Annotated in this window: 34 protein-coding genes; 17 read left to right on the plus strand and 17 right to left on the minus strand. The window is 73.6% G+C overall.

Annotation, left to right across the window (positions count from 1 at the left end; all coding sequences use genetic code 11):
- The first annotated feature begins 395 nt into the window (after positions 1-395).
- Together ACIPPM_RS27155 and ptsP are read left to right on the plus strand one after the other, a co-directional pair.
- Positions 396-845 carry a PTS glucose transporter subunit IIA gene (locus tag ACIPPM_RS27155; protein ID WP_401452508.1) on the plus strand — a complete coding sequence of 150 codons (450 nt, stop codon included), beginning with the start codon at positions 396-398 and terminating at the stop codon, positions 843-845.
- A gap of 88 nt (positions 846-933) precedes the next feature.
- On the plus strand, positions 934-2,604 hold the full coding sequence (gene ptsP / locus ACIPPM_RS27160) for a phosphoenolpyruvate--protein phosphotransferase (RefSeq protein ID WP_401452509.1): 1,671 nt from the start codon (positions 934-936) through the stop codon (positions 2,602-2,604).
- Between the two features lie 77 nt (positions 2,605-2,681).
- On the opposite strand, the gene ACIPPM_RS27165 is transcribed toward ptsP, so the two are convergent.
- Together ACIPPM_RS27165 and ACIPPM_RS27170 are read right to left on the minus strand one after the other, a co-directional pair.
- Complete coding sequence (locus ACIPPM_RS27165) at positions 2,682-3,575, minus strand: hypothetical protein (RefSeq protein ID WP_401452511.1); 894 nt, start codon at positions 3,573-3,575, stop codon at positions 2,682-2,684.
- A 29-nt stretch (positions 3,576-3,604) separates the two neighbouring features.
- Positions 3,605-4,810, minus strand: a complete 1,206-nt coding sequence (locus ACIPPM_RS27170; protein WP_401452513.1) for an MFS transporter — start codon at positions 4,808-4,810, stop codon at positions 3,605-3,607.
- A 111-nt stretch (positions 4,811-4,921) separates the two neighbouring features.
- Here ACIPPM_RS27170 and ACIPPM_RS27175 point away from each other — a divergent pair, with 111 nt between their 5' ends.
- Positions 4,922-6,241: an aminotransferase class I/II-fold pyridoxal phosphate-dependent enzyme gene (locus tag ACIPPM_RS27175; RefSeq protein WP_401452515.1), complete on the plus strand. Its 1,320-nt coding sequence runs from the start codon at positions 4,922-4,924 to the stop codon at positions 6,239-6,241.
- Positions 6,242-6,248: 7 nt separating this feature from the next.
- Here ACIPPM_RS27175 and ACIPPM_RS27180 read toward each other — a convergent pair whose 3' ends face one another.
- On the minus strand, positions 6,249-8,216 hold the full coding sequence (locus tag ACIPPM_RS27180) for an acetoacetate--CoA ligase (protein WP_401452517.1): 1,968 nt from the start codon (positions 8,214-8,216) through the stop codon (positions 6,249-6,251).
- A gap of 212 nt (positions 8,217-8,428) precedes the next feature.
- Between ACIPPM_RS27180 and ACIPPM_RS27185 the strand changes: the two genes are divergently transcribed.
- Positions 8,429-10,771 (plus strand): glycoside hydrolase family 31 protein, encoded by a 2,343-nt coding sequence (locus ACIPPM_RS27185; protein WP_401452518.1) that lies wholly within the window; start codon positions 8,429-8,431, stop codon positions 10,769-10,771.
- Positions 10,772-10,779: 8 nt separating this feature from the next.
- Here ACIPPM_RS27185 and ACIPPM_RS27190 read toward each other — a convergent pair whose 3' ends face one another.
- The 6 genes from ACIPPM_RS27190 to ACIPPM_RS27215 all read right to left on the minus strand — a co-directional run bounded on the left by ACIPPM_RS27190 (position 10,780) and on the right by ACIPPM_RS27215 (position 19,180).
- Complete coding sequence (locus ACIPPM_RS27190) at positions 10,780-11,313, minus strand: NUDIX domain-containing protein (RefSeq protein WP_401452520.1); 534 nt, start codon at positions 11,311-11,313, stop codon at positions 10,780-10,782.
- Positions 11,314-11,379: 66 nt separating this feature from the next.
- Positions 11,380-11,988 (minus strand): ATP/GTP-binding protein, encoded by a 609-nt coding sequence (locus tag ACIPPM_RS27195; RefSeq protein WP_393599828.1) that lies wholly within the window; start codon positions 11,986-11,988, stop codon positions 11,380-11,382.
- On the minus strand, positions 11,966-15,622 hold the full coding sequence (locus tag ACIPPM_RS27200) for a hydantoinase B/oxoprolinase family protein (RefSeq protein WP_401452522.1): 3,657 nt from the start codon (positions 15,620-15,622) through the stop codon (positions 11,966-11,968). Before ACIPPM_RS27200 ends, ACIPPM_RS27195 begins: the two co-directional genes overlap by 23 nt.
- A 24-nt stretch (positions 15,623-15,646) precedes the next feature.
- On the minus strand, positions 15,647-16,042 hold the full coding sequence (locus ACIPPM_RS27205) for a DUF742 domain-containing protein (protein WP_389004510.1): 396 nt from the start codon (positions 16,040-16,042) through the stop codon (positions 15,647-15,649).
- A gap of 10 nt (positions 16,043-16,052) precedes the next feature.
- Positions 16,053-16,487 (minus strand): roadblock/LC7 domain-containing protein, encoded by a 435-nt coding sequence (locus ACIPPM_RS27210; protein ID WP_389004511.1) that lies wholly within the window; start codon positions 16,485-16,487, stop codon positions 16,053-16,055.
- Positions 16,484-19,180, minus strand: a complete 2,697-nt coding sequence (locus ACIPPM_RS27215; RefSeq protein WP_401452524.1) for a nitrate- and nitrite sensing domain-containing protein — start codon at positions 19,178-19,180, stop codon at positions 16,484-16,486. Before ACIPPM_RS27215 ends, ACIPPM_RS27210 begins: the two co-directional genes overlap by 4 nt.
- 417 nt (positions 19,181-19,597) lie before the next feature.
- On the opposite strand from ACIPPM_RS27215, the gene ACIPPM_RS27220 reads away from it, so the two are divergent.
- Positions 19,598-20,125, plus strand: coding sequence for a hypothetical protein (locus ACIPPM_RS27220; RefSeq protein WP_401453088.1), 528 nt, complete (start codon positions 19,598-19,600; stop codon positions 20,123-20,125).
- A gap of 57 nt (positions 20,126-20,182) precedes the next feature.
- Here ACIPPM_RS27220 and ACIPPM_RS27225 read toward each other — a convergent pair whose 3' ends face one another.
- Together ACIPPM_RS27225 and ACIPPM_RS27230 are read right to left on the minus strand one after the other, a co-directional pair.
- On the minus strand, positions 20,183-21,355 hold the full coding sequence (locus ACIPPM_RS27225; RefSeq protein ID WP_401452526.1) for an NAD(P)/FAD-dependent oxidoreductase: 1,173 nt from the start codon (positions 21,353-21,355) through the stop codon (positions 20,183-20,185).
- A 31-nt stretch (positions 21,356-21,386) separates the two neighbouring features.
- On the minus strand, positions 21,387-21,719 hold the full coding sequence (locus ACIPPM_RS27230) for a bifunctional 3-phenylpropionate/cinnamic acid dioxygenase ferredoxin subunit (protein ID WP_393607283.1): 333 nt from the start codon (positions 21,717-21,719) through the stop codon (positions 21,387-21,389).
- A 371-nt stretch (positions 21,720-22,090) separates the two neighbouring features.
- Here ACIPPM_RS27230 and ACIPPM_RS27235 point away from each other — a divergent pair, with 371 nt between their 5' ends.
- From ACIPPM_RS27235 to ACIPPM_RS27255, 5 genes are all read left to right on the plus strand, one after another.
- Positions 22,091-22,834, plus strand: coding sequence for an IclR family transcriptional regulator (locus ACIPPM_RS27235; protein ID WP_401453090.1), 744 nt, complete (start codon positions 22,091-22,093; stop codon positions 22,832-22,834).
- A gap of 243 nt (positions 22,835-23,077) precedes the next feature.
- The gene (locus ACIPPM_RS27240) at positions 23,078-25,558 is read left to right on the plus strand and encodes an FAD-dependent oxidoreductase (protein WP_401452529.1); all 2,481 of its coding nucleotides are present in this window, start codon (positions 23,078-23,080) and stop codon (positions 25,556-25,558) included.
- A gap of 28 nt (positions 25,559-25,586) precedes the next feature.
- Positions 25,587-26,756 (plus strand): N-methyl-L-tryptophan oxidase, encoded by a 1,170-nt coding sequence (gene solA, locus ACIPPM_RS27245; protein ID WP_401452531.1) that lies wholly within the window; start codon positions 25,587-25,589, stop codon positions 26,754-26,756.
- Positions 26,753-27,883 (plus strand): aromatic ring-hydroxylating dioxygenase subunit alpha, encoded by a 1,131-nt coding sequence (locus ACIPPM_RS27250; protein WP_401452533.1) that lies wholly within the window; start codon positions 26,753-26,755, stop codon positions 27,881-27,883. The genes solA and ACIPPM_RS27250 overlap by 4 nt, the downstream gene beginning before the upstream one ends.
- Before the next feature lie 61 nt (positions 27,884-27,944).
- Complete coding sequence (locus ACIPPM_RS27255; RefSeq protein WP_401452535.1) at positions 27,945-29,507, plus strand: APC family permease; 1,563 nt, start codon at positions 27,945-27,947, stop codon at positions 29,505-29,507.
- Positions 29,508-29,514: 7 nt separating this feature from the next.
- Here ACIPPM_RS27255 and ACIPPM_RS27260 read toward each other — a convergent pair whose 3' ends face one another.
- The 4 genes from ACIPPM_RS27260 to ACIPPM_RS27275 all read right to left on the minus strand — a co-directional run bounded on the left by ACIPPM_RS27260 (position 29,515) and on the right by ACIPPM_RS27275 (position 37,448).
- Positions 29,515-34,173, minus strand: coding sequence for a hypothetical protein (locus ACIPPM_RS27260; protein WP_401452537.1), 4,659 nt, complete (start codon positions 34,171-34,173; stop codon positions 29,515-29,517).
- A gap of 52 nt (positions 34,174-34,225) precedes the next feature.
- Positions 34,226-35,098, minus strand: coding sequence for a hypothetical protein (locus ACIPPM_RS27265; protein ID WP_393599804.1), 873 nt, complete (start codon positions 35,096-35,098; stop codon positions 34,226-34,228).
- A gap of 31 nt (positions 35,099-35,129) precedes the next feature.
- On the minus strand, positions 35,130-36,659 hold the full coding sequence (locus ACIPPM_RS27270) for a hypothetical protein (protein WP_401452539.1): 1,530 nt from the start codon (positions 36,657-36,659) through the stop codon (positions 35,130-35,132).
- A 96-nt stretch (positions 36,660-36,755) separates the two neighbouring features.
- Positions 36,756-37,448 carry a GntR family transcriptional regulator gene (locus tag ACIPPM_RS27275; RefSeq protein WP_401452541.1) on the minus strand — a complete coding sequence of 231 codons (693 nt, stop codon included), beginning with the start codon at positions 37,446-37,448 and terminating at the stop codon, positions 36,756-36,758.
- A 171-nt stretch (positions 37,449-37,619) separates the two neighbouring features.
- On the opposite strand from ACIPPM_RS27275, the gene ACIPPM_RS27280 reads away from it, so the two are divergent.
- The 5 genes from ACIPPM_RS27280 to ACIPPM_RS27300 are packed head-to-tail and all read left to right on the plus strand — an operon-like array spanning position 37,620 to position 42,094.
- The gene (locus tag ACIPPM_RS27280) at positions 37,620-38,924 is read left to right on the plus strand and encodes an MFS transporter (RefSeq protein ID WP_401452543.1); all 1,305 of its coding nucleotides are present in this window, start codon (positions 37,620-37,622) and stop codon (positions 38,922-38,924) included.
- A 56-nt stretch (positions 38,925-38,980) separates the two neighbouring features.
- Positions 38,981-39,820, plus strand: a complete 840-nt coding sequence (locus ACIPPM_RS27285; protein ID WP_401453092.1) for a putative hydro-lyase — start codon at positions 38,981-38,983, stop codon at positions 39,818-39,820.
- A gap of 35 nt (positions 39,821-39,855) precedes the next feature.
- The gene (locus ACIPPM_RS27290) at positions 39,856-40,617 is read left to right on the plus strand and encodes a LamB/YcsF family protein (protein WP_401453093.1); all 762 of its coding nucleotides are present in this window, start codon (positions 39,856-39,858) and stop codon (positions 40,615-40,617) included.
- On the plus strand, positions 40,614-41,231 hold the full coding sequence (locus ACIPPM_RS27295; RefSeq protein ID WP_401452545.1) for an allophanate hydrolase subunit 1: 618 nt from the start codon (positions 40,614-40,616) through the stop codon (positions 41,229-41,231). The genes ACIPPM_RS27290 and ACIPPM_RS27295 overlap by 4 nt, the downstream gene beginning before the upstream one ends.
- On the plus strand, positions 41,228-42,094 hold the full coding sequence (locus tag ACIPPM_RS27300) for a biotin-dependent carboxyltransferase family protein (protein ID WP_401452547.1): 867 nt from the start codon (positions 41,228-41,230) through the stop codon (positions 42,092-42,094). The genes ACIPPM_RS27295 and ACIPPM_RS27300 overlap by 4 nt, the downstream gene beginning before the upstream one ends.
- A 33-nt stretch (positions 42,095-42,127) precedes the next feature.
- Here the strand turns inward: ACIPPM_RS27300 and ACIPPM_RS27305 are convergent, their stop codons facing one another.
- Together ACIPPM_RS27305 and ACIPPM_RS27310 are read right to left on the minus strand one after the other, a co-directional pair.
- Complete coding sequence (locus ACIPPM_RS27305; protein ID WP_401452549.1) at positions 42,128-43,546, minus strand: HEAT repeat domain-containing protein; 1,419 nt, start codon at positions 43,544-43,546, stop codon at positions 42,128-42,130.
- A 304-nt stretch (positions 43,547-43,850) separates the two neighbouring features.
- Entirely contained in the window at positions 43,851-44,243 is a 393-nt protein-coding gene (locus ACIPPM_RS27310; RefSeq protein ID WP_393599788.1) for an ankyrin repeat domain-containing protein, read from the minus strand.
- A gap of 220 nt (positions 44,244-44,463) precedes the next feature.
- Here ACIPPM_RS27310 and ACIPPM_RS27315 point away from each other — a divergent pair, with 220 nt between their 5' ends.
- Positions 44,464-44,658 (plus strand): hypothetical protein, encoded by a 195-nt coding sequence (locus ACIPPM_RS27315; RefSeq protein ID WP_030810431.1) that lies wholly within the window; start codon positions 44,464-44,466, stop codon positions 44,656-44,658.
- 88 nt (positions 44,659-44,746) lie between these two features.
- Positions 44,747-46,354: a hypothetical protein gene (locus ACIPPM_RS27320; protein WP_401452552.1), complete on the plus strand. Its 1,608-nt coding sequence runs from the start codon at positions 44,747-44,749 to the stop codon at positions 46,352-46,354.
- The last annotated feature ends 146 nt before the right edge of the window (positions 46,355-46,500 follow it).

The following is a 46,500-nucleotide window of genomic DNA, read 5'->3' on the forward strand; positions in this document are numbered from 1 at the left end:
TTGTACTCACCCTCTCGGGCTTTCCTCCGGGCTTCCCTTCGGTGTTTCCGACTCTATCAGACCGTTTCCGTTCCGATTTCCTCGGTGCTTTCCAGGTTCTCGCTTCCGCGTTTCCGCTTCGGCGTTTCCCTTTCCGGCGATCCAAACTCTATCAGGGTTTTTCCGTGTCCCTGACCAGTCGATCGCAAGCATGCGAGAACTGATCCCGAGATAGGATCTGACGAGTTTGGGTGCTGCCAAGGTTGAGCGCGCTGTCGCGCCGCCCGGTCTCAGGCAGGACGATGACTGTACACAAGTTCTGGCGATGACGCAAACCCCCGAGGTTGGTGGTCTAGACCACTAGCTGCTAACTTCTCTGAGGAACCGCCACCACCCCACTCTCTGGGAGGCTTCCCATGACCACCGTGACGTCCCCGCTCGCCGGACACACCGTCGGACTGGCCAACGTGCCCGATCCGGTCTTCTCCGGGGCCATGGTCGGCCCCGGTACCGCGATCGACCCCGTGCGTGAGCCCTCCGAGGTCGTGTCCCCCGTGGACGGCGTCGTCGTCTCCCTTCACCCGCACGCCTTCGTGGTGGTCGACGAGAGCGGACACGGCGTGCTGGTCCACCTGGGCATCGACACGGTCCAGCTCAACGGCGAGGGCTTCGAGCTGCTCGTGAACAAGGGGGACACCGTGGCGCGCGGACAGGCCGTCGTGCGCTGGGACCCCGCGGCCGTCGAGACCGCCGGCAAGTCCCCCATCTGTCCCGTCGTCGCGCTCGAGGCCACGGCCGAGTCCCTCGGCGAGCTGCGCGAGAGCGGTGACGTGAAGACCGGCGACACCCTCTTCTCCTGGTCCTGATCTCCTTGTCCTGACGGCACGGCCGTCCGACGGCATGTTCGACAACCAACGCGGCGGCGGGGGCCGCCGCATTAGCGGAGACGGTGAGATGGAGACAACGCTGCGAGGCGTCGGTGTGAGCCACGGTGTGGCGATCGGCGAGGTCAGGCACATGGGTACGGCGGTGCTCGAACCGCCGGCCAAGCAGATCCCGGCGCAGGACGCGGAGCGCGAGCAGGGTCGCGCCCGGCAGGCCGTGGACGCCGTGGCCGCCGACCTGACGGCACGCGGCAACCTGGCCGGGGGCGAGGCGCAGGCCGTGCTGGAGGCCCAGGCCCTGATGGCGCAGGACCCCGAGCTGATGGCCGACGTGGAGCGGCGGATCACCGTGGGCAGCACCGCGGAGCGCGCGGTGTACGACGCGTTCGCGGCCTACCGGGAGCTGTTGGCCAACGCCGGTGAGTACCTGGCGGGGCGGGTGGCCGACCTCGACGACGTGCGGAACCGCATCGTGGCGCGGCTGCTCGGTGTGCCGATGCCGGGTGTGCCGGACAGCGACCACCCTTATGTACTGGTGGCCCGGGATCTGGCTCCCGCCGACACCGCGCTGCTCGACCCGACTCTGGTGCTCGGCTTCGTGACCGAGGAGGGCGGGCCGACCAGTCACAGCGCCATCCTGGCGCGGGCGCTCGGGGTGCCGGCCGTGGTCGCGCTGCCGGGCGCGGGTGAGCTGGCCGAGGGCACGGTGATCGCGGTCGACGGCAGCTCGGGCGACATCTTCGTGAACCCGACCGAGGAGACGACGGCCCGGCTGGAGTCGGCCGCCGCCGAGCGGAAGGCCGCGCTGGCCGCGTCGAGTGGTCCCGGTGTGACGGCGGACGGGCACAAGGTGCCGCTGCTGGCCAACATCGGTGGTCCGGCGGACGTGCCGGCCGCGCTGGAGGTCGGGGCCGAGGGTGTGGGGCTGTTCCGTACCGAGTTCCTGTTCCTGGACGACAGCAAGAACGCGCCGTCCGAGGAGAAGCAGGTGACGGCCTACCGGCAGGTGCTGGAGGCGTTCCCCGAGGGCCGGGTCGTCGTGCGGGTGCTGGACGCGGGTGCGGATAAACCGCTGGACTTCCTGACGCCCGCCGACGAGCCGAACCCGGCGCTCGGCGTGCGGGGTCTGCGGACGCTGCTCGACCACCCGGAGGTGCTGCGCACGCAGCTGACCGCGCTGGCGAAGGCGGCCGAGGGGCTGCCGGTCCACCTGGAGGTCATGGCGCCCATGGTGGCGGACCGCGCCGACGCCAAGGCGTTCGCGGACGCCTGCCGGGAGGCGGGGCTGCACGCCAAGTACGGCGCGATGGTGGAGATCCCGTCGGCGGCGCTGCGGGCGCGGTCGATCCTGCGGGAGGTCGAGTTCCTGTCGCTGGGCACCAATGACCTCGCGCAGTACACGTTCGCGGCGGACCGCCAGGTGGGTGCGGTGTCGCGGCTCCAGGACCCGTGGCAGCCCGCGCTGCTCGACCTGGTCGCGCTGTCCGCCGAGGCGGCGAAGGCCGAGGGCAAGAGCTGCGGGGTGTGCGGTGAGGCCGCGTCCGACCCGGTGCTGGCGTGTGTGCTGACGGGTCTGGGTGTCACCTCCTTGTCGATGGGTGCGGCGTCGATCCCGTATGTGCGGGCGACGCTGGCGAAGCACACGCTGGCGCAGTGCGAGCGGGCCGCGGCGGCGGCGCGTGGGGCGGACAGTGCCGACGAGGCGCGGGCGGCGGCTCAGGCGGTGCTGTCCGGCGAGTAGCCGGTGTCGCGCGGACATAGGTGTGCGTGCTGGTCAGGGGCGTTCCATCCTTCGGGTGGGGCGCCCCTGGCGCGTTTTCAGTGGTGGTGGCCCCGGTCCGTGGTGTCGTCCGTGAGGTCGGGGGCCGCGCGGTAGTCGACGCCTGATTCGGGGGCGATGAGGTCGCCGGTGTCGATGTCGGTGCAGTAGGCGTCGAAGACCTCGGCCGCGGTGAGCGGCTGGAGGTGTCCGGCGCGCAGGCGCCAGCCGTGGACGCGGTCGGGGTGGTCCGGTGCGGTGACGCGGATGACGAGGCCGCCGGGGCTGTGGGTGGCGAGGCCGAGGGCGAGGACGCTGGTGAACTCGAGTGCTTCGGCCTGGTCCGGTTCGGCGGTGCCGTGGGTGTCGGCGTCGGCGTGGAGGACGGCGACGAGGGTGTCGGGTGGTCCGGCGATGCTGCAGACGAGGTGCTGGGCGCCGGGTGGCGCGGTTTCCAGGACGCGGGCGAGGAGGGCGGAGGCTCGGATGAAGGCGGCGCGGCCGATGTCCTCGCCGCAGGTGGCGCAGGGTCCGAGGCGGGTCAGGAGGGTGGTGGCGTACTCCCAGGTGGCCTGGCGGACGGCTTCGCCGACGAGGGCGGGCAGGAGTGTGGTGAGGGGTTCGCCCTCGTAGGGGATGGTGGGGCCGAGGACCGCGAGTTCGGCGGTGAAGCGGCTGCGGCTGGCCGGGGCTTCGGGGTCGATGCCGGTGGCGGTGCAGAACTCCTCGTACTCGTCGGGGTCGAAGAGGGCGAGGGCGGTGTGGCTGCCCTGGGCCACGCGGGTTTTGAGGACGGCTTCCATCTGGCGCAGGTAGGTGGTGTGGTCGTCGAAGGTGAAGCTGCGGTAGCGCCGCATGGCGTGGAAGTCGTGTTCGTCGGTGAGCAGGCCGACGGTGCCGGCGATCTCGCGGCGCAGGACGCGTCGCATGGTCTGGTGGTCGGTGTGCGCCATGGTGTTCCCCCGTGTGTGTGCGCTGTCGATCAGTGCTCACTCACCGTAACCGGGGGCACTGACAACGGGGTCGGGCGGAGCCGGTCGCGGACCAGGCGGTGCTGGATTCCGCAGGTCAGGGCGATGGTGGTGCCGAGCGCGGTCCAGCAGAGGGGGCCGAGGGTGAGGGCGGCGGTGACGGCGAGGGGGCCGAGGGAGCGCTGGGTGGCCTGGGCGAGTCCGTGGACGCCGAGGTAGCTGCCTTGGGCGTCGTCGGGGGCGAGGGCGACGGAGAGTTCCCAGGAGACGGTGGCGTGCAGCATCTCGGCGAGGGTGAACAGGACGGCCGAGGCGGTGAGCAGGCAGGTCGCGCGGACCGGGTCGCCGGTGGCGGAGAGGGTCATGGCGAGGCCGCCCAGTGCGAAGAGGGCGGAGAGCGGGAGGAGGAGGCGCCGGGACGCCTCGGTGGTGGCGCCGAAGCGGGCGAGCGGTACCTGGAAGGCGACGACGAGCGCGCTGTTGAGCACGAGCAGCAGGGGTGCGAGGCCGTGTGGGACGCCCTCGGTGTGGGCGATCCAGAGCGGCAGGCCGATCTTGAAGTAGGTGTCGTCGAGGGAGAGGACGGTCTCGGTGCCGACGTAGGCGAGGTAGGTGCGGTCGCGCCAGGGGGTGCGGGGGCGGGACCGGGGCGTGTCCTTCGTGGTGGCGGCCACGCGGCTCGTCGAAGGGGGTTCGGCGCAGGTGAGGGTGAGCAGGGCGACGAGGACGAAGGAGAGCGCGTCGCCGGTGAGGAGCCAGCGGTAGGCGGTGGTGGTGCCGAGGGTGAGGGCGGCGGCCGCGGCGAGGCCGCCGAGGGCCCAGCCGGCGTTGGACGCGGTGCGGTTGATGGCCTGGTAGCGGACGCGGTCGGGGCCGGCGACGCGGGTGGCATAGAGCTTGGTGAGGATGCTGGCGGCGCGGTCGCCGAGGGCGCCGAGCGCGGAGTAGGTGACCAGCAGGCCGTAGTGGTCGGTGGTGAGCAGGGCGAACGAGGCTACGGCGCGCAGGAGTTGGAGCGCGATGAGGACGTGGGTGAGCCGGAAGCGGTCGGCGAGGCGGCCGCCGAGGGGTGCGCCCGCGATGCCGAGGGCGCCGGCCGCCGCGGCGAGGGTGCCGACCTGGGCGGCGGAGAGGTGGGAGACGTAGGTGAAGTACAGCACCGAGACGGAGGCCCACAGGCCGCTTCCGATGCGGTCGAGGAGGGTGACGGCGAGCATCCGGCGTCCGTCGCGGCCTCCCGGTATACGTGCTCGGTGGTTGGCTGCGCCGGGCTTCGCGGCCACGGTTCCCCCTTGCCTCGATGTATGTACTGATACATAATCAGCTACGTGGCAACACAATATGAGATCGGCGGTACGACCGCCAAGGGGATTACGCGTTCCGTCGAACAGGGCGTGTCCGAGGGCGCGTTGGCACCGGGGGCCGCGCTGCCTCCGGTGCGGCGGCTCGCTGAGGAGCTGGGGGTGAGTCCGGGCACCGTGGCCACCGCGTACAAGGAGCTGCGGCGGCGCGGGATCGTGGTGACCCTCGGCCGGGGCGGGACGGTCGTGGCGGAGGCGCCCTCGGTGGCGTCCCGGCGCCCGCCCAAGGTGCCCGAGGGCCTGCGGGACCTGGCCGGCGGGCACCCCGATCCGGCACTGCTGCCCGCCCTGGTACCCCCCTCGCGCCTCTCCCCCGGTGTCCGCTCGCACCGCTCCAGTCCCCGGCTCGCGCGGCTGGAGGACGCGGTACGGGAGTGGATCGGGGCGGACGGGGTGCCGGTGGAGCACGTGACGTTCGCGCACGGGGCGCTGGACTTCGTCGGCCGGGTGCTCTCGGTCGAGCTGCGGCCGGGTGACGCGGTGGCGATGGAGGACCCCGGATATCACCATCTGCTGGACCTGGTCGCGGTGTTGGGGCTGCGCGCGGTGCCGGTCGCGGTGGACGGCGAGGGCATGCGCCCCGAGGAACTGCGGGCCGCGCTGCGGACCGGGGTGCGCGCGGTGGTGCTCAGTCCACGGGCGCAGAATCCCTTCGGCGGAGCCTTCTCGGCGGCGCGCCGGGACGCGCTGGCCGACGTGCTGCGGGAGGCGCCGGAGCTGCTGGTGCTGGAGAACGACCACGCCTCCGACGTCTCCGACGCTCCCCTGCGCTCGCTGGCCGGGTCGGGCCTGGCCCGCTGGGCGCATGTCCGGACGGTGAGCAAGTTCCTCGGCACCGACCTGCGGTGGGCGGCGGCCGCGTGCGACCCGGTGACGCTGGCCCGGCACGACGGGCGGCTGCTGCTGACCTCGGGCTGGGTCAGTCATCTGCTCCAGGAGACGGTGCACGGCCTGCTGACGGACGGGAGCACGCGAGAACTGGTGGCACACGCGCGTACCACGTATGCCGAACGCAGGGCAGCGCTCGCAAAGGCCCTGGCCGAGCGGGGCGTCCGCGCCCACGGTGAGAGCGGGATGAACCTCTGGGTGCCGGTGCGCGACGAGTCGGCCGTGGTGAACGGGCTGCGGTCGCGCGGCTGGTGGGTGGCGGCCGGGGCCCGCTTCCGGCTGGCCTCGGCACCGGGCGTACGGATCACGACGGCGGATCTCGAAGCGCCGGAGGCGGTGCGGCTGGCCTCGGACTTCGCGGCCGTGCTGGGCGAGTCCGAGGCCACCTACGGGGGCTGAGGCGGGATCAGGCGCGTTCGCGCGCGAGTCGCTCGTAGAAGTCGAGCAGGGTCAGGTCGTCGATGGAGCCGGGGTTGACCGCCTTCTCCAGCGGGGTGCCCTGGAGGAGGCGTTTGACCGGGACCTCGATGCGCTTGCCGGTGAGGGTGTGCGGGACGCCGGGGACCTCGATGATCTCGTCCGGGATGTGCCGGGGCGAGAGCTGCTCGCGGATGGACTTCTTGACGCGGTCCCGGAGGGAGTCGTCCAGGACCGCGCCGGGGGCGAGGTGGACGAAGAGGGGCATCCAGTAGCCGCCGTCGGGCTGTTCGATGCCGATGACCAGGGATTCCTTGATCTCCGGGAGGCGCTCGACGACCTCGTAGATGTCGGCGGAGCCCATGCGGACGCCCTGGCGGTTGAGGGTGGAGTCGGAGCGGCCGTGGATGATCACCGAGCCGCGGGAGGTGACGGTGATCCAGTCGCCGTGCCGCCAGACGCCGGGGTAGGTGTCGAAGTAGCTCTCGCGGTAGCGGCTGCCGTCGGGGTCGTTCCAGAAGCGGATCGGCATGGAGGGCATGGGGTTGGTGACGACCAGCTCGCCCACCTCGTCCACCAGCGGCTCGCCGTTCGGGTCCCAGGACTGGAGGTCGGTGCCGAGGCCGGGGGCCTGGAGTTCACCGGTGTACACGGGCAGGGTGGGCACGGCTCCGGCGAAGCAGGAGCAGACGTCGGTGCCGCCGCTGACGGAGGCGATCCACAGGTCGTCGCGGACCTCGTCGTGCAGCCAGCGGAAGCCGTCCGGGGGCAGCGGGGAGCCGGTGGTGGCGACGCACTGGACGGCTGAGAGGTCGAAGTCGCGGGCCGGGTGGACGCCCGCCTTGCGGCAGGCCATGACATAGGCGGCCGAGGTGCCGTACAGGGTGGTGCCGGTGCGTTCGGCGACGCGCCACTGGGCGCCGGTGTCGGGGTAGCCGGGGCTGCCGTCGTACAGGACGATCGTGGTGCCGGTGAGCAGGCCCGAGACGAGGAAGTTCCACATCATCCAGCCGGTCGAGGTGTACCAGAAGAAACGGTCCTCCGGACCGAGGTCGCAGTGCAGGCCGAGCTGCTTGAGGTGCTCGACCAGGATGCCGCCCTGGGACTGGACGATGGCCTTGGGCAGGCCGGTCGTGCCGGAGGAGTAGAGCACCCACAGCGGGTGGTCGAACGGGACCTGTTCGAAGACCGGCTCGGCGTCGTCGGCCGTCAGCTCCGCCCAGTCCAGGGCGCCCTCGGGGGCCTCGGTGCCGAGCAGTGGGATGTGCACGACCGCGCGCAGGGTGGGCAGTTCGCGGCGGAGTTCGGCGACGGTGTCACGGCGGTCGTGCTCCTTGCCTCCGTAGCGGTAGCCGTCGACGGTGAACAGGACGACCGGCTCGACCTGCTGGAAGCGGTCCAGGACGCTGCGGGCGCCGAAGTCGGGGGCGCAGGAGGTCCAGACGGCGCCGACGGCCGCGGTGGCGAGCAGGGCGACGACGGCTTCGGGGATGTTGGGCAGGTAGCCGCTGACCCGGTCGCCTGGGCGGACGCCCAGGTCGCGCAGGCGGGCGGCCAGCGCGCCGACCTGGCGGCGCAGTTCGGCCCAGGTCACCGGGCGGGGCTCGTGGGTCTCGTCGACGTACAGCAGGGCGGGTTCGTCGGCGCGGTCGTCGGCGGCGCGCAGGGCGTGCTCGGCGTAGTTGAGGGTGGCGCCGGGGAACCATTCGGCGCCGGGCATGGCGCGGTCGCCGAGCACGCGCGCGGGGGGCGTCGAGAAACGGACGTCGAACCACCGGGTCACGGCCGTCCAGAAGTCCTCCGGTTCGGCGACGGACCACTGGTGCAGGGCCGGGTAGCCGCCCTCGGCGGGGGCGCCGTGGTGCTCGGCAGCCCAGGTCTGGAACCGGGTGATGCGGGCACGGGCGATCCGCTCGTCGGTGGGCTGCCAGAGCGGCTGCGGATGCGCGGTGGACATGATGCGGCTCCCGGACTGTACGCGTCGTTGCGTCGTGCGCGCACGGCCTGGTGGGTGCGCGGGACAGGGCTGACACGGACGATGCCATGTGATCGACTTCGGCACCAGGGCACGCCCCCACATGGTGCGCGTGTCAACGATGTGGTCCCACCACGGTGAACGGCAGTTGAACGACACACGCGCGTGGCGCGCACGGTGACAGGGTGAGCAGCATGAACGGTCGTGACCTGGTGCGTTCGTGGGGCGGGGTCGGCGCGGGGCGCGCCGCGCGAGGAATACGGGTGGCGCGGGCCGCCTGGCACCGCAGGCGCAGTGACGCCGTGGGGCTGCCGCCGAGGGGCGCGGAGCGGGCGCGGGTGCCCGGTCAGGTGCGGGGCGCGGAGCCGGAGCCCGGTGGTGGGGTGATCCGGTTCGCGCGCTCGGAGCTGCGGATCGTGGTGGCGGTCGGCGGGGCCGTGTTCCTCGGCTGGGACGGGGCGGTGCCCGAGCCGTCGTACGCGCTGGCCGGTGGTCCGCCCGAGGTCGATCCGCGGGCGGTGCTGGAGCCGGACAAGGACGGCGGCTGGCGGGTGGTGGCCGAGCGGCTGACGGTGGTGGTGTCCCGGCACGGGGCGGTGGAGGTGTGCACGCCCGGCGGTCTGGTGCTGCGCCGGGAGCTACCCCCGCGCTGGTGGGAGCCGGTGGGCGGGGGTGCGGCGCGTTGGACGCAGCGGGCCGAGGTGGCCGCTGACGCGCGGTTCTTCGGGCTGGGCGGGCGGACGTCGGGGCCCCGGCTGCGGGACGGCGCGTACCGGCTGTGGAACGGGGCGGTGCCGGTGGCCGTGCCGGTGCAGCTGGTGGTGGCGGACGCCTCGGCGCATCTGGTGTTCCACGACACCTCGTGGGACGGGACGGTGGTCCTGCGGGAGGGCGAGGAGGGTGCCGGTTCCGGGCATGACCGGGCCGGGCGCTGCGAGGTGCGGATGGACGGGGGTCCGCTGCGCTGCTGGGTGGTCGTGGGCACTCCCGCGCGCGTGCTCAACGCCTGGGTGGCGCTGACCGGCGCGCCCGCGCTGCCGCCCGCGCGGGCGCTGGGGCATCAGCACGCGCGGGACTTCACGGACGAGCAGGAGGTGCGCGAGGTCGTCGCGGGGTACCGGGAGCGCGATCTGCCGCTGGCCGCCGTGCACTTGGACACCGGGCATCACGACGAGGGGCGGGCGTTCAGCGTCGACCAGGACCGTTTCCCCAAGCTGCGGGGGCTCGCGGAGGAGCTGCGCCGGGACGGGGTGCGGCTGGTGTCGGCCGTCGACGCGGCGGTGCGGGTGGTGCCGGGGGACGTGGTGTACGAGGGCGGTGCGGCCGTGGACGCGTTCGTGCGGGACGCGTCGGGGCGGACGGTACGGGGTGAGGGGCGGGCCGGGGAGTCGGTGTTCCCGGACTTCACGCACGCGCGGGCGCGCGCGTGGTGGGGCGGGCTCTACGAGGAACGGCTGGAGCAGGGGTTCGCCGGGTTCTGGCACGACGTCCATGAGCCGTCGGCGTGGGACGGGTTCGGGGAGCCGTCGCTGCCGCGCTCGGCCCGGCACGCCCTGGAGGGGCGGGGCGGCGACCACCGGGAGGGGCACAACGTGGACGCGCTGTGCATGGCGCGGGCGGCGTACGAGGGGCTGCGTGAACTCATCCCCGAGGAGCGGCCGTTCGTGCTCTCCCGGTCCGGCTGGGCCGGGTCGCAGCGGTACGGGGGTGTGTGGTCTCAGGAGGCGGGGGCGGGCTGGCCGGGGCTGCGGGCTTCGCTGTCGCGGGTGCTCGGGCTGGGGCTGTGCGGGGTGCCGTACTCGGGGACGGATGTGGGCGGGCTCGGCGGTGATCCGTCGCCGGAGCTGTATCTGCGGTGGTTCCAGCTGGGCGCGTATCTGCCGCTGTTCCGTACGCGCACGGGCGCGCGTGCGGGGCGGCGGGAGCCGTGGGAGTTCGGGTCGGGGGTGCTGGAGCACGCGCGCGTCGCGCTGCTGGAACGGCGTCGGCTGCTGCCGTATTTCGTGACGCTGGCGCACCTGGGCCGCTGGACGGGGGCGCCGTGGGTGCGGCCGCTGTGGTGGGGGGCGCCGGAGGACCGGGCGCTGCGGGACTGCGAGGACGCGTTCCTGCTGGGTGACAGCCTGCTGGTGGCGCCCGTGCTGGACCCCGGCACCGAGCGGCGGGCGGTGCGGCTGCCGCGGGGGCGCTGGTACGACACGGTGACGGAGCGGGCGTACGAGGGGCCGGGGCTGGTGCTGGTGGACGCTCCACGGGCGCGGATTCCGGTGCTCGCGCGGGCGGGTGCCGTCGTTCCGGTGCGGGGTGCGGACGGCGCCCTGGAGTTGGAGGTGTGGGCGCCCGCGCCGGGGCGGACGGGGGGCGGGGTGGTGGTGCCGGACGCGGGCGACGGCTGGGCGGTGCCGGAGGTCGAGCGGTACGTCACCCGCTGGGACGGCACACGTGTGGTCGTGACCAGGGAGTGGGACGGCGGCGCCGCCGAGCCGTCCCGGCCGGTGCGGGTGCGGGGGCTCGGCGGGGCCGCCTCCGGTCAGTAGCCGCCCTTTCAGTAGCGGCCCTCGAACCAGGCGCGGACGGCCAGGGTGTGCAGCGGGAAGGCGAGTTCCTCGGGGCCGCGCAGCAGGTGCCAGCCCTCGGTCTCGTCGGTGGCGACGGAGGCCGGGAGGTCGTCGGCCGGGCGTTCCGGGAGGAGCCCGAAGAGCAGCAGGTGGCCGTCGGGTGAGCTCATGGCGTCCGCCAGGCGCAGGTCGCGGACCTCGGCCTCGATGCCGGTCTCCTCGCGCAGTTCGCGGACGGCGGCGTGCTTCCAGTCCTCGCGGTCGTCGATGAAGCCGCCCGGCAGGGCGACGCCGCCGAGCTGCGGGGCGACGGTCCGGGTGATGACGACGAGGGCGGCGCCGTGGGTGTCGTACACGGGCTGGAGCACGACGGCCACCGGCAGCGGGTTGCGGTAGGCGGTGGTGCCGCAGGCGGGGCAGGTGCGTGGCCAGCCGGAGACGCCGTCCCCGTAGGAGGCTCCGCAGCTCGAACAGTGGGAGCCGGGGCCGGAGTTGGCGGTCGGCTGCTGATTCTCGGACACGCGCGGACTGTATCCGATCGGGGCGGGTGTGTCGCGTGGTGCGGGTGGGACGGGCCGGTGTCCGGGTCAGGTGGCGAGGGCGCGGCGGCGTTCGGCGGCCAGCTCCATGGCGTGCTGGACGACCCCGATCAGCACGGTCTTGACCGATTCCCGGTCGCGGGCGTCGGTCAGCAGCACGGGCACGTCCGGGTCGAGGTCGAGCGCCTTGCGGACGGACTCCACCGGGTAACGGGCGGCCCCTTCGAAGCAGTTGACGCCGACGACGAACGGGATCGACCGGCGCTCGAAGTAGTCGACGGCGGCGAAGCAGTCCTCCAGGCGCCGGGTGTCGGCGAGGACGACGGCGCCGAGCGCGCCCTCGGAGAGTTCGTCCCACATGAACCAGAAGCGCTGCTGGCCGGGGGTGCCGAAGAGATAGAGCACGAGGTCGGCGCGGAGGGTGATGCGGCCGAAGTCCATGGCCACGGTGGTGGTGCGCTTGCCCTCGACGCCGTCGGTGTCGTCGACGGGCCGCCCGGCCTCGGTCAGCACCTCCTCGGTGCGCAGCGGCCGGATCTCGCTGACCGCGCCGACCATGGTGGTCTTGCCCACGCCGAAACCGCCGGCCACCAGGATCTTGAGCGTGACGGGCTCGACGGGTGGCTTGCCGCGGTCAGCTCGTCGCTCGAAGACCATCGCTCGCTTCTCCTGCTCGGTGGGGATCTGTCGGGTGGTTGTCCGTGTGGGACGGGTCGGGCGGTGGGGTGCCGTAGCCGCCGCCACCCGGGGTCTCGACGACGAGTACGTCGCCGGGTGCGACGTCGGCCGAGCCGCTGGCGCCCAGGTCGGTGACCGTGCCGTCGGCGTGCTCGACCCGGTTGGCGCCGAGGGCGCCGGGTGAGCCGCCCGCCATACCGTACGGCGGGACGCGGCGGTGTTGGGAGAGGGCGGAGACCGTCATGGGTGCGAGGAAGCGGATGCGGCGTACCGCGCCGTCCCCGCCGCGCTGCCGCCCGGCGCCGCCGCTCCCCCGCCGTACCGCGAACTCGTCGAGGCGGACGGGGAGTCGCCACTCGAGCACCTCGGGGTCGGTGAGCCGCGAGTTGGTCATATGAGTCTGCACCACATCGGCGCCGGGGAAGGTGTCGCCCGCACCCGAACCAGAGGCGATCGTCTCGTAGTATTGGTGGTCGTCGTTGCCGAAGGTGACGTTGTTCATCGTGCCGGAGCCCTCGGCCTGCACGCCGAGCGCGGCGTAGAGGGCGCCGGTGAGGGCCTGGGAAGTCTCCACGTTGCCCGCGACGATGGCGGCGGGCGGCTCGGGGGCGAGCATGGAGCCGGGCGGTACGACGATGTCGAGGGGGCGCAGGCAGCCGTCGTTGAGCGGGATGTCGTCGGCGACGAGCGTGCGGAAGACGTACAGCACGGCCGCGTGGACGACGGCGGTGGGGGCGTTGAAGTTGGTGCCGAGCTGGGCGGAGGTGCCGGTGAAGTCGATGGTGGCCCGGCGCGCGGCCCGGTCGACGCGTACCTGGACGCGGATGACGGCGCCCGAGTCGGTCTCGTAGGTGTACTCCCCGTCGTCCAGGGCGTCGATGACGCGGCGGACGGATTCCTCGGCGTTGTCCTGGACGTGCCGCATGTACGCCTGGACGACGTCGAGGCCGAACTCCTCGATCATGCGTCCCAGTTCGTCGGCGCCCTTCTGGTTGGCGGCGATCTGGGCGCGCAGGTCGGCGAGGTTGGTGGCGGCGTTGCGGGAGGGGTACGGGGCGTCGGTGAGCAGGCGGCGGGTCTCCTCCTCGCGGAGGCGGCCGTCCTCGGTGAGCAGCCAGTTGTCGAAGAGGACGCCCTCCTCCTCGATGGTGCGGCTGTCGGCGGGCATGGAGCCGGGGGCGATGCCGCCGATCTCGGCGTGGTGGCCGCGGGAGGCGACGTGGAAGAGGATCTCGGGGCCACCGGGTCCGGTGCCGAACACCGGGGTGATCACGGTGACGTCGGGCAGGTGGGTGCCTCCGTGGTACGGGTCGTTGACGGCGTAGCTGTCGCCCGGCCGCATCCGCGCGCCCCCGCGCCGGACGACCTCCTTGACGCTGGTGCCCATCGAGCCCAGGTGGACGGGGATGTGCGGGGCGTTGGCCACCAGGTTGCCGTCGGGGTCGAAGAGGGCGCAGGAGAAGTCCAGGCGTTCCTTGATGTTGACGGACTGGGCGGTGGACTCCAGCCGGGCGCCCATCTGTTCGGCGATGGACATGAAGAGGTTGTTGAAGACCTCCAGCAGGACCGGGTCGACGTCCGTGCCGGTTCGGGAACTCTCCGTGACGGCCGTCCGTTCCATCACCAGTTGTCCGTCGTCGTTCGCGGTCGCCCGCCAGCCCTCGTCGACGACGGTCGTGGTGCCGGACTCGGTGATGATCGCGGGGCCGGTGACGGTGTCGCCGGGCGGCAGGGACTCCCGGCGGTGGAGAGGTACGTCGCGCCAGGCGCCGCCGGTGTGCAGGCGGACGGTGTCGGGGGCGGCGGGGGTGTCTGCGTAGGGGGCGAGGGCGGAGAGATCGGGGGGTGGGGTGATGCCGGTGGCCTCGACGGAGAGGGCTTCGACGACGATTCGGCGGTCCAGGGTGAAGGAGTAGGTGGCGCGGTGGCGTTCTTCGAAGGCGCGCTTCATGGCGCCGGGGTCGGTGAGTTCGACGGTGAGCGTGGTGTCGGTGCCGTCGTAGCGGAGCTGGGCGCGGCGGACGGTGCGGACGCGGTCCTCCGGCACGTTCTCGGCGCGGAGTTCGGCGCGGGCGGCCGCCTCCAGTTCGTCGGCGGTCTCGTGGACGCCGGGCATGGCGGCCTCGGTCAGGGGTGCCTCGACGGACTGCTCGCGCATCGCCGTGGTGTCGGCCAGGCCGATGCCGAGCGCGGAGAGGACTCCGGCCATGGGCGGCACCAGCACGGTGCGGATGCCGAGGGCGTCCGCGACCCGGCAGGCGTGCTGGCCACCGGCGCCGCCGAAGGTGGTGAGGGCGTAGCGGGTGACGTCGTGGCCCTGCTGGACGGAGATCCGCTTGACCGCGCCCGCGATGTTGGCGACCGCGATGCGCAGGTATCCCTCGGCCACCTGCTCCGGGGTGCGGTCGTCGCCGGTGGCCTCGTGGATCTCGCGGGCCAGCGTGGCGAAGCCGTCGCGTACGGCGGAGGCGTCCAGCGGCTGGTCGCCCTCGGGCCCGAACACGGCCGGGAAGCGGGCGGGCTGGACGCGGCCGAGCATGACGTTGGCGTCGGTGACGGTGAGGGGGCCGCCCGCGCGGTAGCAGGCGGGGCCGGGGTCGGCTCCGGCCGAGTCGGGGCCGACCCGGTAGCGGGAGCCGTCGAAGTGGAGCACGGAGCCACCGCCGGCGGCGACGGTGTGGATGTCCAGCATGGGGGCGCGCAGCCGGACGCCCGCGATCCGGTTGGTGAAGACGCGCTCGTACTCCCCCGCGAAGTGTGAGACGTCGGTGGAGGTGCCGCCCATGTCGAAGCCGATGACCCGGTGGTGCCCGGCCAGTTCCGACATGCGGGCCATGCCGACGATGCCCCCGGCGGGCCCGGAGAGCACGGCGTCCTTGCCGCGGAACTGCCCGGCCTCGGTGAGCCCGCCGTTGGACTGCATGAACATCAGCCGTACGTCCCGCAGTTCGTCGGCGACGTGCCGGATGTAGCGGTGGAGCACGGGCGAGAGGTAGGCGTCGACCACGGCGGTGTCGCCGCGCGGGATCAGCTTCATCAGCGGGCTGGCCTCGCTGGACAGCGAGATCTGGGGGAAGCCGACCCGCTCGGCCAGCTCCCCGACGGCCCGCTCGTGGTCCGGGTGCTGGTGGCTGTGGAGGCAGACGACGGCGACCGCGCGGATGCCGTCGTCGTACGCCCGGCGCAGCTCGCCCTCCAGCGCGCCGAGGTCGGGGGCGCGCAGCTCGGTGCCGTCGGCGGCGAGGCGCTCGTCGACCTCCACCACCCGCTCGTAGAGCTGCTCGGGCAGTTCGATGTGGCGGGCGAAGATGTGCGGGCGGTTCTGGTAGGCGATCTTGAGGGCGTCGCGGAAGCCGCGGGTGATCACCAGCAGGGTGCGCTCGCCCGTGCGCTCCAGCAGCGCGTTGGTGGCGACGGTGGTGCCCATCCGTACCGCGTCGACGGGCTCCGGGGAGCCTCCCAGCAGTTCGCGGACGCCCGCCACGGCCGCGTCGGCGTACCGGGCGGGGTTGTCGGAGAGCAGCTTGCGGGTGAGCAGGGCGCCGTCGGGGCGGCGCGCGACGATGTCGGTGAAGGTGCCGCCCCGGTCGACCCAGAACTCCCAGCCTGTCACCTCACCACCCCGCTTCCGCGCTGGTCACAGCGCCCGGAGGCCGTCGATCACGTCGCGCAGAATACTCTCGTCCGGCAGCTCGGCCGGGGGCACCGGACGTGTCACATGGACGAGTTCGGCGTCCACGAGGTCGCCGATCAGGACGCGTACGACGCCCACGGGCAGGTCGAGTCCGGCGGCGAGTTCGGCGACGGACTGCGGTTCGTCGCGGCAGAGCCCGACGATCTCCACATGCTCCGGGCCCAGCGTCGGGTCCTCCTCGGGGTCGCCGGCGTCCGGTTCGGTGACGACGACCGCGATCAGGTCGAGGACGTGCTGTCCGGGGCCGGTGGTGCGGCCACGTGTCATGGCGTACGGGCGGACGACGGGGCCCGCCTCGTCGTCGAACCAGTGGCCGCTTCTCTGACCCTCTCCGCTCATGTCTTGACGACTACCCGCCCGTGGGCGAGTCGCTGCGCGGAGCGCTGCCCAGATGGACGCCGACCCGCTTGACCAGGAGCGTCATCTCGTAGGCGACCTGGCCGACGTCGGAGTCGGCGTCGGAGAACACGGCGAGGCAGCTGCCGTCACCGGCCGCGGTCACGAAGAGGAAGGCGTCGTCCAGCTCGACGACGGTCTGGCGGACGCTGCCCGCCTCGAAGTGGCGGCCCACGCCCTTGGCGAGGCTGTGGAAGCCGGACGCCACGGCGGCCAGGTGTTCGCTGTCCTCCCTGGTCAGGTCGGTGGACACGCCCATGGCCAGGCCGTCGCCGGACAGGACGACGGCCTTGCGGATGCTGGCCACCCGGTCGACGAGGTCGTCGAGCAGCCAGTTCAGCTCCTTCTTCCTGGTGTCCGTGTGGCCGGTCGCGTTCGATGCGGTCATCGACCGTCTCCCTCAGTCGTTCCTTGTGCTGTGCCGCTGTGGGCTCGGTCGCCCTCAGCGTTCTCCTCGCGGCCGCGCTCCCAGCCGCGCTGGAGCGAGGCCATCCGGGAGCGGACCTCGTCGGCGTCGCGTACGGCGGGCTCGAAGGTGTTCTCGGGACGCCGGTCGGGGTCGCGCCGCAGCTGCGGGGCCAGGTTGGCCTGGCGCACGCGCCTGGGCAGCGGAGCGGTGTCGTCGGGCGCCGGGTCGGCGGGGGTGGCCGGGTGGGCGGCCGCCGCGCTGATCGGGTCGGGGGTGTCGGGGCCGGTCCGGGTCCGGCGGGGCAGCTCCGGGGGCGGCGCGTCGGTGCCGACGGGCGGGGTCTCGGGCCGCTCGGCGGTGGCGGTGCGGGCGGTCCGGGGCGTGGGGCGCCTGCCGGAGTCGCCGCGGCGGCGGGTGGGCAGCGGGGGCGGCCCGTCGGGTTCGGCGGCGAAGGGTTCGGCGCGCGAGGCGACGGGTTCGCCGTGCGAGCTGACCAGTTTCGGCGGCTCGCGCCGGGGCGGCGGGATGAGTGCGGCCGGGTCGTGGAAGTCGGCGGGGGCGAGGCTGCGGGCGCGGAAGATGCCGCCGAGTTCGCTGTCGTCGTCCGCGAGCGCACCGGGGAACTCGTCGGCGGAGGCGTCGAGGGCGGGGCGGTCCAGGGTGGCGTCCAGCTCGGTCGGGGCGTCGCGTTCCACGGGCCGGGCGGTGCCGCGTTCCCGGGACCGCTGGGTCTCCTTGGACAGGTCGCCGAGCCGGATGCCGATGCCGTTGGTGTCGGGGGCGTCGTCGGTGAGCAGCGCGTCGGGGATGAGGACGACGGCGGTGGTGCCGCCGTACGGGGAGGGCTGGAGGGAGACGCGTACGTGCTGCCGGCGGGCGAGACGGCTGACCACGAACAGGCCGAGCCGGTCGGTGTCGGACAGCTCGAACTCGGGGGTCTCGGCGAGCCGGAGGTTGGCGTCGAGCAGCGCTTCGGCGGTCATGCCGAGGCCGCGGTCGTGGATCTCCAGGGCGAATCCGTTGGCGACCCGCTCGCCCACCACATGGACGTGGGTGTGCGGCGGCGAGAACAGGGTGGCGTTCTCCAGCAGTTCGGCCACGAGGTGGGTGAGGTCGGAGACGGCGGGGCCGATGACGGCCTCGCGGGGCAGCCGCCGTACCTCGACCCGCTCGTAGTCCTCCACCTCGGCGACGGAGGCACGGACGACGTCCATGAGCCGTACCGGGCGGCGCCACTGCCGGGAGGGTGCGGCGCCGGAGAGGATGACCAGGCCCTCGGCGTGGCGCCGCATCCGGGTGGTGAGGTGGTCGAGACGGAAGAGGTCGGCGAGTTCGTCGGTGTCCTCGGTGCGGCGTTCCATGGTGTCCAGCAGGGTGAGCTGCTTGTGCAGGAGCACCTGGCTGCGGCGGGCGAGGTTGACGAACACCTCGGAGACCCCGGCGCGCAGCTCGGACTGCTTCACCGCGGCCTCGACGGCGGCCCGCTGGAGGGTGTTGAGGGCGCGGCCGACCTCGCCGATCTCGTTCTGGTCGTACTCGGGGTGGGGCACCTCGCTCTCCACGTCGACCGGTTCGCCCGCGGAGAGGCGGCGCATCACGTGGGGCAGCCGCACCGCGGACGCCTCGTGCGCCTCGGTCCGCAGCCGCTTCAGGTCGCGGATGAGGCGGCGGCCGACGCGTACGGACAGCACGAGGGAGACGAGGATGGCCGCGAGACCGAGTATGCCCGCGACGGCGGCCTGGGCGATGACGCCGTAGGTGACGGGCCGTACCCGGTCGCGGAAGCGGGCACCGGCCTGGTCGTCCATGGTGCCGAGGTCCTCGAGGACGCCCCCGGCGACGGCGTGCCAGCTGGCGGTGGTGACACCGCGCGGGATGCCCGCGCCGGTGTCGATGACGTCACGCTCCGCCGTCCGCAGGGGCGCGGTGGCGGCGTTGCGCCAGTAGCCGGCGTACCGGTCGCGTTCCGGGGCGGGCAGCAGGGGGAGGCTGACGTCGTAGAGCAGGGTGCGCTGGGCGACGAGGTCGGAGATCTCGCGGGCCTCCTCGCGGGAGAGGCTGCCGACCACCAGCGCGGAGCCGAGGATGGCGTCCTCGCGGGAGAGGAGTTCGCGGGCGCGGCCGGTGTTGACGAGGGCTCCGGCCTGCTTGTCCATCTCCACGTCGTCGACGCCGTCGACCGCGGCGATCAGGGCGTAGCAGGGGTCGACCAGGCGGTTGTAGAGGTCGAGGGCCCCGGCGCGGGTGATGGTGCGTTCCTCGACGCTGCGGCGCAGGGCTTCGAGGCCGCCGAGGGCGTCGAGCGCGGTGGTGAGGCGTTCGCCGTCCTCACCGCGGATCGCGTCCCGTGTCTTCGGGTCGCGGGCGTTGGCGCGGAGGGCGGCGACGGCCTGATCGGTGGCGGTGCGGGAACGGTGCAGCGTGGCGAGGGCGTCGGCGGCGCGCGGGTCGGCGAGGTAGACGAGGCTCTGGCGGCGCTCGCGCTGGAGATCGCGGACGGTGTCCTCGGTGGGGTGTCCGATGTCCTTCACGGCGCGTGAGACGCGCAGCAGTTGGGCGAGCTCGCTGCCGGTGAGCACGGTGGCGAAGCCCCAGACCGCGATCAGGGACACCAGCGGCACGAGAAGCAGCGCCACGATCTTCCGGCGGATCGACTTCCCGCGAAACCGCATGGCCTCCCCCTGCTGGACCCCGTCGGTCGGGGCACGTGTGTCCGACTCGGAACGGCGCGAGCCTACTACCGCCTCGCAGGTGACTCGAAGGCGCGTCTGATGCGTGAACTCCCTTATGAGGGACGAGAGATGGCGAGTTGTCAGGGCATTGGGGGAGATTGCGGCCGTGACGGGAGGGGTCCAGGGGAAGCGGGCCGAAACAGTACGGACACCGGTTGGCCGGAAATTTTCACAAGTCGGGAATCTTCGAGGCGTCTCGTGCGTCGTTCACATGGGGAGACGGGGACGGAATCGGCCATTGGAGCCGCATCCTTCACCCCGGCCGCGTAAAACAGCGCAAGCCGGGCAGCCACTGGGGAGCCGGGGCCTTCGGGTCGCGGGGCGAGCGGTGTGCCGGCGGTGGGGAGTGACACGGTGATGGGCACGGCGGAGCGGCGCGATGCGCCCGAGGTGAGCGTGGCGGAGCGCCCGGCGCGGATTCCGGACCAGGTGGGTCCGGAGCGCGGGATACCGGCGCGCACGCCGGAGGGCGTGAGAGCCGACCGGCAGTCGGCGTACCGGCCGCTGTGGGTGGAGGAGCCCGCGCGGCAGCGCCGGATGGCGGACCCGGTGCGTACGGCCGCGGTGCGGGCGGTCCTGATCATCGCGGTGACGCTGATCCAGGCGATGGTGGCGTTCCTGTGCACGCTGGCCGGGTCCTGGCTGGCGTTCCCCATGGTGATCAGCAGCGTGGCGAGCACGGTGGTGGCGACCTGGGCGGTGGTCGACGTATGGGTGACCCGCCAGGTGTGGAACCAGCGGTACGGCGTGGTCTCCGAGCCCAGCAGCACGGCCCGGCAGCTGCGCCGGGAGCGCCGGGCGGCGCGGCGGCGGGAGCGGACCGAGCGGCGGGCCCAGGCGCGGATAGCCAGGCGGGGCGGCGCGAAGCGGCTGTCCCACCCCTGAGGTCCCGGTGGCCCGCTCGGTCCGGGGCGGGCCATGAGCCCGCTCGGGTCCGGGTGTTCACCTCGTGGCGGTCGCCGTGGTTCTGCCGAGTTCGCGCCGGGCGCGGGTGAAGGGGCGGGGCCGGTCCACCGCGAGGACGGCGACCGTCTCGCCGTCGCGTTCGTAGCGGGCCAGGAACCCCGCCTCGCCCGGGCTCTCGTCGAGGAGTTCGCCCTCGGTGACGCGGACGGTGTCCCCGGTCCGGTACCGGCCCGCGAACTGGATGCGGGAGCCGTACTGGTCGGACCAGAAGTAGGGCACCGGCCGCCGGGTGGCGAGGGTGCGTCCGGCGAGCAGGTTGGTCACGGCGACGCGGGGCTGCTCGGTGGCCGAGGTCCAGTGCTCGGCACGGGTGCCCCCGGCGCGGGCGACATCGCCGACCGCGACCACCTGGGGCAGCGCCGTCGCGCAGCCGTCGTCGCAGAGCACGCCGTCGCCCAGGGCGAGCGTCGAGCCCGCCAGCCAGGCGGTGTTCGGGACGGCGCCGATGCCGGTGATCACGATGTCGGCGGTGAGGGTGTGGCCGTCCGCCAGCTCCACGGCCGTGGCCGACCCGGTGCGCCGCAGGCTCGTCACCCCGGTGTCGGTGCGCAGGCGTACGCCTCCCCGGTGGTGCAGCGTGGCGCACGCGGCGGCCATCTCCGGGCCGAGTTGGGGCAGCAGCGGCAGCGGGGCGGCTTCGAGCACGGTGACGTCATGGCCGAGGGCGGCGCAGGCCGCGGCGGTCTCGGCGCCGATGAAGCCTCCGCCGATCACGACGACCCGTCGCGCGCCCTCGGTGAGCCGGGCGCGCAGGGCGCGGGCGTCCTCCAGGGTGCGCAGGGTGTGGACGTCGGCGGGGGCTCCGGGCAGGCGACGGGCCGTGGCGCCGGTGGCGATGACGAGCCCGTCCGTGGTGAGGGTACGGCCGTCCGCCAGCAGGACGGTGCGGGCCCGGGTGTCGAGTCCCCGCGCGCGGACGCCGAGCAGCCATTCGGCGTCGAGTTCGGCGCTCTCCTCGGCGTCGGTCAGGGCGAGTCGGTCCTCGTCCGTGCGGCCGGTGAGGAAGTCTTTGGAGAGCGGCGGGCGGTCGTAGGGCGGGTGCGGTTCGTCGCCGACGACGACCAGCCGGCCGTCGAATCCCTGGGCGCGCAGCTCGCGGGCCGCGTAGAGCCCGGCGAGGGAGGCGCCGACGATGGTCACGGTCCTCATGTGCGGTGACTCCTTGTCCGCGCGGGCGCGTTCAGGCGGCCGTTCCTTCGCTTCCCTCGCGCACCGTGACCTGGACGTGGATCACGCCGTCGTCCACGGTGACGAGGTGGGTGCGCAGGGCGTGCCGGGCCGGGAGACAGGTCGGGGTGCCGGTGCGCAGGTCGAACGCGGCGGCGTGCAGCGGGCATTCGATCAGGCAGCCCTCCAGCCAGCCCTCGGAGAGCGAGGCGTCCTGGTGGGTGCAGGTGTCGTCGACGGCGTACAGCGAGCCGTCGTCGGTGCGGAACACGGCGATCGGCGGGGCGGTGTCGAGCCGGACGGACTCGCCCTCGGGAAGGTCTTCGAGACGGCAGACGGGAATCACGGGTCCCCCCTCTCGGTCCGGGACGCTCGGTCCGGACCGGATAGGCGCAGACGGCAGGGATACGAGGGTGACGATCGGGGTGTGGCACGGGGTGGACCGGGCAGGTCCAGGAGATCCGCACCCCTTACGGGACACGGACTGTTCGGTAACATGATGTTCCGCATGGCGCACCAACTGGCGCTGTGCGCAACAGAATCCGCGCGGGACGACCGTCGCGTCAAGGGCTTCCCGCGGATGCGGCCCGAACCGGGCCGCCAGATGGGGAGAGTCGAGCCATGAGCAGCACGCGGAAACGGGCCGACCGCGGCGCGGAGACCAGCGCGAACGACGATTCCACGGAGCGCGGCAGAGGTCGTGGCGCGGCTGGTTCCGTGCAGTCGGTGGACCGCGCGGTGAGCGTGCTGGAGATCCTCGCCCGGCACGGCGAGGCGGGCGTCACCGAGATCGCCGACGAGCTGGACGTGCACAAGTCCACGGCGTTCCGGCTGTTGGGCGTCCTGGAGAACCGGGGCCTGGTGACCCAGACCGGCGATCGCGGCAAGTACTACCTGGGGGCCGGTGTGCTGCGCCTGGCGGGCGCGGCGGCGGGACGGCTGGACATCTCCCAGGAGGGCGTCCCCGTCTGCCGGGAGGCCGCCGACGAACTCGGCGAGACCGTGAACATCGCGGTGCTCGACGACGACGCCGCCGTCAACGTCATGCAGGCCCGCGGCACCGCCTCCGTCACCGCGCAGAACTGGCTCGGCAGGCGCACCCCGCTGCACGCCACCTCCAGCGGCAAGGTGCTGCTCGCGCACATGCCGCTCACCCTGCGCGAGGGCTTCCTCGCCCGGCCGCTGCCCCGGCTCACCGAGCGCACGGTCACCGGGGCCGCGCTGCTGCGGACCGAGCTGGAGACCGTGCTGGAGCGGGGATACGCCGTGACCACCGACGAGTTGGAGCTGGGCCTCGCGGCCGCCGCCGCGCCGATCCGGGCCCACGACGGCAACGTGATCGCGGCGATCAGCGTGTCCGGCCCGGTGTACCGGCTGGGCCCGGAGCGGCTGTCGGTGGTGGCGAAGCGGATGGCGGCGGCGGGCGAGGAGCTGTCCCGACGGATGGGTTACGGCTTCTGACGGAGGGCCGGGCGGACATGTCCAGGGGGTTCGGGCAGGCGTGTGCAGGGGGTTCGGGCGGGCGTGTGTCGGGGCGGTTTCGGCGGCCCGGATTCGTTTACCAAGGGTTGACGCGCACCTCTTGACGGTGCGTTCACCGCGTTCTCAGTATGTTCCTCACCACGCAACACATCGTGCACTGCGCAACGGCAGCCCGGGACGCTCGGTCCTCGGTCCCCCGTCCCCGCCCGTACAAGGAGGGGCATGTCCGCCACGCCCGAAGAACGCACGCACCCGTCCCCCGAGATCTCCCCGCGCGTCGTCATCGTCGGCGCCGGAATCGTCGGCTGTTCCCTCGCCGACGAGCTGACCGCCCGCGGCTGGACGGACGTCACCGTCCTCGAACAGGGCCCGCTGCCCGCCCCCGGCGGCTCCACCTCCCACGCGCCGGGGCTCGTCTTCCGCACCAGCCCCTCGAAGACGCTGACGGAGTTCGCCCGGTACACCGTCGAGAAGTTCGGCTCGCTCCGCCACGACGGCGTCCCCTGCTTCGACCCCGTCGGCGGCCTGGAGCTGGCCACCACCCCCGAACGCCTCGCCGACCTGCACCGCAGGGCCGGACTCGCCGCCGCCCGGGGCGTGGACGGCGAGGTGGTGAGCGCCGCCCGCTGCAAGGAACTCTGGCCCCTGCTGGACGAGTCGATGGTGCTGGGCGGCTTCCACACTCCCGACGACGGGCTGGCCCGCGCCCTGCCCGCCTGCCGGGCCCAGCTCGACCGGGCCACCGCACGGGGTGCCCGGTTCCTCGACCGGCACACTGTCACCGGCGTCGAGCGGGCGGACGGCCGGGTCACCGGTGTCGTCACCGACCGGGGCGTCTTCCCCGCCGACCATGTCGTCTCGGCGGCGGGCTTCTGGGGGCCGGTGATCGGCCGGATGGCGGGGATCGACGTGCCGTTGCAGCCGCTGGCGCACCAGTACGCGCGGACCCGGCCGCTGCCCGCGCTGAGCGGGGCGTCCCGCGAGGCGACCTGGCCCATCCTCCGCTTCCAGGACGCCGACCTGTACTTCCGGGAGCACCACGACCGCATCGGCATCGGCTCCTACGCGCACCGGCCGCTGCCCGTGGACCCGTTCGGTGTGCCCTCGTACGACGAGGCGCGGGCGCGGGACATGGAGATGCCGTCCTCGTATCCCTTCACCGAGGAGGACTGGGCGCCGAGTTGGGCCGACGCGCGGCGGCTGCTGCCCGCGTTGCGCGCGGCGGAGGTGGAGAGCGGGTTCAACGGGGTCTTCTCCTTCACCCCGGACGGCATGCCGCTGCTCGGGGAGACCCGTGAACTGCGCGGTTTCTGGCTGGCCGAGGCGGTGTGGGTCACGCACTCCGCGGGTGTGGCCAGGGCGGTGGCCGAATGGATGGTCGACGGCCGTCCGTCGATCGACGTGCACGACTGCGATGTCACCCGATTCGAGGAAGCGCAGCGTTCACCCGCGTACGTCCGTGAACGCGGGTCGCAGCAGTTCGTCGAGGTGTACGACGTCGTCCACCCGCACCAGCCGATCGAGCAGCCACGCCCGCTGCGCGTCAGCCCCTTCCACGCCCGGCAAGAGCGGCTCGGCGCCCACTTCCTGGAGGGCGGTGGCTGGGAGCGCCCGCACTGGTACGAGGCGAACGCCCCGCTGGTGGCCTCCCTCGGCGCGGAGCTGCCCGAACGCGACCCCTGGTCGGCCCGCCACTGGTCCCCCGTCGCCGCCGCCGAGGCCCGCGCCACCCGCGAGGGCGTCGCCCTGTACGACATGACCCCGCTGCGCCGCCTGGAGGTGACCGGCCCCGGCGCCCTGGACTTCCTCGACCGCATGACCACCAACAAGCTCCGCAAGAAGCCAGGCGCGGTCACGTACACCCTGCTGCTGGACGAGTCCGGCGGCATCCGCTCCGACCTCACCGTGGCCCGGCTGGCCGAAGACCACTTCCAGGTGGGCGCCAACTCCCCCGCCGACCTCGACCACCTCCTCCGGCACGCCCCAGCGGGAGTACACATCCGGGACATCACCTCCGGCACCTGCTGCGTCGGCGTCTGGGGCCCGCTGGCCCGCGCACTGGTCCAGCCGCTCACCGCCGAGGACTTCTCCCACGAGGGCTTCGGCTACTTCCGGGCCAAGCGGACCCACCTCGGGCATGTCCCCGTCACGGCCATGCGGCTGAGCTACGTCGGCGAACTGGGCTGGGAGCTGTACACCACCGCCGACCTGGGCCTCCGTCTCTGGGACACGCTGTGGGAGGCGGGCCGGGAGCTGGGGGTGATCGCGGCCGGGCGGTCGGCGTTCAACTCGCTCCGGCTGGAGAAGGGCTACCGCGCCTGGGGCACCGACATGACCGCCGAGCACACCCCGGCCGAGGCGGGGGTCGGCTTCGCCGTCCGGATGGACAAGGGCGACTTCGTCGGCCGGGACGCCCTGCGCGACCGCCCCGAGCCGACCCGCCGCCTGACCCCGCTGCTGCTGGACGACCCGGCCGCCGTGGTACTCGGCAGCGAACCGGTTTCGGTGGACGGCACGACGGCGGGCTACGTGACCAGCGCGGCCTACGGCTACACGCTGGGCCGGTGCGTCGCCTACGCGTGGCTCCCGGCGGGCCTCGCCCCCGGCACCGGCGTGCACATCGAGTACTTCGGCGAGAAGGTTCCGGCGACGGTCGCCGAGGAGCCGCTGTTCGACCCGGAGATGACCCGCATCCGCCGCTGACGACTCCCACCCCAGGAGGTCCGCAGAAGTGTCCCCCACCTACGACGTGATCGTGATCGGACTGGGCGGCATGGGCAGCGCCGCCGCCCACCATCTCTCCGCGCGCGGGGCCCGGGTGCTCGGGCTGGAGAAGTTCGGCCCGGTGCACGACCGGGGCTCCAGCCACGGCGGTTCCCGCATCACCCGGCAGTCCTACTTCGAGGACCCGGCGTACGTACCCCTGCTGCTGAGGGCCTACGAGCTGTACGAGGAGCTGGAGCGGGCCACCGGCCGGGACGTCGCCATCCTGTGCGGCGGCGCGATGGTCGGCCCGCCGGACTCCCGTACCGTCTCCGGCTCGCTGCGCTCGGCCACCGAGTGGGACCTGCCCCACGAGATGCTGGACGCCAAGGAGATCCGCCGCCGCTTCCCCACCCTCACCCCGGCCGACGACGAGGTCGCCCTGTTCGAGGCGAAGGCGGGCCTGCTGCGCCCGGAGAACATGGTCGCCGCCCATCTCCAGCTCGCCACCCGGCAGGGCGCGGAGCTGCGCTTCGAGGAACCGGTGGTGCGCTGGGAGCCGTACCGGGACGGGGTGCGCGTGCACACCGGCGAGAACACGTACACCGCCGGGCAGCTGGTGATCTGCCCCGGCGCCTGGGCGCCCCGGCTGCTCGTGGACATCGGGGTGCCGATCACCGTGGAGCGGCAGGTCATGTACTGGTTCCAGCCGACGGGCGGCACCGGGCCGTTCGTGCCGGAGCGGCACCCCGTCTACATCTGGGAGGACGCGGACGGCGTCCAGGTGTACGGCTTCCCCGCCATCGACGGCCCCGAGAAGGGCGCCAAGGTCGCCTTCTTCCGCAAGGGACAGGTCACCACGCCGGAGACCATCGACCGGACCGTGCACGAGCACGAGGTCCGGGCCATGGCTGACCACATGGCCGGCCTGATCCCGGACCTGCCCGGCACCTTCCTGAAGGCTGCCACCTGCATGTACTCCAACACCCCGGACGAGCACTTCGTGATCGCCCGGCACCCCGCGCACCCGGAGTCGGTGACGGTGGCCTGCGGTTTCTCCGGGCACGGTTTCAAGTTCGTGCCCGTCGTCGGCGAGATCCTGGCCGACCTCGCGCTGACCGGCGCGACCGCGCACCCGACCGGCCTGTTCGACCCCGCCCGTCTCACCGCCCCGGCCGCCCGAGGAGCCCAGCCATGACGACGAACCCGGTCTCCCCCAGCCTGATCGCCACCCTCCCCGGCCGCTACTACACCGACCCCGACGTGTTCCGGCGCGAGCAGGAGGCGCTGCTGGAGTCGATGTGGTTCTGCGCGGTGCGCGGCGCCGACCTGGACCGGCCCGGCGCGTTCCGCACGGTCCAGGTCGGCCGGGAGAGCGTGCTCGTCACCCGCGACCGCACCGGCGCACTGCGGGCCTTCCTCAACGTGTGCCGCCACCGGGGCGCCCGGCTGTGCACCGAGGAGTCCGGCGAGGTCCGCCGCAGCCTGCAATGCCCCTACCACGCCTGGACGTACGGGCTCGACGGCAAGCTGGTCGCCGCGCCCAACCTGACGAGCATGCCGGACGTGGACCGCGACCGGTACGGGCTGATCAAGGTCGCCCTGCGCGAATGGCTGGGCTACGCCTGGGTGTGCCTGGCCGACGAGCCGCCGTCCTTCGAGGAGACCGTCCAGCACGCGGCCGTGGAACGGCTGGGCGACCCGGCGGCCATCGAGCACTACGGCACCGAGCACCTGGCCCTCGGCAAGCGGGTCACCTATGACGTGCGGGCCAACTGGAAGCTGATCGTCGAGAACTTCATGGAGTGCTACCACTGCGCCACCATCCACCCCGAACTCACCGAGGTGCTCCCGGAGTTCGCGGACGGCTACGCGGCGCAGTACTACGTGGGCCACGGTGCGGAGTTCGGCGCGGGTGTCGAGGGGTTCACGGTGGACGGCAGCGCGGGCTTCGGCCGGCTCCCGGAGGTGGCCGCCGAGCAGGACCGGCGCTACTACGCGATCACGGTCCGGCCCAACGTCTTCGTCAACCTCGTCCCCGACCACGTCATCCTGCACCGCATGTTCCCGCTGGCCGAGGACCGCACGGTGGTGGAGTGCGACTGGCTGTACGCGCCCGAGGTGGTGGCGTCCGGCGCCGACGTGTCGAAGTCGGCGGAGCTGTTCCACCGGGTCAACGTGCAGGACTTCGAGGCGTGCGAGCGCACCCAGCCCGCGATGTCCTCGCGCGCCTATCGCGGGGGCGGGGTGCTGGTGCCGACCGAGCACCACATCGGCGCGTTCCACGGCTGGCTGCTGGAGAAGCTGGGCGAACAGGCTCCGTGAGGGCCGAAGCGGGGTAGGACACGGCCGCTCCCGTTTCCCTCTGCCCCCAGGAGTCACACCGATGACCAAGGCAGCACCACCGTCAGGTACGCACGGGCACGACGACAGCGAACTCGCGGAGTTCGGGTACCGGCCCGAACTCAAGCGCACACTGGGCAACTTCCACACCTTCGCGGCCGGGATCAGCTACATCTCGATCCTGACCGGCACCTTCCAGCTGTTCTACTTCGGCTACGGCAGCGGCGGCCCCGCCTACTGGTGGTCGTGGCCGATGGTGTTCGTCGGCCAGTTCGCGGTGGCCCTGTGCTTCGCGGAGCTGGCGGCCCGGCATCCGGTGGCGGGCTCGGTCTACAACTGGTCGAAGCGGATAGGCAATCCGCACCTCGGCTGGCTGGCCGGGTGGATGATGCTGGTCGCGTCCATCGTGTCGATCGCGGCGGTGGCGCTCGCCTACCAGCTCACGCTGCCGCAGATCTCGTCCGCCTTCCAGTTCGTCGGCGACGGCACCGGCACCTACGACGTGGCGACCAACGCGGTGGTGCTGGCGACGGTGTTGATCCTGTTCACCACGCTGGTCAACGCCTTCGGGGTGAAGCTGATGGCCCGGATCAACACCGCGGGGGTGTTCATCGAGCTGGTCGCCAGTGTGGTGCTGATCGTCATGCTGGCCGTCCATGTCACCCGTGGCCCGCAGGTCGTGCTGGAGACCAACGGCACCGGCACCGGCCACGGCGCCGGTTACCTCGGCGCGTTCCTGGTGGCGTCGCTGGCGTCGGCATACGTGATGTACGGCTTCGACACGGCCGCCTCGCTCGGCGAGGAGTCGCTGAACCCGTCCCGGAACGCGCCCCGCGCCATCCTGCGGGCCATCATCGCCTCCTTCGTGCTGGGCGGTCTGGTGCTGCTGCTGGCGCTGATGAGCGTCTCCAGCCTGAAGGGCGACAAGCTGTCCACGGACGGGCTCCAGTACGTGGTGCTGGACGTGCTCGGTCCGACGGCGGGCAAGGGGATGCTGTGGTGCGTGCTGATCGCGGTCACGGTGTGCGCGCTGGCCGTGCACACGGCGGCGATCCGGCTGGCGTTCGCCATGGCGCGGGACAACAACCTGCCCGCCTCCTCGGTGCTGGCCCGGGTGAGTCCGCGGTTCCGGACCCCGGTGGTGCCTGCGGTGGTGATCGGGGTGCTGGCGCTGGCGATCCTGGTGGTCAACATCCGGCAGCCGCAGATCTTCACCGTGGTCACCAGCATCGGCATCATCATGATCTACCTGGCCTACCTCGGGGTGACCGCGCCGATGCTGGTGGCGCGGCTGCGGGGCCGGTGGACCCCGGCCGGTGAGGGGCGGTTCTCGCTGGGCCGCTGGGGGCTCGTCGTCAACGTGGTCGCGGTGGTGTGGGGCGCGGGGATGACGGTCAACCTGATCTGGCCGCGCCCGGCGGTGTACAACGCGAGCGCGCCCTACCACTGGTATCTGCGGTGGGGCGCGGTGCTGTTCGTCGCGGTGATCGCGGGCGGCGGCTTCGCGTACTACTGGTTCGTCCAGCGGCACCGGACGGGGGTGCTGGCGGAGCACCGGCTGGAGGTCCCGGCGGAGACCTCCGAGCCGACGCCCACGTCGGACTGAGGACACGTCAGACCGAGGACACGCCCGCCGACGGCCGCTTGTACATCCGGGTCGCGGTGATCTCGCTGCGCACCGTGTCCCCGGCCTGCCGCTGCTGTGGCAGGCCGGGCCGGAGGTGCTCCTCCACGCTGATGTACTTCAGCCCGGCCCGGAGGTCGGCGTCGTTGCGCAGCCGGATGACGAGCGGGAACTCGGCCAGCGCGGTGGTGTCGAACAGGCCGGTGGTGTACAGCAGTTGGACGCCGAGCGCGTCGGACACGGCGCGCTGGAGCTCCAGCAGATAGGTCGCGTTGGCGCGGCCGATCGGGTTGTCCAGGAACAGCGTGCCCGCGTGCCGGTGCTTGTCGCGGCCCCGGTCGTTGGAGCGCAGGGCGGCCATCGTGCAGTACAGCGCGATGGCGGCGGTGAGCAGCTGGCCGCCGGAGAACACGTCGCCCATCTGGCCGACGGGCACCCGCTCGGCGCGCAGCACCGCGTCCGGCTTGAGGATCTCCACCGCGATGCCCTTGGGCTGGAGCGCGGCCGCGACGCCGCGCAGCAGCAGGGACATGCCGTCCCGGCGCAGGTCGGAGTTCTTCTTGACGGCGGCGCGGGTGGCCTCGTCGATGACCTCGCCGAGCCGCTCGGTGAGGGTGGCCTGGTCGGGCTCCTCGAAGCGGATGCGGAGGAACTCCTGTCCGGACCACTCGCCGAGCCCCTCGGGGAGCCGGGAGAGCCGCTGGGCGGAGCGGAGGGTGGCGAGGGAGGACTCGACCAGGCCGCGGAGCCGGTCCACGATCGAGTCGCGGTTGCGCTCCAGCTGGGCCAGCTCGTCGGTGAGGACGCGCAGCCGGGGCGCGAAGGCGTCGGCCCACTTCTGGGCGTGCTCCGGGAGCGCGGCGGCGGGCAGTTCGCGGATCTGCTGGCGGGCCGGGGTGCGGACCTGCTCGTAGCGGGTGGAGTTGGCGTGCCGGACCAGGATGTCGCTCGCCTCGCGGACGGCGGTGTCGGCGGTGGAGAGGTCGGCGGCGCAGCCGCGCAGCGAGCGGCGGGCCTCGGCGGCCGACTGCCGGGCCTCCTCCAGGTTGCCGGAGTACGGCTCGCCGTCCTCCCGCTCCTCCCCCTCGTCCTGGGCGGCCGGTTCGCGCAGCTGGTCGCGGAGCATCGCCGCGATCTCGTCGAAGCCTCCGGCGCCGTCCTCGGCGGTGCGGTGGGCCTGCTGGAGTTCGGTGTGGGCGTCGCGGGCCTCGGTCAACGCCTCCGTGCGGGTGGCGAGTTCGGCGGTGGCGGTGCGCAGCAGGGTCTGGGCGTGCTCGGCGTCGCGCGGCTGGAGCTCCGCGGGCAGTTCGGTGTGGGCGTCGCCGTCCTCGGGGGCGTGCCGCTCGGCCTCGCCGCGCAGTCGGCCGAGCTGTTCGCTCGCGGTCGACATGCGGGTCTCCAGCAGCTGCACGAGTTCCTCGGCGCGGGCGGCGGCCGACTGGCGGGAGGGGCCGTCGGAGCCGTCGGGCGATTCGAGGAGCTGTTCGGCGCGGACGCGAACCTTGTTGCTGAGCCGGTCCAGGTCGGTGCGGGCGGCGCTCTCGTCGCTCTCCGCGCGGGCCTGTTCGGCGCGCAGGTCGGCGCCGACGCCGACCTTCTCGTACACCTGTGACGCGGCCCGGTACGCCTCGCGGAGCGCGGGCAGGGACGACTTCGGTGCGCCGTCCTCCGATTCCGGCACGTCGTCCGGGGCGCCCGCGATCTCGGCGCGCTCGGCGCGCAGCGCGCGGGCGGTGCGGCGGGCGTCGTCGGCGGCGCGCTGGGTGGCGCGCCGGTCCTCGTCGGCGGCGCGGGCGCGTTCCAGGCAGGACTGGGTACGGGCCTCGGACTCGGCGGCGTCGTCGGCGAGTTCGCGCAGCTTGACCTGCCAGGTGGCGCGTTCGCGCAGCCGGTGCGCGAGTCCGACGAGGGCGTCGGCGACCCGGCTGGCGCGCTGGGCGGCCTCCTGGCGCTCGTCGCGCACTCCGGTGGCCTCGGCGGCGGTCTCCTCGGCCTCCGCGCGGGCGGTGCGGATCTCGGTGAGTTCGGCCTCGGTCTCCTCCGCGAAGGCGCGGGCCTCCTCGGCTCCGGCGGCGAGTTCGACGATCCGTCCGGCGGGGCAGCCGGTGCGCCAGGAGGCGAGGCGGGCGGCGAGTTCGCGGTCCTTGCCGAGGCGGGCGGCGAGCGTCCGGATCTCGTCGTCGCGTTCGGTGGCCCGCGCGCGCAGGGCCTGGCGTTCCTCGTCGGCGGCGTGTTCGTCGTGCATGGCCGGGTTCGGCGGCACGAGGAAGACGTCGGTGGGCTGTGCCTCGGCGGCGGGGGCCGGGGCGAGCAGGGCGGCGGCGGTGCCGACGGCGACGGCGGAGCGGGGCAGCAGGGCCGCCTCACCCAGGGCCTCGCGGGCGCGGGCGTGGGTGTCCGGGTCGGTGATGATCACACCGTCGACCAGTTCGGGGCGGGTGGCGAGCACGCGCGCGTGGTCGGCGGGGTCGACGGCCTGGGCGAGGTAGCGCCAGCCGGGCAGCGCGGGGATGCCGTGCTCGCCCAGGTACTCCACGGTGGCCAGCACGTCGGGGCCGGGCGGCAGCAGGCCGCCGTCGCCGAGCGCGGAGAGGATGCGGGTGTCGTCGGCGGCGGCGGTGCGCAGGTCGAACAGGGTGCGCTCGGCGGCGGACACGGCGTCGTCGAGCAGGGCACGCAACTCGTCGGCGAAGCGGTCGAGTTCCTCGGCGGTGAGGGGGCCCTCGGTGGCGCTGTCGCGTGCGGGCTCACCGGGGTCGGAGCCGTCGCGCGGGGCCGGGATGGCCGAGCGGGCGGAACCGGCGGCGGGCAGGCTGAGCAGCTCCGCGAGCCGCTCCTCGGCGGCCAGCGCCTCCGCGAGACGGCGTTCGGCCTCGTGGGCGCGTTCGGCGGCGGTGGCGGCGTCGGCCGCGCGGGCGGCGGTGAGTTCGGCGCGGGACTCGGCGGCGGCCGTCTCGCGGGCGTGCTCGACGGCCGCGCGGGCCGCCTCGCGGGCGGTGTCCCAGGCGGCGACGGCGGTCTTCTCGGCGTCGCTGGCGGCGAGCGCGGCCCGCGCGGGGTCGGCGTCGGGGGCGCTGTCGTCCAGCCAGCCCGCGCGGACGGCCTCGGCCGTCTCCTGCTCGACCTCGGTGAGGCGCTGGCGCAGGTGCCCGATCTCGCTCCGGGCCCGCTGGGCGTCGGTGGCGGCCGAGGTGGAGTCGCGGTACGCGGCGTCGCTGACCTCCTGGAGAGCGGCGGAGCGCTCCTCCTCCTCGTTGGCGAGCGCCTCGGCGTTCCCGGCAGCGGCGTGCAGGGCGCGTACGAGGTCGACGGCGGCCTTCGCGCGGGCGGCGAGCGCGGGAGCGGCGTCCCGCTCGGCCTCCTGGATGGCGGCGGAGACCCTGGCGACCCGGTCGGCGGCTGCGCGGTGCCGCAGTACGGCCTCGGCGGCCTGCCAGGCGGAGTACAGGGTGCGGGCGTCGGCCAGCTCGCGCTTCTGCGCGGCGGCGGCCTTCTCGGCGGCGGCGAGCGCCAACGAGGCGTGTCGATAGGCGAGTTCGGCCGCGACCAGCGCGCTGCGCTCGCGGGCGCCCTCGGAGTGGGTGACGGCGTGGGCGGCGGCGGTGACCCGCTGGGCGAGGTCGGAGGCGCGGACCCGCTCGCGCACGCCCCGCGCGGACAGCCGCCGGGCCAGGGTGCGGGTGCGGCGCTCGGCACCGGTGTGCACGTCCCGGGCGCGGGTGCGGGCGTCGGCCGCGTCGACGATCCGGCCGAGCAGGTCGACCGAGCCCGCCGTGAAGTCCCGTTCCGCGATGAGTTCGGCGCGGCGGCCCAGCTTGTTGCCGAACCCGCTGACCAGGTCGGCGAGTCCGTCGGTGTCGCGGGTGTCGGTGACGGCGCGCAGCAGCAGGTCGGTGAAGTCGGAGTCCTTCTTGACCGCGAAGAGACCGGCGGCCTCGCCCTCGTCTGCGTTCATCTCCCGCTGGTAGCGGAAGAGTTCAGGGTCCAGGCCCAGGTCGCCGAGGTGCTCGGTCCAGCGCTCGTGGGTCTCCTCCCAGTGCGCCTCCAGGTGCGGGTAGTTCTTGCCCGCCTCGGTGAGGGCGTCGCGGAAGCCCTTCATGGTGCGGCGGCGGCCCTGCGCCCCGGAGGCGCCCTCCACCAGCGGCCGTACGGCGGTGGACTCCGCGACCGGGAGGTTGTCCAGGCTCAGACCGGGGCCGGGCCGGAAGGAGTACCAGGCTTCGGCGAACTTGCGCGGGTCGTTGGAGACCTGGCGGCCGCGCCACTCGCTGACCTTGCCGACGACCACGCACTCGCCGGTCTGTACGTGCTGCCACTCCAGCGCGACGTGTCCGCAGTCGTCGGCGAGCAGGAACTTGCGCAGCACGCCGGAGCTGGCGCCGCCGAGCGTGTTGCGGTGGCCGGGGAGCATCACCGAGAAGATCAGCTTGAGCAGGACGGACTTGCCGCCGCCGTTCTCCAGGAACAGCACACCGGCGGGCGCGGGTCGGCGGGGCGGGCCGACCGGCTCCTCCTCGAAGAACTCCGCCTGGGTGGGCGCCGGGTCGGGCACGGGGGCGCCCACGCCGCGCATGTCGAGCACGGTGTCGGCGTAGCGCGCGCCGGCGGGCCCGATGGAGTAGAGGCGGACGCGGGACAGCTCGTACATGGCGGACTCTCGTCGTAAGTCTTCGAAAAGGTGCGGGGGTTCGGGGAGCGGGTCAGGAGTGGAAGGGCAGTCCGGCGTCGGCCACCAGGTCCAGGTCGTCGGTGTCCTCGGCGGGCAGCAGGCTTGCGGTGCCGCCGGTCTCGGTGACGACGCCCAGTTCCAGCAGTTCGGCGAGTGCGGCGCCGCCCGCCATGTCGCGCACCTGGAGCTGGTAGCGGGCGGTGGTGCGGTAGGTGCCGCCGTGGTCGTCGCCGGTGCGCTGGAGGAATCCGGACTCGGTGAGGAAGCCGAGCGCCTTGGCGACGATGCCGGTGGTGGAGGCGGCCGGGCGGCGGGCGTCCTTGGTGGCGCCGGTGGCGCTGCGCCGGGCCCAGATCCGCCAGGCGGACTCGAGGCCGGGGGCGTCGGTCACCGGGTCGGTGTTCTCCCCGGACTCCTCGGCCCGCTCCTCCAGCCTGCGGCACGCCTGCCGTACGAAGGCGTCCACGCCGTTGACCGTGACGCGCCCGATGTAGGAGTCGTCGGCCAGGTCCTCGGGGCGCGGGAACGCCAGCGCGGCGACGGACAGATGGGCGAGGCCGTGCAGGAAGCGGTCGGCGGAGTCGGCGGTGGTACGGCGGGCGTAGTCCCCCATCCGCACCGCGAACACCGAGTCCTCGGCGGCCGTCACGGCCATCCCGGCGCGCGGCGACACCTCCAGCACGACGAGCCCGAGCCCGGTCGCCACCGCGTCGGCGAGCCGCGCGAACGCCCCGTCCTCCCGGTACCGCCGCAGCAGCTCGGTGTACTCCTGGTCCCGCGCGGGCTGCAGCTTCGGCTGCAACCCGAACGCCACGAGCCGGGCCGCGTCGGCGGCGTCGGCGGGGGTGACGGCCGACGGCGCCGCCGGGGCTTCGACGTCACTCCACTCGACGTGCTCGGTCACGACGCAAACTCCTTGAACTCGAAACTTGATGTCATCCCGCGACCGCCCGATCGCTGGCCATCCCCACCGCGTCCAACAAGGCGGTCCCCACGATCAGATCCGCCCCACCGAAGTCAGGATCGTCCAACTCCGTACCGTCATCCACGGCGAACAACAGCTTCGCCTCCCCCTGCCGATAAGCGGTACCGACAGCAGGACTGGCCGCGTGAATGGCCATCAACGCCACGAGATACGCCAGCTCGAACCCCTCGGCGGCCCGAGCCTCGGCCAGCAGCCCCGACAACCTCCGGGGAGCGTCGGCCGGGAGATCCAGCAGAGCCTTCGCGGCAGCGACCTGCTGCTCCGAGAACCGGCTGTCGTCCGGCGTCGCGATGAGCTCCGGCTCGGGCATCTCCGCCCCGAGATGCTCCCGCTCGACCGGCGGGGTGAGCAGGATGTCGACCAGGTCCCCCACCCGCACCGCCACCGGCGTACGCAGTCCCACCCCGCTGGCGAAGAACGCGTCGGTGACCCGGATCGCCTGCTGGAGCGGCAACGGCAGCGTGGGCGCGACCAGATGTCCGTACAGGTCGAGCCCGGAGGTCCCCGTGGGGGTGGCGAACGCCTGCCGGTCCTGCTCGGCGCGGAACAGCGGGCCCGCCTCCAGCAGCCGGGACTGGAGCTGGGTGTGGCGCCGGATGCAGTCCTTGACGATGTCGACGAGTTCGGCGGCGCGCCGCTTGTGCTCGGGCTCCTCCGTCTCGTCGCGGGCCTTGCGGATGTTGGTGAGGATGGCGTTCTCGTGGCGGTAGCGGTCGGCCACGTGGTCCAGCGCCTCGGCGATCATGTCGGGCACGGAGTTGAGCCAGTCGACCGCGCGGACGTTGCGCCGGGTGGCGTCCAGGGCGCGGCGCAGGGTCTCGGAGTACTGCACGGTGCGGTAGCGGGCCTGCTCGGCGGCGAGCTGGGCGTCGGCCAGCCTGCCCCGGTTGATCAGCACCTCCAGCTTGACCTCGGCGGCGATCTGGGCGCTGGTGACGTCGGTGTCGAGGGCGCCGACGAGGACGTTGACGGCTTCGTCGGTGGTGCGCAGGTAGACCGTGCCGCCGGGGCCGGGGACTTCCTCGATGAGCTTGAAGTCGTAGTCGCGGCGGACATAGGTGCCGTCGGAGGCGAAGGTGCCGTACACCGCGCGGAAGCCGCGGTCGGCGCTGCCGACGTTGATCAGGTTCTCCAGCACCCAGCGGGCCACGCGCTCGTGCTCGGCGGCGGTGCGGTGGGGGGCCTGGGCCGCGATGCGGGGGACGAGCCGGGCGACGATCTGCTCGTGGTCGGCGCCGGTGTCGAAGTCCATGTTGAGCGTGACGAGGTCGATGGCGGCGAGCGCCACCTCGGCCATGCCGTACGTCGAGTACTCACCGGCCAGGTTGGCCTTGCGGGCGTCCAGGTCGTGCAGCGGGGCCGTGCAGGCGAGCGCGCGCAGCCGCCGCGCCAGCCCCTCGTCGGCGGCCGGGCCCGGCGCGGGGCGCGGCGCCGCGCTGAGCTGGGGCGGAACGCGGTCCGTCGGTGCAGGCGAAGTCACGGTGCACAGATTAGGTCCTCGGTCCGACAACCACCCAAACGGTGTGGAAGCGACGGCCGTCACGGCGGCGCGTGAGGCCCTTCGCCGCGGGGTGTCTCACTCCTCGTCGACCCGGCGCCGGTAGACCTCCAGCACGCGTTCGAGGGAGTCGGCGAGGTAGGTCGCCAGCAGCTCTTCCGCCGCGCCCCGGTCCCCGGCGCGCAGGGCGTCGAGGATCTGACGGTTGCGGGCGAGGTAGGGCTCGTGGAGGCGGCGCGGGTGGTCCACGTGGTGGAAGGCGAGCCGGAGTTCGGCGAACACGCTGCGCATCAGCTCGTCGGTGCGTGCGCTGCGGGCCAGCGCGACCAGTTCCCGGTGGAAGTGGAAGTTGGCCGTCCCCAGCGATTTCCAGTCACTTTCCCGCGCGGCGGACTCCCCCTCGGCGACCGCGCCGACGAGCCCGTCCAAGGCGTACGGGGGTGCGCCGAGACCGCGTACGACGGCGCACTCGACCAGCGCGCGGGTGCGGTAGATGTCCTCCACGTCCGCGACGCTCAGCACCCGGACGAAGACGCCCCGGTTGAGTTCGTGGACGAGCAGCCGTTCATGGGTGAGCAGCCGGAACGCCTCGCGCAGGGTGTTGCGGGACACCCCTAGGGCGCCCCCGATGCTGTCCTCCGACAGCCGGGTGCCTGGCGGGAAATAGCCCTCCGCGATGCGGCTCCGGAGGATGTCGGAGACGCGTTCGGCGGTGCTGGTTCGGCCCAGGAGGGCGCGATCGTCGGCGAGTTGACTCAACTGCTCTGCCATGCCCGGAATTCAACCGCACGGCACGGGCCGGGACAACGCACCCATTGAAGGATCGTTGAACAATCCTCTACGGTGCTCGACACGGCCCTCCCCCACGAGGCCCGTTCCCCGCACGACCCCGCACTGCTCACCGACCCGCACCCCCCTCAACGCTTCTGCGAGGTGCCGCCCATGAGCACGACTCCCCCGCCCAAGCTGACCGCCGTCCCGGATCGAGCCGCCGACGAAGAAGGCCCGTCGGGCTGGTTCCGCGCCCTCGGCCCGCGCGGCCGCCGCGCCTTCGCCGGAGCCTTCGGCGGCTACGCCCTCGACTCCTACGACTACTTCACCCTGCCGCTGACCATGGTGGCGCTGGCCGCCTACTTCGATCTGGACAGCGGCCAGACCGGGCTGTTCACCACGGTCACGCTGGTGGTGTCCGCCGTGGGCGGCGCGCTCGCGGGCATGGTCGCGGACCGGATCGGCCGGGTCCGGGCACTGATGATCACCGTCGTCACGTACGCGGTGTTCACCGTGGCCTGCGGCTTCGCCCCCACCTACGAGACGCTGCTGCTCTTCCGCGCCCTTCAGGGGCTCGGTTTCGGCGGCGAGTGGGCGGTCGGCGCGATCCTGGTGGCCGAGTACGCGAGCGCGCGGCACCGGGGGCGCACCCTCGGTGTGGTGCAGAGTTCCTGGGCGGTCGGCTGGGGTCTGGCCGTGATCGTCTACACGCTGGTGTTCTCCTTCGTCGGCGAGGACCTCGCCTGGCGGGTGCTGTTCTGGACCGGTGCGCTGCCCGCGCTGCTCGTGGTGTGGCTGCGGCGCAAGGTGAAGGACGCGCCCGAGGCCGCGGCGGCCCGTGAACGCAGCCCGGAGCGCGGTTCGTTCTGGGCGATCTTCCGGCCGGGCACCGCCGAGGAGCCGGGCCTGCTGCGCGTCACCCTCTTCGCCAGTCTGCTGTCGACCGGGGTGCAGGGCGGCTACTACACGCTGGCGACCTGGGTGCCGACGTATCTGAAGACCGAGCGCGGGCTGTCGGTCGTCGGCACCGGCGGCTATCTGGCGCTGCTGATCTCCGGGGCCTTCCTCGGCTATCTGACGGGCGGCCACCTCACCGACCGGCTGGGCCGACGCCGCACCATCTGGCTGTTCGCGCTGCTGTCGGCGGTCTGTGTGCTGGCGTACGCGAACATCCCGTCCGGCGCGGGCACCCTGCTGCTGGTGCTGGGTTTCCCGCTCGGCTTCTGCATGTCGGCCATCTTCAGCGGCTTCGGCTCCTACCTGAGCGAGCTGTACCCGGCACCGGTGCGCGGTACGGGGCAGGGCTTCACGTACAACACCGGGCGCGCGGTGGGCGCGGTCTTCCCGACGCTGGTCGGCTTCCTGGCCGACGGCTGGGGCCTCGGCGGCGCGCTGGCGTTCGGCGCGGCGGGCTACGGGCTGGCCGCGCTGGCGCTGTTCGGGCTGCCGGAGACGCGCGGACGGGAGCTGGCGTGACCGGCCCGGACCTGACCGGCGACGGTCCGGTGGGCCTGGCCGACACCGGCGACCGTCTGGTAGCCCCGCCCGACACCGGCGACCGTCCGGTACTCCTGGCCGAGCCGGGCGCGCGGGACTGGAGCCCGGCGACGGCGCGGGCCCGCTTCCGGGCGGGCCTGGCGGGCCCCACGGCGGGTGTCGCCGCGGGCCACACCCAGGCCAACCTGATCGCGGTGCCCGCCGACTGGGCCTACGACATGCTGCTGTTCTGCCGGCGCAACCCCCGCCCGTGCCCGGTCCTGGACGTGACGGACGCGGGCGCGGTCACGACCGTCCTGGCGCCCGGCGCGGACCTGCGTACCGATCTGCCGCGCTACCGGGTGTGGCGGGACGGCGAGCTGGTGGCCGAGCCGACCGACGCGCGGGAGCACTGGCGGGACGACCTGGTTTCGTTCCTGCTGGGGTGCAGCTTCACCTTCGAGTGGGCGCTCGCCGGGGCGGGTGTGCCGATCCGCCATGTCGAGCAGGGCCGCAACGTGCCGATGTACGTGACCGACCGGGAGTGCCGTCCGGCGGGGCGGCTGCGCGGGCCGATGGTGGTGTCGATGCGGCCGGTGCCGCCGGAGCATCTGCGGGCGGCGATCCGGGAGAGCGGGCTGCTGCCCGCCGTGCACGGCGGGCCGGTGCACTGCGGCGACCCGGCCGCCCTCGGCATAGCCGACCTGGCCCGGCCCGACTTCGGCGATCCGGTGGAGATGGCGCCGGACGACATCCCGGTGTTCTGGGCGTGCGGGGTGACTCCGCAGGCGGCGGTGACGGCGTCCCGGCCGCCGTTCGCCCTCACCCACGCGCCGGGGCAGATGTTCCTGACCGACGCGCGCGACGAGCAGTACCGCGTGGTCGGTGTCAGCTGATCCGCGTCACCCGAGGAGGTCCGTACCCGATGACCATGACCGAACCGGTCGATCTCAACGCCGACCTGGGCGAGGGCTTCGGCCGCTGGCGGCTGACCGACGACGAGGGGTTGCTGTCCGTCGTCACCAGCGCCAATGTGGCCTGCGGCTTCCACGCCGGGGACGCGGCCACCATGCGCCGGGTGTGCGACCTGGCGGCGGCGCGCGGGGTGGTGATCGGCGCCCAGGTGTCCTACCGGGACCTCGCCGGTTTCGGGCGGCGCGCGATGGAGGTGCCGTCCGCCGAGCTCGCGGCCGAAGTCGCCTATCAGATAGGCGCGTTGGAGGTGTTCGCGCGGGCGGCGGGCGCCTGCGTGGCGTACGTCAAGCCGCACGGCGCGCTCTACAACCGGGTGGTGCGCGACGAGGAGCAGGCGCGAGCGGTGGTCGAGGGGGTGCTCCTCGCGGACGCCCGGCTGCCGGTGCTGGGGCTGCCCGGCTCGCGGCTGCTGGAGGTGGCCGCGAAGGCCGGCCTCCGCGCGGTGCCGGAGGCGTTCGCGGACCGCGCCTACACCGACGAGGGCACGCTCGTGCCGCGCGACCGGGAGGGCGCGGTGGTCAGCGACCCGGAGACGGTGGTGGCGCGCTCACTGGACCTCGCCCGCTCCGGCGAGGTGACCGCGCTCTCGGGAGCCCGCGTCCGGGTACGGGCCCGTTCCCTGTGCCTGCACGGCGACACCCCCGGCGCGGTCGAGCTGGCCCGGCGGGTGCGGACCCGGCTGGCCTCGGCGGGCGTGCCGGTCGAGGCGTTCGCGTGAGGGCGCTGCCGGTGGGCCGGGACGCGCTGCTGCTGGAGGTCGCCTCCGCCGAGCAGGCGCGCGCCCTGCACGCGGAGTTGCTACGGCGGCGCGCGGAGGGCTCGCTGTCCGCCCGCGAGATCGTCCCGGCGGCCCGCACGGTCCTGCTCGACGGCGTGGACGACCCGGTACGCCGGGCCGCCGAACTGGCCGCCGCCGAAGTGCCGCCCGCGCCTGAGGCCACGTCCGCCCCGGTCGAACTCCCGGTGCGCTACGACGGACCGGACCTCGCGGAGGTCGCCGCGCACTGGGGGGTGACGCCGCGCGAGGTGGCCGAGATCCACGCGGGCACCGACTTCACGGTGGCCTTCTGCGGCTTCGCCCCCGGTTTCGGCTACCTCACCGGCCTCCCCGAGCACCGGCACATACCCCGCCGGTCCACTCCGCGTACGGCGGTCCCGCCGGGGTCGGTCGCGCTGGCCGGGCCGTACACCGGGGTGTATCCGCGTGCGTCGCCGGGCGGCTGGCGGTTGATCGGCCGTACGGACGTCGTGCTGTGGGACACCGCGCGGGAACCGGCCGCCCTGCTGGCGCCGGGCACGCGGGTGCGGTTCGTACCGGTGGAGGTCGCATGACGGACCGTGCGCTGGTGGTGGTGCGGGCGGGGGCGCTGACGACCGTGCAGGACCGGGGGCGGCCCGGCCACGCCCACCTGGGCGTGCCCCGCTCCGGCGCCCTCGACCCGCCCGCCGCGGCGCTCGTCAACCGGCTGGTCGGCAACTCCCCGGACGCGGCCGTGCTGGAGACGATGCTCGACGGCTGTGCCGTACGGGCTCGTTCGGCGGTGACCGTCGCGGTGGGCGGCGCGCCCTGCCCGGTGAGGGTGGGCGGCCGCCCGGCCCCGTGGGGCGCGCCGGTCCGGGTGGCGGCGGGCGAGGTGCTGGAGGTGGGGGCGGCGGTGGCGGGGGTGCGGACCTACGTCGCGGTGTCGGGCGGGGTCGCGGTGGAGCCGGTGCTCGGCAGCCGCGCCACGGACCTGCTCTCGGGCCTGGGTCCGCCGCCCCTCGTGGACGACGTGGTGCTGCCGCTGGGCCCGCCGGCGGGCTCTCCGGCCCGCCTGGACACCGCCCCGCAGCCCGCGCCCCCGGCCGAGCTGGTGCTCCGGGTGACGCCGGGCCCCCGCGAGGACTGGTTCACCGCGCAGGCACTAGACACCCTGACGGGCGGCACGTACCGCGTCTCCCCGGCCAGCAACCGCATCGGGCTGCGCACGGAGGGGCACACGCTGGAACGGGCCCGCTCGGGTGAACTCCCCAGCGAGGGAATGGTGTGGGGGGCGATCCAGGTCCCGCCGGACGGCCTGCCCCTGATCTTCCTGGCCGACCATCCGACGACCGGCGGCTACCCGGTCCCGGCGGTGGTCCACCCGGCGGACCTGCCGGGTGCGGCCCAGGCGAGGCCGGGCACCCCGCTGCGCTTCGTGCGCGTACGCCGCTGAAGGGGGCCCGCCGGTGATCCGGCGGGCCCGTCCTCACAGGGTCTGCGGGTCCTGTTCGAAGCGGCTGCGGACCGCCGTCTGGACCTCGTCCTCCTCGGCGGGGTCGGCGGCCAGGCGGCGGAGGCGTTCGACGACGCGGGCGTCGCCGGTCTCGGCGTGCCGGGCGGCCAGTTCGCGGGTGGTCTCCTCGCAGTCCCAGAGGCACTCGACGGCGAACCCGGCGGCGAAGGAGGGGTCGGTGGCCGCGAGGGCACGGGCCGCGCGGCCGCGCAGATGGGAGGAGGCCGTCTCCCGGTAGATGTGGCGCAGTACGGGCGCCGCGCAGGCGATGCCCAGGCGTCCGGCGCCGTCGACCAGGGTCCACAGGGTCGGCGCGTCGGGGCCCTCGCCCCGTACGGCCTCGCGCAGGGCGCCGAGGACGAGCTCGCTGTCCTGGGCGCCGCCCCGGCAGGCGAGGACGCGTCCGGCGGCGGCGCCCAGCGCGTCGGGCCGCTGGGCCCAGCGTCGGGCGCGGTCCACGGCGGCCGGGGTCCGCATCCGCTCGAAGGCGTCGAGAGCGGCGTCCACGACGAGCCGGGAGCCGTCCGCGACGGCGGCTTCGACCAGGTCGAGCGTCTCGGGCGCCTCGCTGTCGGCGAGATAGCGCAGGGCGGTGCAGCGGGCTCCGTCGGTGCCCGCGCGGGCGGCGGCGAGGATCTCCGGCCGGTCCTCGGGCGCCGCGACGGCGACCAGACAGCGGGCGGCGGGGACATGGAGGGCGGCGCCGCGCTCGATGCCCTGCTGGGCCCAGGCGAAGACGGCGTCCACGCTCCAGCCGGGGCGGGGCCCGGAGGGCCGCATCTGCTGCTGCCAGCGGTCGAAGCTGCCGGCCTCGCGGGCGGCCCGCACCCGGGTGGAGACGGCGGCGCGCGGGTCGTCGGCCCACAGGCGCCAGGGCCTCGGTTCGAAGGCGTCGCGGACGGCGGCGGCGAGCTCGGCCTCCCCGGCCGGGTCGGTGCCGAAGCGGGCCAGTACCGGGACGGCGAGGGCGCGCAGGCCCGCGTCGTCGTCGCGCAGGGCCAGCTCGTCCAGCGCCCAGGCCCAGTTGGCGCCGTGGGCGGCGTACCGGCGCAGCAGGGCGAGCGCGTCGAGCCTGCCGTAGGAGGCGAGGTGGCCGAGGACGGCGAGGGCGAGCCCGGTGCGGGACTCGTCGGTGTGCAGGGCGTCCTCGGGGTCGAGGAGGTGGGCCTCGATGGCGTCCAGCTCGCCGTTCAGGTCGAGGTAGAGGCGCGCGTAGTACAGGGAGCGGTTCTCCACCTGCCAGTCGTGGCGGGGATCGTGGAGCACACAGTGGTCGAGGGCCTGGAGCGCTTCCGCGCGGGGGGCGGTGAGCGCGTGCAGGGTGCCGTCGCCCCGGCCCCGCTGGAGCAGGCCGAGCAGGGTGCCGCTGGGCGCTATGACCGGATCGAACATGGGAAACAGCCTCACATCAAGCGTCGACGCAACCGGGGATCACTCATCACCTGGCCGCGTGACACAACGTCGGAGCGCCCGCCGTCTCTTGCTTGCTGCTACCCATTTCTCTGCCTCTCGTCGGGGCCCCTTGCGGGCCGCTTCACGGCCCGCGTGGTGCGGCATCTCCTGCCCAGCCACCACGACCGTGAATCACGTCGTCATGATGACCCGCGGTTTGTGCCGCCGCGACCGTATTTACGGCGGTCCCCCTCCGCCTCCCCCCGTTGATCTCCGGCCCCTCGCGGGGCCGGTCGTCCAAGTGTCAGCGCGCGCCGAACAGTTCCAGTAGTTCGATCTTGCCGAACATGCGGGCGGTGTCGATCGCCGAGGGGGTGCCCGCGGCCGGGTCGGCACCGCTGTCGAGCAGGGCCTGGATGACCGCGGTCTCGCCCTTGAAGACGGCTCCGGCGAGCGGGGTCTGCCCCCGGTCGTTGATCCGGTCGGCGTCGGCGCCGCGCTGGAGCAGCGCGCGGACCGCGTCGGCGTGCCCGTGGTACGCGGCGAGCATGACCAGGCAGTCACCGCGGTCGTTGGTGAGGCCGACCGGGACACCGGCGTCGACGTACGCCACCAGTTCCTCGGTCCGCCCCTGCCGGGCGAGATCGAAGATCTTGGTCGCCAGCTCCACGACCTCCGGGTCGGGGGCTTCGCTCATCGGCCGGACCGCCTCTCATGACTTCCGTTCGGGTGAATCGCCAGCGTACTGGCTCGCGCACCGGCGCGGGCGCTCTGCCCGGCCGGGTGACCGGCGGCTCCACCACTCGTGGGAAAAACACCGAATTTCACCCACTTGCACCTTTTATCGTATGGATACATTCTGTGATCCTGGAAGTACTCATGGTGACTGTCCCCCCTTCGACACCAGGAGGTCCCAAATGATCCTCTCCATGTCCGGCGTGGTCCTGCTCGGCATCATCGTCTTCCTGTTCTTCCGCAAGGACGGGCTCAAGGGTTCGCACGCCGTCGTCTCCGCCCTGTTCGGCTTCTACCTGGCGAGCACGGCCATCGCGCCCAGCATCAAGGCGGGCGGCGAGAGCCTGGCGAGCCTCCTCGGCGGCATCAAGTTCTGACCCCGCCCTCCCCCGAGGCCACGCGGACCGGCGGGTCCCGTCCGAGGGGGAGTCTCCCCACGCCCGTACGCACCAACAGGAGACAGCAGTGGCCCGGCGCCCACTCCCCCGCATTCTGAGCAAGGACCGCGCGCAGCTCGCCCGCACCCAGCTCGCCCGGAGCCGGGAGCTGGCCCGGACGGCGGCCGACAGCGCCACGGACGTCCTGCATCCCCTGATCACCATCTCGCGCGGCCTGCGCCGGCTGGCCCTGGTCGGCCGGGACAGGTTCACGGCCACCCCGAAGGACAAGCGGGGCCCGCTGCTGTTCCTGGCCGCCGCCGTGATCATGGCCGTGGCGCTGATGCCGTACGGCCCGCTGCTGGCCGCCGTGTCCCTGATGGTCGCGGCGGCCTGGTACGGACGCGACCACGCCCCGGCCGCCCCCGAGGGTCCCGACGACGCCCAGCTGGAGCGGCTCCAGTCGCTGTACGAGGCCCTGGTGCCGTGCTTCTCCATGGCCGACGACCCGGCCCCGCTGTATGCCCACGGCGGGGAATGGGGGGCGGTGTTCACGGAGCACGAGTTCGACGACGGCGGTCGGCTGGAGCGCGTCGTCATCCGCTACCCGGCGTACTTCCCGGACGGCGACCCGGAGTCCCGCGCGCGGGTCGAGCGGCTGCTGACGGCGAAGGCGGGCCGGGGCCGGGAGTACCGCTTCGGGTGGGAGGAGGAGGGCAACCGGCTCACGCTGAGCGTCCTCACCGCCCTGCCCACCGGCATCACCGCCCAGCGCTTCGTCACCGCGCCGGGCGAGACGGTGCTCGGCTTCACCGACCCCGACGAGGTGCAGCGCACCCTCCCGCTCTCCTACGGCGAGGAGGAGCGCGACGTACCTCCGGTGGTCTGGCGCACCGGCAGCCGGTCGCCGGAGCCGCATCTGCTGATCATGGGGCAGCCGGGCAGCGGCACGTCCACGCTGGTGCGCTCCATCGCCCTCCAGGCGCTGCGGCACGGCGACGTCATGATCGTCGACGGTGGGGGCACCGGGGAGTACTCCTGCCTGATCGGCCGGGCGGGCGTGCTGGCCGTGGAATGCGCCCCAGCGGGGGCGGTGACCGGCCTGGAGTGGGCCGCGCAGGAGACCGAGCGGCGGCTCGTCGCGGTCAACCAGGCCCGGCAGGCGGGCAGTCCGCCGCCGGAGGACACCACACGTCCCCTGTGGGTCCTCCTGGACCGCCCGACCGTCTTCACCCACCTCGCGGAGGCGGAGCACCGCACCGACCCGCAGGCCCTGCTGCAGGTCCCGCTGCGGCACGGGCGGGCGGCGGGGGTGACGGTGGTGGTGGCCGAGCAGTTCGACAGCGCGGACAACCTGAGCGAGGCGATCGGCCAGCACACCCGCGCGCGGGTGGTCCTCGGCCCGTCGTCCCCCCAGCAGGTCGCCGCGTTCCTGGGCGCGCCCCCGCACACCACCCCGCCGGACCAGATCCCCCCCGGCCGCGGCTACGCCCGCCTGGGCTCCGGCCCGGTCCACCGCCTCCAGGTCCCGGCCACCCCGGACCCCTACGACGAGGCGACCCCGGAACCGGAGCGCCAGGCGGTGCTGTCCCTGCTGCCCGCCCGCACCACGCCCGCCGACGGGGAACCGGCCCGCTCGGCGGAGGTGGTCGCCCCCGCCGAACCGGCCGAGGCGATCCCGGCGGACCGCGCCTGACCCCGTACGGGGGGGGGGGGGGGGGGGGGGGGCCCCCGCGGCGCCCCCGCCCGCCCCCCCCCCCCCCCCCCCCCCCAAAAAAAAAAAAAAAACGGGCAACGGGGGGATGAAGAACCCCCGCCCCCGGGAAACGGCGGCGGCATAGT

Origin of the sequence: Streptomyces sp. NPDC090119 (assembly GCF_044747085.1) — a bacterium.
Lineage (GTDB): Bacteria > Actinomycetota > Actinomycetes > Streptomycetales > Streptomycetaceae > Streptomyces.

Excerpts from the sequence above, each read along its gene's own strand:
- ACIPPM_RS27155 (WP_401452508.1), top strand. The coding sequence starts at position 396 with ATGACCACCGTGACGTCCCCGCTCGCCGGACACACCGTCGGACTGGCC.
- ptsP (WP_401452509.1), top strand. The coding sequence starts at position 934 with ATGGAGACAACGCTGCGAGGCGTCGGTGTGAGCCACGGTGTGGCGATC.
- ACIPPM_RS27165 (WP_401452511.1), bottom strand. The coding sequence starts at position 3,575 with ATGGCGCACACCGACCACCAGACCATGCGACGCGTCCTGCGCCGCGAG.
- ACIPPM_RS27170 (WP_401452513.1), bottom strand. The coding sequence starts at position 4,810 with ATGCTCGCCGTCACCCTCCTCGACCGCATCGGAAGCGGCCTGTGGGCC.
- ACIPPM_RS27180 (WP_401452517.1), bottom strand. The coding sequence starts at position 8,216 with ATGTCCACCGCGCATCCGCAGCCGCTCTGGCAGCCCACCGACGAGCGG.
- ACIPPM_RS27185 (WP_401452518.1), top strand. The coding sequence starts at position 8,429 with ATGAACGGTCGTGACCTGGTGCGTTCGTGGGGCGGGGTCGGCGCGGGG.
- ACIPPM_RS27195 (WP_393599828.1), bottom strand. The coding sequence starts at position 11,988 with ATGGTCTTCGAGCGACGAGCTGACCGCGGCAAGCCACCCGTCGAGCCC.
- ACIPPM_RS27205 (WP_389004510.1), bottom strand. The coding sequence starts at position 16,042 with ATGAGCGGAGAGGGTCAGAGAAGCGGCCACTGGTTCGACGACGAGGCG.
- ACIPPM_RS27210 (WP_389004511.1), bottom strand. The coding sequence starts at position 16,487 with ATGACCGCATCGAACGCGACCGGCCACACGGACACCAGGAAGAAGGAG.
- ACIPPM_RS27215 (WP_401452524.1), bottom strand. The coding sequence starts at position 19,180 with ATGCGGTTTCGCGGGAAGTCGATCCGCCGGAAGATCGTGGCGCTGCTT.
- ACIPPM_RS27220 (WP_401453088.1), top strand. The coding sequence starts at position 19,598 with ATGGGCACGGCGGAGCGGCGCGATGCGCCCGAGGTGAGCGTGGCGGAG.
- ACIPPM_RS27225 (WP_401452526.1), bottom strand. The coding sequence starts at position 21,355 with ATGAGGACCGTGACCATCGTCGGCGCCTCCCTCGCCGGGCTCTACGCG.
- ACIPPM_RS27240 (WP_401452529.1), top strand. The coding sequence starts at position 23,078 with ATGTCCGCCACGCCCGAAGAACGCACGCACCCGTCCCCCGAGATCTCC.
- ACIPPM_RS27250 (WP_401452533.1), top strand. The coding sequence starts at position 26,753 with ATGACGACGAACCCGGTCTCCCCCAGCCTGATCGCCACCCTCCCCGGC.
- ACIPPM_RS27255 (WP_401452535.1), top strand. The coding sequence starts at position 27,945 with ATGACCAAGGCAGCACCACCGTCAGGTACGCACGGGCACGACGACAGC.
- ACIPPM_RS27260 (WP_401452537.1), bottom strand. The coding sequence starts at position 34,173 with ATGTACGAGCTGTCCCGCGTCCGCCTCTACTCCATCGGGCCCGCCGGC.
- ACIPPM_RS27275 (WP_401452541.1), bottom strand. The coding sequence starts at position 37,448 with ATGGCAGAGCAGTTGAGTCAACTCGCCGACGATCGCGCCCTCCTGGGC.
- ACIPPM_RS27280 (WP_401452543.1), top strand. The coding sequence starts at position 37,620 with ATGAGCACGACTCCCCCGCCCAAGCTGACCGCCGTCCCGGATCGAGCC.
- ACIPPM_RS27290 (WP_401453093.1), top strand. The coding sequence starts at position 39,856 with ATGACCGAACCGGTCGATCTCAACGCCGACCTGGGCGAGGGCTTCGGC.
- ACIPPM_RS27300 (WP_401452547.1), top strand. The coding sequence starts at position 41,228 with ATGACGGACCGTGCGCTGGTGGTGGTGCGGGCGGGGGCGCTGACGACC.
- ACIPPM_RS27305 (WP_401452549.1), bottom strand. The coding sequence starts at position 43,546 with ATGTTCGATCCGGTCATAGCGCCCAGCGGCACCCTGCTCGGCCTGCTC.
- ACIPPM_RS27310 (WP_393599788.1), bottom strand. The coding sequence starts at position 44,243 with ATGAGCGAAGCCCCCGACCCGGAGGTCGTGGAGCTGGCGACCAAGATC.
- ACIPPM_RS27315 (WP_030810431.1), top strand. The coding sequence starts at position 44,464 with ATGATCCTCTCCATGTCCGGCGTGGTCCTGCTCGGCATCATCGTCTTC.